This window comes from Gordonia sp. SL306, from assembly GCF_026625785.1.
Taxonomy (GTDB): Bacteria; Actinomycetota; Actinomycetes; order Mycobacteriales; family Mycobacteriaceae; genus Gordonia.
Genome location: NZ_CP113063.1, coordinates 288357 through 345750 on the forward strand (window position 1 = coordinate 288357; position 57394 = coordinate 345750).

The window sequence follows — 57394 nt, forward strand, 5'->3', positions numbered from 1 at the left end:
GGTGATAGTCCCTGATTCACTGAATATCGTTGCTGGAGTGCGTAATCGACTGTATTTGTTACCGACGACTACTTTCGTTGCGTCGCGGTCTGCGGACTGGCTGCGGACTGAGTGGAGCGACTTTGGACAGCCGCGGCCGGACCGCCATACGCTCGACCAGTCGGTTGCGTCCGGGTCTTCGACCTCTCCAACTGAGGCGCAGTCCACCCGACGACAGAGACCCCCGCGAGCACCGGCCAGCTTCGCGGGGGCTCTCAGTTCTGAGCGACCTGCATGACGACCTCGATCGCCACGGCGGCGACCAGCCCGATTATGAAGATGAGCTGAAGCGCGAGGGCTGCCTTGGCCTGACGCGCACGCTTCTCGTTAGCCTCCCGAAGTTTGATGATCGCCTCGGCGTGGCGCTTCGCGATCACTAACTGCGGATCTTTCTCGGCGGTGTCGTTCCACCTCTCGCCGACCATCTCGCGGAGCATGTCGTCTGACGATGAGAGAATGCGACTTGACGCCGACTGTGCCAGTGAGGCCGCGACGAGAGCGCTGATGCCGACTAGCGCTGCCACGCCGAGAACGATCCACGTCGCTGCATGTGGGCGGATGCCGATACTCGCGCCGAGTCCGAGTGCAACGCCCGCGACGAGAACGGTCAGGATCGAGAGCACCGTGCGCGCGATGATCTCCCCGCGAGCGGTGAGCATCGCCTTGCGGTCGTACTCACGCTGCAACTGCTGCTCTAGATGCAGGGAGAAGACCTCAGGGCCGTCGGGCCGGTCAGTAGCCACGTTCGTGCTTGAAGTGCAGCGAGTCCGGGTTCTGGCCGTGAGTCTGCCAGTCGCTAGATCCCCAATCGACGAACTCGGGTGTTTCAGTTGTTCCCTGTGTCTCGACCGCCGGGGAATCGTCGCTGGTGTCTTCTGGGTTACTCATGCCTTATCCCTTCCTTCGACGTCTGCCGGGAGGCGGGGCGCTGCCGGTCAGAGAGTCGCTCGATCCCCAATCGACGAATTCGGGCCGATCGGCGCTGTCTGTGATGCGTCGATCCGGGCCGTCGGCAGGCTGCTCTGACTCCGAATCGTTGTCGTTCCGACCGGCCATGCTGGCACCCTTCTCAAGAACGTCCATCGCTCGTGTCCAGGTTAATCGGCAACTCCGACACTGGCGGATAACGACACCGACCGGGGTCGTCCAATCGGACCCTAGCGGCGGGTCGGCCGCCGGTATTCGCTCTCCTCGGGGTGGCGGGGCGTATCGGCCGAACCCGCGGGTTTGATTCAACAGGCGTTGTCGCTGTTGCTGTTCGGCCAACCACACGCGATAGGCGTGCGGGTGCCGGTCGGGGTCGGGTCGGTCGCCCATTGCCTTGGTCTCTCTGCCCTATGCCGGGCAGGTGTCGACGTCTTCGCCGTCGAGGTTGAGTGCGGCTGACCAGTGCCAGTTGTCGCCGAGTGCGTCGATGTCGGCTGAGGGTAAGACCCCGCTGATCTCGCCGGGGGTTGACGTCCCGGGGAGTCCATCGAGTGCGCGTTGCTGTGCAGTGTCCATGTCGAAGACGTAGTAGGCAGAGAACTCACCGTCGACCGTTTTGTAACCGAGTTGGCGGGTGACCGGTCCGTCTTCGCTGGCCGCGAGCAGACTGACGAGCGCGCTTCCAGTGGTGGGCAGGGGTGCTGAGAGCTTCCAGGTGACGCGTGCGGCCTGTCCTACGTAACCGGGCACGCCGAGATGGACGTCGACCCCGATCAGATCAACGCTGCATCGGCGATCGCCGGACTACTGCATGTCGAATCGGTGCCGCGCACGACGACCTTGCCGGGAACGTCGGGCGCCTCGGTCGTCGGTGTAGGGGTTTCGCTGAGGACGTGAGTCCATTCAGGATCGGTGCTCGATGAGGCTGCCGGCTTCGATCGCGAAGACCTCTCGGCCCAACACGTCGAGCGAGATTCTCATGCCACTCCACCCCGTGCGCTACTCATCGCTGACCTGATCGCGGCCGTGGCGGCCTCGTTGTCCCGGCGTCGCTGATCACGCCGTAGCCGGGCGTCATGTAGCTCCTGCTCTGCGAGTTCGGCGGTGGCTCGGGCGTGCTCGGCTGCCTCGCGCTCGGCCCGGAGTTCGGGCGTCGGGTCGGGTTCTCAGTAACCCCAACCGGAAGCGAAGTGGACGCGGGTCCACCAGCCGGGGGCGCCTCCCTGCGATCCGTGTCGCGGCCATGCTGTGCCCGCTGGTTGGGGGGCAACCGTTCATCGGCTGTCGGCAGAACCGGCCCTCGTCGAGTACACCTTCCGGAACATCGCCGTCGCGGCCGAGGTGTGCGCGATAGCAGTCGGTGCGGAGGCATCGCAGACACTCCCATCGGACCGGCTGCGAGGCCTTCCCGTTGCCGGAAGGTCCGAGACTGATATGCGTTGTGCGGGAAGTCAACTCGCGCCCTTGTCGACAGCGTTCGGGTACATGCAACACCCGCGGGCTCGTGTTCATCGGTCGGTGCTGCCGTGTCGTTGGGCGGTGAGGAACTCCCGCGGTGGTCGACCTTTGTCGTCGAGCAAGTTCCGGTCGCGGCACCACTGGTCGAACGCTTCGCCTGCCCGTTGGGCGGCTAGCATGCTGCGCCAGTGCGGCCACGGGTGACGAACTGTCGCGTCGAGGGGTGAGGGCCGGTCGTGGCGTCCGGCGAACGGATTGAGGCTGTGTCCGGTGCGCATTTCGTCGGCGGTGTGGCCGTAGGCGGCGAGGCATGCGTCGTCCCGGTCCAATCGAGGCATGCCGTGTTCGTCGCCGATCTCGTCGAGCCAGTAGTCGGCCCGACACTCGGCGGGGATCGCGGCGGGATGATCTGGCGGCCGGTGCTGCCTGCGACCTCTCCGGCACCAGCCAACCGGGCCATTACCGGGCTGCCGATCGCGGTGTGGGCGGCTGGTTGCGGCGTCGAGGTTTGCGGGCGGCTGCTGCTCCTGCGGTGCCCATGTAGGGGCCGCGGGTCGAGCCGGGCACGGCGCCTGTGGAGGTCAACCGGCCCTCGTTGGCGGCGACGGTGAAGTTGTGGGTGATCAGCGCTTGCAGCTTCGGCAACGCGAGTCGCTGTTGCCGGATCTCGGTGGTCGCCGGGTTGTTCTTCACCCCACCAGTCGGGGACACGATCACCGCGCCGTCGGTGTCGATCGACCGCTGTAGGGCGGTGATGGTGTCGATGGTCGCGCACGCGTTCTCGATGAGCACCTCGTCGGCATGGTCAAGAACGAGGTTCAGCCGGGCGGCCTCGTCCACATAGTGCTGACGCAATGCGCGAGAGGACATGTCGACCCCGGCGGGCTTGGCCTTCGGCGTCCGCTTCGCAGAGTTCGATGTGGTCATTCGGTCACCGTCGCCAACGTTGCATGCACCTGGGCGAGGGCCGTCTTGAACTGGGCGGCGGTGGTGTTCGTCCGCGCGAAGTCGGTCGCGGCCTCGGCCGCGAGGGTCTCGGCGGTGATCTTGTGCTCTGCTGCGGTAGCCATGCTAATGCCCTTCCACTGGTCGATGTCTCTCAGTGTGGGCTCTGGCCTACCGGCATTGTCAAAACTCAGGAATCGGTGCGCTGCACCCGACTGTTCTTCGATGCGACGCTTTTCGACCATCCAGCGCCGTTCAGTGGGAGTAGCACTAGAACCGACGCGCCTCGGTGTATAGCGATACTACGGACCGATCGAAGTCCAGTATGAATTGACGGGCAATGATCATAGCTCTATCGGAACTATCGTCTGCGAACTCTGCGCGCCCGAGAAAGTTTGTCGATAGACGTTCCTTGAATTCGCGCCGCAACGCTATCAGCTTATCCACAGACTTCTTTTCCTGTAAGTCGCTCAGCGCCCCGTCGCCGTGGACAATCGAATTTCTAAGCTCTACCAACGTATCGAAGTTCTGGCCAGAGGCGGTTCCCGAGTAGCTTATGCCAAATCCGGACGATAGCCACTTTTTCCTGTTATTCCAGGTTGCGTTCATCGAGTCGGAAATCTCATCCACAAGCGCGGCGCCGATTTGTGTTGATTGCACGTCACTTAGGTAGATTAGGCGAGCCAATACTGCGCCAACGTGACGCTCAACAACCGTCCCAATTCCGGTAATTAGCTGAGCGGTCGGTAGATTAGACCCATAAAGCTCGTTTAGTCGTACGCATGCCCGCTCGCCAGACTCGGTCAACTCTTCTGGGTCAATGACCGCGCCCACTGGCTTGCCTTTCGGTTCAATAATGAGTCACCATCCAGCGCCCCGCTGAGTCGCTGACTCTCTTTCGACCCCGTCTTGTTGTTCCAGTAGGCGGTAGCGGCGGCTAGGGCAGGCGTCGAAACGCGGGTTGCTGATCGGTAAAGTCTGGAGACCTCGTCGAGTGATAGGTCGTCTAATAGGGCTAGAGTCCACAAAGCCTCTGCGCGGACAATTTCGTGAGAATCATTCAGCTGCTTTCTGGCCCATGTAACAATATCGGGGCTCGAAACGCCCAGATCGCGGGCGGTATGCAACAACCACAACTTTGACCAGGGGCTTCGCTCTGATGCTTCGGTTGCGCGGGCGAACAGTGCGTCACTTACAGTGAGGCCCTTTTGATTACGGAGAATAAAGTATCTGCAAATTATCTCACTGCGGAGTGGAGAGTCGAAAGCAAGGTCGGCCACAAGCTGTGATTCGAGTTCCTCTTCGTTGTCTGAGAGGAGTATCACGGCAGGGCTTACCAGGAAGTCAATATCCGTCTTTCGCGGATACCCTCCCTGGATTTTGCGTGACTCGGAGAACTTGGCCTGCCAATCTGAAAGTATTCGCTTCATTGACTCGGTGAGCTGCGCGCTCGTATCTTCGCTCGAAGGCTGTGGTGGTTCTGAATATGGGCCGAAATCGAAGTCCGTTGGATCAGTCGTCGACAAGTCTAAGGCGGCTATTATCGAAGCTGTTCGCGATCTGTTAGATGCAGCGATAGTTTCTTTCAACCGAATGGAAGTCTTTTCCGAGGATAGAACCAATCCTAGGCTCCGTCCCACGCTTGCGGTGGTTTCTATTATCTCGTTTGCTGATTCCCAGTTCGAAGCCAGTACACGAATGTCGTCAGCATACCTATGAATAGGGTGTCCGCGTCGTGTCAATTGTCTGTCTACGATACTGAGGTAGGTGTCTGCTAGGCGGTCGCTAGCCTCCAGCATCTGCGGAAGTCCGCGCCCGTGGTGCCCAACGCCGAGAACCGTCTCCATGAGTTTACTAATTGCGTCGTAATCGAATGATCTCAGCGATAGCTCACGACGCAGATCGGCGTGGTCGATAAACTCATAGCATGATGTAAAGTCGATCTCCACCACGTGAGTGTGATCGCCGGACTCTCCGAACATCGTGTGTTCTGACCAGGATCGTTCCTGTCGCGATGCTGGCGGAAGCGATTCTATTAGGCTATTGACCAGTGCGGTGTAGCGAACGCGTGAAACTGGGCACAAAACTTCGACTGGGCGTGTCCCGACACCCTTTCTTGGCATCGTTATCACTTCGGATGCTGTTTGCTCACCAGCTTGTATTGCGCTGATCGCTGCTTGAGCTAGCTCGCTCGAAGATGAAGCGAGGCACCGGTAAATTATGAGATTGGGGAAATGGTCGAGCGCGGTCACTTCGATTGTCGTAGCTGCCGCATGCACATGGGCAGTCAACGCTGCTGAGACCGGGTTTCCTTGAACAGCCACCTTTGCAAAGTACCGCGAATGAGGACGAATGCGCGGGGGTTGCGCTTTTTCTCTCGTGCCGGACACGGTACCGAGGCGGGTTCGAGAGCATGGCCGAGGGTTGTCGGGTGCGCTGGGCGAACTGTGCCTAGCCGTCAGTCCGGGAAGCAGTCACGAGCACCTCGGCGAGATCCGTCAAGTCGTGCAAGACTGTGGTGCCGTGTTGCTGGGCCAGGCCTAGCTGATTGATGTGCATGGCCCACTGGCGTTCGGTCACTACAACGTCGCAATAGGGAACCGCGATCGACAGGAACGATAGATCGTTGAGATCGTTGGGTTTCCAGGGCTGTTGAGGATTGCGTAATCGGACCCGTCGTAGTTCGCTCATTACCCATCGGCTGGGGATGCCCTTCAGGAGATCGTATTGCGCCTCCTTGCTGGCAATCAGATCTCCAAGCTCGACTCCGCTGCGGTCGCACTCGGACATCAGAGGGTCGATAATGTCCGCGAGTTCCGACATGACCGCCACGTCGCCGAGGCGGCCTCCTAGCTTTTGCTCGACAACGGCTCTGCTCAGGCCGGTCTGACCGTCGGCGAAGGCTTGCGAGCTGGTGTGTATTTGCGAGGCTGTTTCGAGCATCTTCCGGGCAGCATCGGGCGCCTCTTCGGGCGCGGCCAAGACAAACAGCTCGGCCGCTTTACGCATTTCTGCGCGGACTGGCTCGGGTAGCAAATCCAGAGCAGGTAGGTCGAGCGCGTCGAAGAAGTCAAAGCGGGTGTCAAAGGCGTGCTTGAATCCGACTCCGAAGAGGTTGATCTGTGACGGCAGAGGCTCGCCGGTGAGGTACTCCCGAATCTCGGCCGGGACAATCTTGTGAACGGGGGCTATGGCGTGGAACTTGCTTAGTTCGGCCATCGTCTCGCCCAGTTCGCGACGGCTGTGCCCTGTCCCGCGGCGTTGGGTCTCGTAATAGTGCGCGCAGGACAGGACGAACGACACCTGCCCTCGTTCCACAGCCACCCTCGCGAGGTCGAGAACCTCGGCGTACCGATCGCCGTCGGGTTTGCCGACGCGGCGCTTAGTGAGGCCGATCCACTCGGACTGATCTAGGTAGATCCGCATCATCCGTGCATTGTCTCGTAGACCTATGACACCGGCACCCTTCTTCTACTGCCCGTTGCGCAATTGCTGTGACGGTTCATGATTGACGTCAATCCGCACGCTCTGTGCTTCGTCCCTCGCCCGCTGCTCTGCCGAAGGTCGCTGTTGCTCATGTTGTTCGGTTCGTTTGTCCTCGCTGTGGCGATGTCCGTGGTGAGCGTCGGCCGTCGGCTCTCGGGCCGTCCGTATCGCCCGCTGTGTGGCCCGCTCGCGGGTTTCCGGCTGTTGTTGGTGGCGTGGGCGGGGCCAAGCCGTCCACGGGCTTCTGGGGGTTTCTGGCGCGCTACCCTCACCCGCGGCGACGGGTGGGCGTTCAGCCTTGGGCTGCGGTGGTTCGGCGCGGTTTTCGTCAGATGTGTCGTGCGGCAACGTATCCCGCTGTTCAGCGGACGCGGAATCGGCCTGGCTGTTGGGCACTCAGGACCGGTTGCGGTGGTGCGCGCAAGGGGATTTGAACCCCTGACCGCTGGTGTGTAAGACCAGAGCTCTACCGCTGAGCTATACGCGCGTGAGTGAACACCGATGTCGAGACCGGCGAACACCAAGACATGAATGTAATGGCTCACGGGCCCCAGCCCAAACCCAGAGCCAAAGCTCCAGCCCGACCTGCGGCCGAGTTCACCGATCAACCGGACGGCTCGCTCAACACCCGACCCGCGCGGGCCAGCAACCCGCGCAGCTCTTCGAGGCCCGCCGCGCCGATCTCGTCGCGAAGTCGCCCCTCGACCGCACGCACCTGTTCGGCATACTGTGCGACCGCCGCGGATCCACGAGGCGTTGATCTCACCAGCCGCGCGCGACGATCGGCCGGGTCGGTCACCACATCGACCAGGCCCAGCTCCCGCACCTTCCCGACCAGCTCGCCCATCGCCTGTCCGGTCATTCCCGCCGCCGTCGCCAGATCACCGATGCGGCTGCCCTCCGGGGCCAGGTAGCGGAACACCGAGAAGTGGGCGGGCCGGATCCCGTCGATCGCCAGGTCGTCGAGCACTCGGTCCTCGAAAGCCCGGGTCGCCTCCACCAGGAGTCGCAAGAGCAGTCGAGGCGGGTCTTCCGAAGGCATAATTACCAAGGTAGCCTTGGTAATTATGGACGGCAACACCCTGACCTTCCGCGACGGTCACGTCATCGAGGTCATCGGGACGACGTCCGACGGCGACGACGCCGTTCTCGTCCTGCGCCATGAGATCCCGACGCCGGGACGGATGGCCGGGCCTCATTGGCATCCGAACCTCACCGAGTCATTCCATGTGCGACGCGGACGAATGCGGTTTCGCGTCGACAAGAACGACGTCGAACTCGGCCCCGACGACGAGCTCACCATCCGACCGCGCCAGGTGCACGAGTTCTGGACCCTCGACCACGACGTCGAGGTCGAGCATGTGATCCGCCCACCCGCGCATCATCGCGAGATGTTCGAGACCTGGCATCGGCTGGACGCCGCGGGGCGCACCAATCGATACGGCATCCCCCGCAATCCGCTCGATCTCGCGACCTTGTGGGAACTCCAGGACGGCTACCTCGCCGGCATTCCCGCGTGGCTTCAGCGACTGGTGTTCCCACCGCTCGCCCGACTGGCCCGCCGCACGGGACGGGTCTCAGTCGGCTGACCGAGCATGAACACGATCAGCGCGCGGCGAGCAGCGCCTTGTCCCACAGCGCCTGCTCGCGGGCTTCGCCAGGGCCGACGACGTCCGCGAACGCGACCGTTCCGTCGCGCTCGATCAGGAACGTCCCGCGGTTCGGGTAACCGTTGTGTTCGTTGAAGACGCCGTACGCCTCGGCGACCGCACCATGGGGCCAGAAATCCGAGAGGATCGGGAACAGGAACCCCTGCGCAGACGACCACACCTTGTGCGTCGGCGGCGGCCCTACCGACACGGCGACGGTACGTAGCCCGTCGTGGTCGAACTGCGGTTGATGATCCCTGATGTAGCCGAGTTCACCCTGACACGTCCCGGTGAACGCCAGCGGGAAGAACACCAGCAGCACCTTGCTCTCGGCCCGGAGGGCAGACAGCGAGATGCGCTGGTTGTTCTGGTCGCGGAGCTCGAAGTCGGGCGCGGCGTCTCCCACGCGCAGCGGCGACGTCGGGAGGACCGTACCCTCGCCGGTCATGTGCGCTTGCGGGTCTTCGGCTGCACCAGCCGCGACCCCGACCATCCCCCGAGACTCATCACATTGGTCTGTGTCAGGCCGGCCGTCGGTGCGGACTCGGCGATCTCGCTGGGATCGACATGTCCGTCCGTGCCGGTCTTCGGCGAGAAGACCCAGACGTACCCGTCGTCGGCCAGGGGCGAGATGGCGTCCATCAGTGCATCGACCAGGTCACCGTCGTCATCACGCCACCACAGCACGACGACGTCGACGACGTCATCTGCGTCCTCATCGACCATCTCACCGCCGATGACGTCTTCGATGTCGGCCCGCAGGGCGTCGTCGGTGTCTTCATCCCAACCCAGTTCCTGCACCACCATGCCGGACGTGAATCCCAGCTTGTGGGCGTTGTTGCCCCCAGCGCTGCTGGACTCTGTGGCGGCTACCACCGCGTGCGACCTCCCTGCCATGCGAATTCGACTGTCAGCTTAGGGAACAGCCTAAATGCTCAGAGTGCAACCCGAACAGGGGGCAGGCCGAATGTGTCTCACGGGGTGGGCGGCGAAGCAGGCGCCGACGACGGGCCTGCACCGGTCGCACCGGACGTGGGCACCGGCGACGCCGCGACGGTCGGCGGCAGCGGGAGGTAGACCGAGCACGCGTTCAGCGTGGCCTGCTTGTCCCGGGTCCATTGGGCGGCAACGGGATTGAGCCCGTCGAGTTGGCGCTGCCCGATGGCGGCACCGAGTCGTCCGGTGGAGTCGAGGAACCGGTTGGCCGGGTCCGCCACGTCGGCGGGGGTCGCCTCGGTCACCTGTTGCCGGATCAGGTCGGCCCCGGCGATCAGGCTCGCGCGCGCCTTGTCATCGAGGTCTCCCACGTCGCTGTAGGTGTGGACTTCGGTGAGTCGACGGACGAACGCGTTGTACCCGCGGACCATCACGACCATCGACGACATGGCCTCGCGGCACAGTTTGCTCGCGTCGTCGCGTCCGGCGGTCTCGCTCGACGCGGCGACGTCCGAACTGTAGGCGGCCACCTCACCGGGGGCCGCGGACCCGCTTCCGTCCACCGACGACGAGCATCCGGCCGCCGATGCCGCGAGGAGTATCACGGCGCAGATCATCGTCGCAGCAGGTGCCGCCGGCCGTCGTCGACCGGCCCTGCGTGCGGTGCTGCTCCTGCCGGTGTCCCGCATTGCGCTCCTGACCCACGAGTAACCAACACCAGAACGCTACCGCAGGTCGCGGCGGGTGGCAGCAAGGTTGACCACCCGATGCCAACCGCAGTGACATGGGGCACGATGAGAGGGGGACGCCGCGGTCCCGACATCATGGGAGCGGCCCCGTGTCATCGCACGCCGGACACCACCGTGAATCCGGCCGACCGAGGGAGTAGGCATAACAGTGACCGACCAGGCAGACCGCACGACGACCGCCACCCAGGGCAACGGCTCCAAGCCGGCAAAAACCCCAGCCGGCGGTGATCGCAACCGCGTTCGCGTCATCCGCGAGGGAGTTGCGTCGTACCTGCCGGACATCGACCCCGACGAAACCGGGGAATGGCTCGAATCCTTCGACGACCTGCTCGATCACGCGGGTCCCGCCCGCGCCCGCTACCTGATGCTCCGACTCCTCGAACGCGCAGGCGAGAAGCGTGTCGCGATCCCCTCGCTGACATCGACCGACTACGTCAACACCATTCCCACCGAGAACGAGCCATGGTTCCCCGGCGACGAAGAGGTCGAGCGCCGGTTCCGTGCGTTCATCCGCTGGAATGCCGCGATCATGGTCCACCGCGCGCAGCGCCCCGGTGTGGGCGTGGGCGGACACATCTCCACGTACGCGTCGTCGGCCGCGCTCTACGAGGTCGGCTTCAACCACTTCTTCCGCGGTACCGATCACCCCGGCGGCGGCGACCAGGTCTTCATCCAGGGTCACGCGTCCCCGGGCATCTACGCCCGCGCCTTCCTGGAAGGGCGCATCGACGAGGCCCGGATGGACGGCTTCCGGCAGGAACACAGCCATGCCGGCGAGGGGGGCGGTCTGCCCTCGTACCCCCACCCGCGCCTCATGCCGGAGTTCTGGCAGTTCCCGACGGTGTCGATGGGACTCGGCCCGATGAACGCGATCTACCAGGCGCGTTTCAACCACTACCTGCACGACCGCGGCATCACCGACACCTCCGACCAGCATGTGTGGGCCTACCTCGGCGACGGCGAGATGGACGAGCCGGAGTCGCGGGGTCTGGCCAGCTTCGCCGCCACGGAGGGCCTCGACAACCTCACCTTCGTCATCAACTGCAACCTGCAGCGCCTCGACGGCCCGGTCCGTGGAAACGGCAAGATCATCCAGGAGCTCGAGTCGTTCTTCCGCGGCGCAGGCTGGAACGTCATCAAGGTGATCTGGGGTCGCGAGTGGGACACCCTGCTGCACGCCGATCGTGACGGTGCGCTGGTGAACCTCATGAACACCACCCCCGACGGCGACTTCCAGACCTACAAGGCCAACGACGGCGCGTTCGTGCGCGAACACTTCTTCAACCGCGACCCGCGCACCAAGGAACTCGTCAAGGACCTCTCGGACGCCGAGATCTGGAATCTGAAGCGCGGTGGCCACGACTACCGGAAGATCCATGCCGCCTACGCGGCGGCGATGGCCCACAAGGGCCAGCCGACGGTGATCCTCGCGCACACCATCAAGGGCTACACGCTCGGCAAGCACTTCGAGGGCCGCAATGCGACCCACCAGATGAAGAAGCTGACGCTCGATGATCTGAAGGCCTTCCGCGACAGCACCCGCATCCCGATCACCGACGCGCAACTCGAGGAGAACCCCTACCTGCCGCCCTACTACCACCCGGGGCCGGAATCGCCGGAGATCCAGTACATGCTGGACCGGCGCAAGACCCTCGGCGGTTTCCTGCCTGCCCGGCGCACCAAGTCCAAGGCACTGAAGCCCGACGTCAGCCGGGCGCTCAAGACCGCGGGCAAGGGTTCGGGCAAACAGCAGGTCGCCACCACCATGGCGCTGGTACGCATCTTCAAGGATCTGTTGCGCGACAAGGAGATCGGCAATCGGATCGTGCCCATCATCCCGGACGAGGCACGTACCTTCGGGATGGATTCGTGGTTCCCGACCCTGAAGATCTACAACCGCAACGGACAGCTCTACACCTCCGTCGACGCCGAGCTCATGCTCGCGTACAAGGAGAGCGCCGAGGGCCAGATCCTGCACGAGGGCATCAACGAGGCCGGGTCGGCAGCGTCGTTCACCGCTGTCGGCACGTCGTACTCGACCCACGACGAACCGATGATCCCGCTCTACATCTTCTATTCGATGTTCGGTTTCCAGCGCACCGGCGACAGCCTGTGGGCGGCAGGTGACCAGATGGCCCGCGGGTTCGTCATCGGCGCGACCGCGGGGCGGACCACTCTGACCGGTGAAGGACTCCAACACGCGGACGGCCATTCGCCGCTGCTGGCCGCCACCAATCCAGCTGTGGTGTCGTATGACCCCGCCTTCGCATTCGAGCTCGGTCACATCATCGCCGACGGGCTCGAGCGCATGTACGGCGACGAGCCGGAGAACGTCTACTACTACCTGACCGTGTACAACGAGCCGATCAGTCAGCCGGCACAGCCGGAGAATCTCGATGTCGCGGGCGTTCTCAAGGGCATCCATCGATTCACCGACGCCCCCCAGGGCAAGGAGCATCCCGCCAGCATCCTGGTGTCGGGCGTGACGATGCCCGATGCGCTGCGCGCCTCGGAGATCCTCGCAGAGGAGTGGAACGTCGGAGCCAACGTCTATTCGGTCACGTCGTGGAGTGAACTCGCCCGCGACGGCATCCGGGTCGATCGCGCGGCGGTGCGCGAACCCGCGGTCGATCACCCTCGGCCCTACCTGACGGAACTCCTCGCGGATGTCGCCGGTCCGGTGGTCGCGGTGAGCGACTACATGCGCGGGGTGCCGGAGCAGATCCGTGCCTACGTACCGGGCACGTATCTCACCCTGGGCACCGACGGCTTCGGCTTCTCCGACACCCGGCCCGCTGCACGGCGGTTCTTCAACGTCGACGCCGAGTCCATCGTCGTCGCGGTGCTCGTGGCGCTCGCCCGGGACGGACACATCCCGTTCACCGTCGCGGCCGAAGCGGCGGAGAAGTATCAGATCACCGACGTCGCCGCGGCCCCGGAACAGACCAGCGATCCGGGCGTGGCCTGACAGTACCGGCACGTTCGCTCTGCGTCGGCCGACGATCTGCGGATCGTCGGCCGACGCATGGGCATAGATTGAGACCGTGAGCGATGCACGCGTGAACCAGGAGCCACCGTCGGCCGACGTGTTCGGTGCGCGGGGCGCCCACGTCCCCGCACCGGCGACCGTGCACGACGCCCTGCCCGACACCCTCCTGCGACGGGTCAAGCAGTACAGCGGACGATTGGCCACCGAGGCCGTTCACTCGATGCAGGACCAGCTCCCCTACTTCGCCGACCTCGACGCGGCGCAACGCGCGAGCGTCCAGCTGGTCGTCCAGACGGCCGTCGTCAACTTCGTCGAGTGGATTCAGGACCCCGAGGGCAACGTCAAGTTCACCGTCCAGGCGTTCCAGGTGGTCCCGCAGGACCTGGCCCGGCGAATCACGCTGTTGCAGACCGTCGAGATGGTGCGCGTGGCGATGGAGTTCTTCGAGAAGTGGCTCCCACTGCTCGCCCGCAACGACGCCCAGCTCCGGGCGCTCACCGAATCGGTGCTGCGGTACGGCCGCGAGATCGGCTTCGCCGCCGCGTCCATCTACGCCTCGGCCGCCGAGTCGCGCGGCGCCTGGGACTCCCGCCTCGAGGCCCTTGTCGTCGACGCTGTCGTGCGCGGTGACACCGGACCGCAGCTCTTGTCACGGGCGGCCGCCCTCAACTGGGACTCGGACGCACCGGCCACCATCATCGTCGGAACTCCGCCGCCCGAGCAGAACGTCTCGGTGCCGCTGGCCATCCACAACACGGCGAAACAGTTCGACCGGTCCGCGCTCTCGGTGGTCCAGGGCACCTTCCTGGTCGCGATCGTCAGCGGACCCGTCAAACCCGGCGAGCGGTTCGTCACCGAGTTGCTGACCCATTTCGCCGACGGCCCGGTGGTGATCGGACCCACGATGCCGAACCTCGGCAGCGCACACACGAGTGCCAGCGAGGCCATGTCCGGTATCGCGGCAGTGGTCGGGTGGCCGAACGCACCGCGCCCGGTCCACAGTCTCGAATTGCTGCCCGAGCGTGCGCTCAACGGCGACACCGCGGCGATGGCCACGTTGAACGAGTCGTTGGTCCGCCCCCTGGCGAAGGGTGGCAGCACCCTCAACGCGACCCTCGAGGCCTATCTCGACTCTGGGGGCTCGGTCGAGAGTTGTGCCCGCGTTCTGTATATCCATCCAAATACAGTTCGTTACCGACTGAAGAAAATTTCGGAAATCACAGGACGTGATCCAACTAACCCTCGCGACGGCTATGTCCTGAGGGTCGCGGCGACTGTTGGTCGATTGACACACTTCCAAAACGAAACGCACTCACAGGCCACATGAACCACACCAGCCACAGCCTTGTTTTCACGTTTCCGCTGATCACACTCCCTGGGACACGTTTTGATAACGCATCTCAAAGTGGTGTCGAACCAGGTATGGGTTAGATCAAGTTTGTGGGAACCCCACAAAAGGTCGCGACAAGGTTCATGGGGCTCAACACCCACAAAGACCCCTCGGACAGTGTTCTCTGGTCACGTGCTTTCGATGCTTGCGCCCGGCCAGGGCTCACAGACGCCCGGGATGCTGTCCTCGTGGTTGGAACTTGCGGGTGCCCGCGACCAACTCTCGACGTGGTCGAAGCTGATCGGCCTTGATCTCGAGCGCCTCGGTACCACTGCGACCGCGGACGAGATCACCGACACAGCGGTGACCCAGCCGCTCGTGGTCGCGTCGGCGCTGCTGGCTTACCAAGAGCTCGCGAGGCGTTCGGAACTGCCCGCCGATGCGATCGTCGCCGGCCATTCGGTCGGTGAGCTCGCCGCCGCCGCCATCACCGGTGTCATCAGCAGCGACGAGGCCGTGTCACTGGCCGCCATCCGTGGCGCCGAGATGGCCAAGGCCTGCGCGGTCGAGCCGACGACGATGGCCGCGGTTCTCGGTGGCGACGAATCCGCCGTCCTCGCGCGCCTCGACGAACTCGATCTCGTCCCGGCCAATCGCAACGCGGCCGGCCAGATCGTGGCGGCCGGCACCGTGGCCGCCGTCGACGAACTCATCGCCAACCCGCCGGAAAAGGCCCGTACGCGTAAGCTCGCAGTCGCGGGAGCGTTCCATACGCGATTCATGGCCCCAGCGCAGGAGGCCGTCGCCGCGGCCGCGGCGAAGATCACCCCCGCAGATCCCAATCGGACGCTGTTGTCCAACTTCGATGGCCAACCTGTAACGAATGGCGCCGACGCGCTGACAAGACTAGTGGGACAGGTGACAAAACCGGTCCGCTGGGACCTGTGCTCTGCGTATATGCGCGAGCAGGCCGCCACTGCCGTCGTCGAGCTTCCGCCCGCGGGCACGCTCGTCGGCATTGCCAAGCGAGAGTTGAAGGGCACGCCCACACTGGCGTTGAAATCGCCCGACAACCTCGACAACATCAACGAACTTGGATAGCGGTCACGGCGAGAGGCCGTGACCCCCGGAAGACCGGATCCCCGGTTGTCCAACCACTCACGGGCGGGATGCTCGTGAGTGCTCCGGAGAACATCAAAGCAAAACAAGAAGGGAACCACATCGTGGCTGCCACCCAGGAAGAACTCATCGCCGGCATCGCCGAGATCATCGAGGAAGTCACCGGCATCGAGCCGTCCGAGGTGACGTTGGAGAAGTCGTTCGTCGACGACCTCGACATCGACTCGCTGTCGATGGTGGAGATCGCCGTGCAGACCGAGGACAAGTACGGCGTGAAGATCCCCGACGAGGATCTCGCCGGCCTCCGCACCGTCGGCGACGCCGTCTCCTACATCCAGAAGCTCGAGACGGAGAACCCCGAGGCCGCTGCCGCCATCCAGGCCAAGGTCGAGGCAGACAAGAACTCGTGAGCTCCCCATCCCTCCGCGAATACTCAACGCTGGGCGGGAACTTCCCGAGCGTGGTGGTCACCTCCATGGTGGCCACCACCTCGCTGGGCGAAGATCTCGACACCACGTGGAAGAAGCTGGTGGCGGGTGAGTCGGGCATCCGTGAACTGACTGATGACTTCGTCACCAAGTACGGCGACCTGCCGTGCCGTATCGGTGGCCGTCTCATCAAGGATCCGTCCGAAGAAGTGACGCGCGTCGAAGCACGCCGGATGGCCTACGTCGAGCGCATCGCTCATGTCATGAGCAAGCGCCTGTGGGCCCAGGCGGGCGAGCCGGAGGTCGATCCCGACCGTCTGGCCGTCGTCTTGGGCACCGGTCAGGGTGGCGGAGATGCGATGGTCGATGCCGTCAAGGCGATCGAGCAGTCGGGCAACTACCGCAAGGTCTCGCCGCTGGCGGTCTCGATGGCGATGCCGAACGGTCCGGCCGCGGTCACCGGACTCAATGTCGGTGCACGTGCCGGTGTGATCACCCCCGTCTCGGCGTGCTCGTCGGGTGCGGAGGCCATCGCACACGCGTGGCGCCACATCGTCATGGGTGACGCCGACATGGTCGTCACCGGTGGCGTCGAGGGTCACATCGACGCGATTCCGATCGCGGCGTTCTCGATGATGCGTGCGATGAGCACGCGAAACGAGGATCCTGCGGGTGCCTCACGGCCGTTCGACAAGGATCGCGACGGCTTCGTGTTCGGCGAGGGCGCGGCGATGATGATCATCGAGCGCGAAGAGCATGCCAAGGCACGTGGTGCACACATCCACGCCCGCCTGCTCGGCGCCGGTATCACCTCGGATGGTTTCCATCTGGTCGCGCCGGACCCCAGTGGCCAGGGCAACGCCCGTGCCATGACCCGTGCGATCCAGACGGCAGGCCTCACCAAGGCCGACATCAGTCACATCAACGCACATGCGACGTCGACCCCCATCGGCGACACGGCCGAGGCGGCGGGCATCAACGCCGCAGTCGGTCAGCATGCCGCGGTGTATGCGCCCAAGTCGGCGCTCGGTCACTCCATCGGCGCAGTCGGGGCGCTGGAGTCCGTGCTCACCATCAAGAGCGTCGAGGAGGGTGTCATACCTCCAACGCTCAACCTGCAGAACCAGGATCCAGAGTGCGACGTCGACGTCGTTCACGGTGAAGCCCGTTACGGGCAGATCGATTACGCGTTGAACAACTCGTTCGGATTCGGTGGGCACAACGTCGCGCTCGCCTTCGGTCGCTACTGATACACCACCCCGACACCACAGGAGACAGCGATGACCACATTGGCTCCCATCACCGGCCATGAGGAAGCTGCGGATCCCCGCGATCCGCTACTCCGGTTGACCAACTTCTTCGACGAAGGCACGATGTCGCTTCTGCACGCTCGCGACAAGTCGGGAGTGCAGGCCGCAATCGGCTCGGTCAACGGCGTTCGTACTGTCTCTTATTGCACCGATGGCACCGTGATGGGCGGTGCCATGGGTGTGGTGGGTTGCGCTCACATCGTGAACGCGATCGATACCGCCATCACCGAACAGACGCCGGTAATCGGCATCTGGCATTCCGGTGGTGCCCGACTCGCGGAGGGCGTCGAGGCTCTCCACGCGGTCGGCCAGGTCTTCGAGGCGATGGTCCGCGCCTCCGGCTACGTGCCCCAGATCTCGGTGGTCGTCGGCTTCGCTGCCGGCGGCGCCGCATACGGACCGGCACTCACCGACGTCGTGATCATGGCCCCGGCGGGCCGCGTGTTCGTCACGGGTCCCGACGTGGTCAAGAGCGTGACCGGCGAATCCGTCGACATGGAGTCGCTCGGCGGTCCGCTCACCCACGGCAAGAAGTCGGGCGTGTGCCACATCATCGCCGACTCCGAGCCGGACGCGTACTGGCGCGCACGCCGACTCGTGTCGACGTTCAGCCAGCAGGGTCACTTCAACCGGGAGCAGGCCGAGGCAGGCGACGTCGACCTCAAGGCATTGTTGCCCGAGTCGAATCGTCGCGCCTACGACGTGCACCCGATCGTCGAGCAGATGCTCGACACCCAGATGGCCGCCGACGGCGAGACCGAGATCTCCACTTTCGAAGAGCTGCAGGCGAAGTGGGCTCCGAACATCATGGTGGGATTCGGTCGCCTCTCCGGACGCAGCGTCGGCGTCATCGCCAACAACCCGCTGCGCATGGGCGGCTGTCTCAACTCGGAGAGCGCCGAGAAGGCCGCGCGATTCGTCCGCCTCTGCGACGCCTTCGGCATCCCGCTGATCGTCGTCACCGATGTCCCCGGCTACCTGCCCGGCGTCGGCCAGGAATGGAACGGCGTGGTGCGTCGCGGGGCCAAGCTGCTGCACGCCTTCGCCGAATGCACCGTTCCGCGTGTGACGTTGGTGACCCGAAAGATCTACGGCGGCGCATATATCGCGATGAACGCACGCGCCCTCGGTGCGACAGCGGTCTTCGCGTGGCCGGGCTCTGAGGTCGCCGTGATGGGCGCCAAGGCGGCCGTCGGCATCCTCCACAAGAAAGCGCTGGCCGCCGCACCGGACGACGAGCGGGAGGCTCTGCACGAACGTCTGACGGTCGAGCACGAGGCGATCGCCGGCGGTCTGGGTCGCGCCCAGTCGATCGGTGTGGTCGACGACGTGATCGACCCCGCGACCACCCGCAGCCGCATCGCCGAAGCACTGGCGGCAGCACCTGCACGGCGCGGTCGTCACAAGAACATCCCGCTCTGACCTTCTGCCGGGCGGCACGCGGGGCGATCTCGATACGGCGCCGCGCTACGCTCGGTGCCTACTCGATCAGCGTGAGCCATCCGCCGGTCGAGTAGCGGCGACGGAGGAGCCGCGTATCGAGGCCCACTCATCGACACAGCAATTCGGCCCCGGTAGTTCGCTACCGGGGCCGAATCTCGTATCGACGGGTGTGTACCGCCGAGGGGTCTATCCGACGCGCTGCTGGAGCCAGGTCACCTCGGCACCAGCGCCACCCATGCGGTATGACTCGAGGGCGTCGTCCCAGGCCGTACCGAGGGCGGCCTCGAGTTCGCCGGCCAGTCCGGCGCTGTCGGGCTGGGATTCGATCAACGCGCGAAGCTGCATCTCGCCGATCATGACGTCGCCACTCGCGCTCGTGGAGCCACGCCACAGCCCGAGGCCTGGTACGTAGCTGAAGCGCTCGCCGTCGACGCCATCACTGGCGTTCTCGGTCACCTCGAAGCGCAACGCCGACCACTCCCGCAGCGCCGTCACCAATCGCGCGGCAGTGCCGACCGGGCCGGCCCAGTCAACGGTGGCACGTTGCATACCGGGGTCGGCCTCTTGCGCGGACCACTTCAGGTTGGCCCGCGCATTCAGGGTCGACGACAGAGCCCACTCGACATGCGGGCACAGCGCCACCGGCGCCGAGTGGATGTACACCACTCCTGTCGTCCTGTCCGCAAACTGACTCAGATTGCGCACCTTGTTCACCTCCGGTTTCGACGAGGAACGTCTTCCCCAACACACCTCGGAAACCAGATATCACACTTGTGTGGTTAATTGTGCCTCAAGTTGCCCGTGTTGCGCCAGTTTCTGGAGTGCTTTCTCAGGTTTCCCGGTTCACCTCGGCGACTTTGCGACGACGGCGTCGTTGAAATCCCTCCACAGCGGCTTGGCCCACGCTCCGAATGCGCGGTCGGTGAGTACGACGCATGCCGTGGTCAGGGCCGGATCCACCCAGAGGAACGTGCCACTCTGACCGAAGTGGCCGAAGGTCCGCGGTGAGTTCTGCGTCCCCGTCCAGTGCGGCGTCTTCTCGGCCCGGATCTCGAATCCCAGCCCCCAGTCGTTGGGGCGGTGTTTCCCGTATCCGGGAACGAAGCCGTCGAGACCGGCGAACTGCACCGACGACGCGCGCGCCGCCAGATCCGTCGACAGCAGGGTCGGCGACAGGAGTTCGGTGGCGAAGCGCCCCAGATCGGCCGTCGTCGAACGGGCCCCGTGACCGGCAGGCCCCGCCAGCTCCGTCGACGACAGGCCGAGGGGTTCGCAGACCGCCTCATCGAGGTAATCGGCGAAAGCGATGTCGGTGGCACGCTCGACCGTCTCGGCGAGCACCTCGAAACCCGAACTCGAGTAGATGCGTTGGGTCGCCACCGGCGCCGCGACCTCGCGGCTGTCGAAGGCGAGTCCCGACGCGTGGGCGAGCAGGTGTGCGACGGTCGCCCCCGGCGGACCGGCGGCATCGTCGAGCTCGACCGCACCTTCTTCCACCGAGACGAGAACCGCCTCGGCCACAAGGAGTTTGGTGACCGAGGCGAGCTCGAAGACACGATCGGGGTCGCCGAATTGCTCGACGACCCCGTTCGCGGTGACAACGGCGGCCGACACGTGGTCGACCGGCCAGTCGGCTAATGCATCAAGTGACGACACACCGCACGACATTACCGTCCGTGGTACTCAGTGATCTTCGTCGGTGTACCGGATCACGCCGCGGATGTTCCGGCCCTCGAGCATGTCCTGGTATCCCTCGTTGATCTGGTCGAGGCGGTACTGACGGGTGATCATGTCGTCGATGTTGAGCTTGCCCATGCGGTACATCGAGAGCAGCTGCGGGATGTCGAGCTTCGGGTTGGCGCCGCCGAAGATCGAACCCTGCAGGTTCTTCTGCAGCAGGGTCAGCATCGCGAGATTGAGGGTCACCTCGGATTCCATCATGTTGCCCATGCCGGTCAGCACACACGTGCCGGCCTTGGCGGTGATGCCCATCCAGGTGTCGACGTCCTTGCCGTGCACCTCCCCCACGGTGACGATCACCTTGTGGCACATGTGCCCGTGAGTGAGCTCCGCGATGCTCATCGCAGCCTCTTCGACCGACGCGAAGGTGTGCGTGGCGCCGAACTTCATCGCCTGCTCACGCTTCCACTCCACCGGATCGATGGCGATCACGTTGCGCGCACCGGAGATCACGGCACCCTGCAGCGCGGCCGTGCCGACGCCGCCGACGCCGACGATCGCCACGTCCTCCCCCGGGCGGACGTGGCCGCTGCGGGTGGACGACCCGTAACCGGTCGGGATGCCACAGCCACACAGGGCAGCGACCTCGAACGGGATGTCCTTGTCGATCTTCACGGCCGATGCCTCGTGGACGACCATGTACGGCGAGAAGGTGCCGAGCAGCGTCATCGGATAGACGTTCTCGCCCTTCGCAGAGTGAATGCGGAAGGTGTTGTCCGACACTGCTTCACCCTGCAAGAGCATGGCCCCGAAGTCGCACAGGTTGGCGAGACCGGCCTTACACGACGGGCACTTGCCACACGACGGGATGAATGACAGGACCACATGGTCGCCGACCTCGAAGTCGGTGACACCCTCCCCCACTTCGGCCACGACTCCGGCGCCTTCGTGTCCACCGAGGATCGGGAATCCCGCCATCGGGATTCCGCCGGTCATCAGGTGGTGGTCGGAATGGCACATTCCGGCCGCTTCCATCCTGATCTTGATCTCGCTGCGCTGCGGATCGCCGATCTCGATCTCTTCGATCTCCCACGGCTTGTTGAGTTCGCGCAGCAGCGCACCCTTGGTCTTCACTTCACTTCCTCCACTTGTAGACACGCGTCATCCGACGGATCGATCCCCCCGACAGACGCAAGACAACCTATGAGAGACCCTAGTCACTCACGGCCAAAAATGAAACGTGTTCTAGTCGCGATTTTCGTGGCGCAACCCGGCGCCACGGCTCCCGATCAGTGGGCCAGGCCGGCGTCCTTGCTTCCGTACGACGCACGCAAGGTCGGCTTGACCACCTTGCCGCCCGCATTGCGGGGCAGGACGTCGACGATCACGATCTCCTTCGGATGCTTGAACCGCGCAAGATTCTCGTTGAGATACGGCTCGAGCTCGGCGAGGGTGAGGTCGTCGGTGCCCTCGGCGAGGACCACGACGGCGACCGGCACCTCTCCCCATTTCTGGTCGGCACGACCGATGACGGCGGCCTCGGCGATCTTCGGGTGACCGAACAGGGCGTTCTCCACCTCGGCGCAGTAGATGTTCTCTCCACCGGAGATGATCATGTCCTTGGCTCGATCGACGACGTAGAGGAAGCCCTCCTCGTCCTCGCGCACGAGGTCACCCGAGTGGAACCACCCGCCGTGGAACGCATCAGCCGTCCCCTGCGGGTTCTGCCAGTAGCCCTTCATCATGTTCGGGCCGCGGTAGACGATCTCCCCCACCTCTCCACGGGCGACGTCTCGCATCTCCGGGTCGACGACCCGAGCGGTCACCGCCGGAACGACCTTTCCGATCGACCCGAGCTTGCGCAGGGCATCCCGGCCCTCGAGGACGCAGGTTATCGGAGACATCTCGGTCTGACCGAAGACGGCGACGTTGACGGCGTCCGGGAAGGTCTCGTTCATCGCGTTCAGGACCGTGTCCGAGGCCGGTGCCGCACCCCAGCTGATCACCCGCAGCTTCAGATCCCGCGGTTTGGCCTGCTGCGCAGCGCACACCGCCTGCCATTGGGCGGGCACCAGGAAGATCGAGGTCGTACCCTCACGCTCCAGGGTGTCGAGCATGTCGTTCGGATCGAACGCACCGAGCGGATGGATCACCGACAACGCGCCCATGTAGATCAGCGGCGTCATGGCACCGAGGCCCGCGATGTGGAACATCGGTGCCACGCAGGCCCCGATGTCGTCGCGCGAGGTCTGCAACGCCTGCAGGCACGTCACCGCCTGCGCCTGCAGATTGGTGTGAGTCAGCATGGCGCCCTTGGGCTTTCCCGTGGTGCCGGACGTGTACATGATGAGCGAGACGGTATCTTCCGGTACGTCGATCTCCGGCAGATCGGATGAATCCTCGGCCACCAGCGCCTCGAAATCCAGGTGGGCATCGTTCTCGGTGCCGCCTGCGACGACAATCGACTCGATGGCACCGGTCGAGGCGCTGACCGCATCCGCCAACGGGGCCAGCATCGACTCGGTGACGATGAGCTTCGATCCGCTGTCGGTCACGAGGAACCCGATCTCCGCAGGGCTCATCCGGATGTTGACCGGCACAGGGATCGCGCCGATCAGATTGGCGCCGAGCACCGCCTCGACGTACTCGGTGCGGTTCAACATGAGGATCAGGATGCGGTCCCCGAACTGCACTCCTCGTCGGCTGAGCGCCGCGGCGAACCCGCGCGCCCGCTCGTCGAGCTCGGCCCACGTGGTGACCGTGCCCTGGAACTTGAGGGCGGGTCGGTCGGGCGTCATGAAGGCGTGCCGGCGCACCTGGTTGTTCCAGTGGTTGCGGCGTGACCGCAACGGCTCGGTGGTCAGATCACTGCCGGTATCGATCGCGGCGGTCATGGGTGTCTCCTGTCCTGTGACGCTGTGACGGTCACGGTTTCGGGTCGGGTGTGGTCGGTCGAAGTGGTCCGGCAGACACCGCCGAAGGACGCCGATCAGCGCTTGGTGCCGGCGAACGCCGCCATCGCCGCCTGGAACTCGGCGGATTGCAACAGGGTCGTCTGGCCCTCGAGCTCGCGGTCGAGCGCCTTGTCGAAATCGGCCATCGAGTGGGCATCGAGCGCCGCCTTGGTCAGTCGCAGTGCACTCGCCGACGACGCCGCCAGCTTTGTCACCGCCGCGCCAACCGTTGCGTCGAGCGCCGCCCTGTCGGCGACCACCTTCGTGATCAGACCGGCGTCGAATGCCTCTGCGGCGGGGAGCTTCTCACCGAGCAGAGCCATCGCGTTGGCCCTGGCGCGCCCCACCGCCGCCGTCACCGACATGGAGGCACCGCCGTCGGGCATCAGACCGATGTTGATGAAGGCCAGCAGGAAGTACGAGCGTTCGGTCGCGTAGATCAGGTCGGCGGCCAATGCCAGCGAGGCTCCGATTCCGGCGGCCGGGCCGTCCACGACGGCGACGACGGGCACCCCCACCCGGCGAACCGCGCGCGCAAGATCCGACCCGGACGAGATGACGCCACGTGCCTGCGTCGCGTCGAGACCACCACCCGGCCCCCCGGCCGCGTCGGCGATGTCGATGACGTCGGCACCGGTACTGAAACTCCCACCGACGCCCTCGATCACCACGACACGAACATCCTCACGCGTCGACCACTCGTCGAACGCGTCGATGATGGTGCGACTCGCCGCCCCGTTCAGCGCATTCATCCGATGCGGCCGGTCGATCTCGATCCGGGCCACCCCTCGGTCATCCACACTGACCCGGACCTCGTCCGCACCGGCCGCATTGTCGCTCACGCTGCCTCGCCCCTCACTCGTTCCCGATACCGACCCCTCGGGCCGTCCGCCGACCACACTACTACCACGGTGCGATCCAGATCACGAGAATACTCATTAACTTATCAATGCGGAAGGGGCCGTTTTACTGGTATTTCTAGCTTCAGAGTGCGAACCGATGTGGTGAACATCGACTCCGACTATGCTCGCACGACATGACCGCCCAGCCGACGCCACCGGCGACACCGCAGACCGACCGCGCGCGCCGTCGCCGACCGGCCGACCGACGCGACGTCATCCTGCGGTCCGCGGCCAAGGCCTTCAGCGCGAACGGCTACCACGCGGTTCGACTCGACGACATCGCCGACTCCGCTGGGGTCTCCGCACCGGCGCTGTATCGGCATTTCCCGAACAAATACGCGCTCTTCGCGGAGACCGCGCGCAAGCTCGCCGATGCGCTCGCCGACGCCACCGGATCGATCCCGCACGACCCGGATCATCCCGAGATCGAACTGCGTGGGCTGCTCGCGGCGCTCACCGGGGCGTCGATCGACAACCGCCGCACCGGCGGTCTCTACCACTGGGAGGCCGATTATCTCCATACCGACGACGCGCGATATGTGCGGGACATCGTCATCGCCCAGCATCGACGGATCCGTGCCGCACTTCGTCGGGCGCGGCCTCGCCTCGACGCCGAGTCCGCCGATCTGATCACTGCGGCGATGACGAGTGTCGTCGCCAGCCCGGCGACCCACCGTGCGGCCTTGCCGGCGCGCCAGATCAGCGATCTGATCACCGGGGCGGCCATGTCACTGAGCGATGCCGATCTGCCCAACCGATCCGGAGCCGACACCGGCCCTCCGCCGACCGGGCTGTCGCCGACGTCCAAACGCGAGGTGCTCCTCACCGAGGCGATGAAACTCTTCGCGGCACAGAGCTTTCGCGAGGTGACCATCGACGACATCGCACGTGCGGCCGACCTGCCGTCGTCCGGGGTCTATCGGCATTTCGAGAGCAAGGCGGCCATCCTGCAGGCCGCGTTCTGGCGCACTTCCGATCGCGTCACCGCCTTGATCGCCGACGCGCTGTCGTCGTCGAGTACACCCAGGGAGGCCATCGTCGCCCTGGTGACCCGGTACGTCGATCTGTGCTGCACCAACACCGCGATGTTGTCGGTATATGTCTCCGAGATCGGCAACGTGGCCCCCGCCCAGCGGACCGAATTACGCAATCAACAACGCATCAACGTCGAAGAATGGGCTGCGTGGCTCACCCGGGAGCGGCCCGAGCTCACCGCCGTCGCGGCCCGATTCCTCGTCCAGGCCGCGCTCAACGTCACCATCGATCTGACTCGTCTGAACCGCAGGCCGACGCCCGAGCGGATCTCCGCGCTGGGACTCCGACTGCTGCTCGGTAGTGAGGATTCGGTGGGTGCGGAGTCAGACGGTGTCGAGGTCGGAGAGTAGCCACCGACCGTCCCGCCGTTCCAAGGTCACCTTGACCCTGGACTGGTACGGGATCCCCTCGGGCACTTCCGCACTCACCTGCGGCGAGGTCACCGTCTGGTCCAGGGTCACCAGGACCACGGCCTTGCCGTGCGAGATAGATTGCAGCCCCGCCTCTTTGGAGGCTGCACGGGAAGTCCCCCGGGCGGCGGCGTTGCCGCGACGGGCATCTTGGGACGAGGTGATGTACGACTTGGCGAACTCTGCCGTGGCAATGTCGTGAATCCGCCGGTCGAGGTCCCCGTAGTTCGCCGGGTCGTAGGTGGCCACCGCTGCCGCATAACGCCTCGCCGAATCCATCGCGTCCTGACGAACCACCTCCGACGGACCGCTCGCATCCGCGCGTCGGTCGGCCTGGTGCGCCGCATACGCAAAGTAGGCCGTGGTCGCGGCCAGCACGACCACCAACACCGACAAGCCGACGACCAGGACGCGTGATCGCCGGGACATCGTCGTGGGCCGAGGTCGGTCCATCACGCGGCCGGGCGTCCGGTCGGCCGCCGCCCCGCCGGAACCGTCCCCCTCGTCCGCTGCCGCGTCCGGCGAGCCATTCGCGCTCGAGCCGTCCGCGGTCTGCCGACCCCGCCGCCGTGATTCACGCTCCGCCTTCTGCCGGGCCTCCTCCCGAAGACGTTCCCGGTTGGTGCGATTGACGGCCAGGAAGTCGTCGCCGTCGAGTGGGGTCACCTCGCCCGGATCACGGGCGTCGTCACGAGGTGGGCCGATCACCGCGTCGGCGTCGCTCTCGGCCGCGTTCGGCCGCTGGGACTTGGGCATGCGACCAATGTAGCGACTCGATTCGGCGCTCCGGTCGCGCCTATCAGATATATGTGCGCTACCTTGAGGGTCAGCACAGAACTGAGAACCCGGGTTCGGCTCCGAGGATCCTCACTCGGCGCGGTCCCATCGACCGGCTACGGTGGCACCAATGAGACCCAGCGCGACATCCTCGCAGAGCCCTGCGGGCGCCGAGCGTTCCGCGCCCGCGCAACGCCTGCGACGTCGACCGCAGCTGTCCGAAGAGGTGGCCACCCACCTCCGGGAACAGATCATGACGGCCGCCATCCGCCCGGGCGATTACGTCCGGATGGACGAGACGGCGGAACGTCTCGGCGTGAGTGTGACCCCCGTCCGCGAGGCCCTGCTGACATTGCGCGGTGAGGGCATGGTGAACCTCGCGCCGCACCGCGGCTACATCGTTGCCGAACTCAGCCGGACCGACGTCGACGATCTCTTCTGGCTGCAGGGTGAGATCGCCGTCAAGCTCGCACTGCGTACCGCCGACGCGATCACGACGGAACAGATCGCCGACCTGGAGCGTCACAACCAACAGCTCCGCGACGCACTGGAACTCGGCGACGGCGAGCAGGTGGCGCTCGCCGAGTTCGAGTTCCACCGGGCGCACAACCTGGTGGCCGCCGGCGGGAAGCTCGCCTGGTTCCTCCTGAGCGCGACCCGCTACACGCCGTCACAGCTGTATGCCACCGATCCCGAGTGGGGCAAGGTGGCCGTCGATTCGCACGCGAAACTCATCGAGGCCTACCGCGTCGGCGATCACGACCAGATCGTCGAGCAGACACGCCGCCAATTCACCGACGGCGCAACCAGGCTCACCCGGCACCTGGAGACGACCGGGATCTGGGACGACCAGCACTAGACTCGCCGGTCACACCGGGCCACCGCCATGCATCGCTTCGGGTCGGGTAGGGTTGATTCGTGGCGCCGCCCAGGGCGGGGCTGGTCACCCCCGACGACCAGCTCCGCCCTGGGCGGCGCTGATACGTTCCGGGACCTCGACGGTCACAGACTGCCGAGGTCAGACGACACCCATTGCTGGGGTCGCAACACCACCTTGGTCTGGGCACCGTGGTTCTCCCATGCGAAGTCGACGTACCCCGCGACCTTCTCGGCAGGCAGATAACGGGCCGCCATCTCGGTGAGTTGCTCGCGCGTCCCGTCCGTGTAGCTCTCGATGTCTCCCGAGACCGACACGTACCGGATCGTCGGTTCCAGTGTCTCGACCATGAGGCTGCAGCGGCCGGCTTCCCGGATGAGCGCAAGCTTGCGCGATGACGTCCCGGTGAGGAACCACACAGATCCCCCGGGCGCGTACTGGTACCAGATCGGCACCACGAGAGGTGCGCGGTCGGGACCCGCCTCGGCGGCCAGGGCGGCGATATTGGGCTCGGCCAGGAACAATTCTCGTTCTGATGTGGTGAGTGCCATGGCGCCACGGTAGGCCGCGGCAACGACAAGAACGCCCGCCCCGGCATTGCTGCAGGTGACGGGCGTTCTGTTGCTCCCCCAACTGGACTCGAACCAGTAACCGTTCGATTAACAGTCGAATGCTCTGCCAATTGAGCTATGGGGGATTGTGCTCGAACCGAGTGCTGACTTTAGCGCATGGATACTCCCGACAACAAAACGCCTGCATCGGTACCGGCGGTGCGGCAGTGCGCATCATTCTTGGCGAGCTCGTCGGAGGACTGCTTATTCTCCTCGACCGCAGCCCGGACCGGCGACAGCTGGACATCGGCATCGAGAAGCGGGAGCGCCGACTCCACCGCGAAGCTCTCGAGCAGCTGACGAAGGCCGAACAATTGGACGATGTCCTGCGGCGACCACTGTGTCACCCTGGTGCGCCGGCGCGGCTGATGCTCGACAAGGCCCTGCTGCGCGAGCAACCGCAACGCCTCGCGCACCGGGCACGACTGATCCCCAGGTCGGCACACAGGTTCTCGTCGACGATCTCCTCCCCCGGCTTCAACTGCCGGACAGGATGGCGCCCCGATGCGGTGCCCGGCGACGTCCACGAGGCTTTCCGGCCGGGAGCTGTCCCCATTCGCCCCACCGGCCCCGGCCATGCGCTCCTCGCCCTGTCGATGTCTGATCTCTCGCTGGCTTCTGGTCTCTCGCAGTCCAACGGCTCCGCGCCCCGAACCGCCGCGATGGCCCGCACGGATGGCGACGCAGGAGGCCGTCTCGGGCGTGCGGTAATGTGCACCGGCGGGTACGCCGTTACCCAGGGGCGGTAGCTCAGTCGGTTAGAGCCGCGGACTCATAATCCGCTGGTCGTGGGTTCGAGCCCCACCCGCCCCACTCCCCCGGTTCGACCGGTCGCCGCCGTCCGACCTCGAGCTCACGTCACCTTTCCGACGCTGCTGTCGGCGGAGGATGGACAATCAGTGCGGGAGAACATAGTTCGTCGCACTAAGATTCAGCGGTACCCCACAGCAGCAGCGGCGGATTGTTCGGCAACACCTGGAATCGAAACTCGTTGCAATGGAACATAGTTCGCGGTGCTAACCGAATTTCCGACGCGGGATTAGCGATCGCTCGGTCGCCCCGGGGGACCTGCTCAACATGCACAGGCGCCTCACCTGTCACCACTGGCACCACGAATGCAGCTGCACGGCAGTGAAATACAACGCCCATTGAGTCCCGACGGATTGGTTCGTTCGACTTGGCAACCGGCACAACGAGACCGCCACTCGGCCAATGAGATGAATTCACACCTCGGATGGGGTACATCGCGGTATCGTTTCGACATCATCTCGACGTGATTTCGACGCAGCGCCCGTTCATCGCCACTCACAGAGCATCCGTTCCCCACACCCCCGGCGGAGCCCCCGATGTCGTGTACCCCTTCCTCGAACCGAAACCGATTGTCGTCTCCGCGCTCCGGTGAGCTCGCCCCATCTCCACCTGTCCGGCGGCCGTCCGTTCGTGACCGAATTCTGGAGCATTCCGCCGCGAGGACGGCCGGTACGGTCGGGGTGACCGTGGCTCTAACGCTGGCGCCTGCGGCAACAGCCGTCGCCGACTCCTTCCCCACCGCGCCCGGCGCAACGTTCAACCTGTTCATCCCGGGCACGTGGGAGACCAGCGAATCGGCGGATCCGTCGAAGCCCATCGGGGCGCTGAAACCGATCGCCGACCGCCTCCGCCACGACCATGGCGACTCCGCGGTCATCTATTTCCTGCCGTATGTCGCGCGGGCCTTCGACAACGGCGAGAGCTACGGCACCAGCAAGGCGACCGCACTCGAGAATGCCGGCACGGTGCTGCGGGATTACGCGTCACAGCATCCCGACGCCAGGTTCACGATCACCGGCTACAGCCAGGGCGCCGACGCGGCGGGCGACCTCGCCTCGGCGATCGGCAACGAACTCGGTCCCATCGCAGCCGACGCCGTACTCGCCGTCGCCTTGTTGGCGGACCCACGAGCAGGCACCGCGGGCGAGACCGTCGTCGGTCCGCGGGAGGACGGGATCGGGATCGCCGATCCACGTCCGGCGGGCATGGGCAGCCTGATGGGGCGGGTCTCTGCCATCTGTGCCCCCGACGACCTCTACTGCTCGATCGACAAGTCGCAGAACCCGCTGCTCGGCCAGCTCGGCACGGTGCTGGGCAAGACGCCGGCCGACGCGGAGGCCGCGGTGAAGAAGGCAGCCACCGCGACGACCGTCCTCGCGTCCGTCGACATCCCGGGCATCATCGACGGGCTGACCCGGCTCCCGCGCGAGGTCGCGGCCGGCGACCTCGCGTCGGCCCACGCGGTCTCCGGGACCCTCAACAATCGCCTCCGACCACTCGTGACCCTCGCCTCGATGATCGATTTCACCGAGGTCTCCACGACATTGGCATTGATCCCGGACGAGACCGGACTGACCAAGGCGGCCTCCCTGCTCGCCGCCGCGCTCGCACATGTCGACTTCCAGCGGACCGCCGATCTCGTGGGCAGAATTCAGGAACTCACGTGGTCGGGGGTGGGGGCGGTGGCCGCCCGCGCCGGCGCGAAGACGTTGCCGACCACCACCACGACACCGTCTGACGTCCGACAGGTCGCCCGCGAGCTCGCCGTACTCTCCAGCAGCATCGTCACGGTCCGCCCGCGCACCGGCACGGAGGTGGCGGCGGTCTCACCCGATCTGCGGAGCATGGCGACCGCGGTCACCGGGATCGTCGCGAAACGCGCGATCACCGACCCGGCGACGGTGGTCACCGACGCGGTCAGCGCCGGCACGTTCTACGCCTCCGACAGCCATGTGCGCTACGGGTCCCTCGTCGTCGACGCCGAGGGGCGTGACGCGATCGACTGGTTCGGGAGTTGGCTCTCGGACAGCATCGCCCGGGCATCGTGAGCCCCGGACGAACCTGCGCATCGCTCGTGCCCGTGTGATCCCGACGTGTCGACCTGCCCGATCGGACAGGTGCCCGCATACTTCTCGGTAACGCCGATCCATATCGTCGAGCACCGAGGGAGGGCGACATGAGTGGCACGGGGAACCACATCTGGGGACGTCCGCGACCTGTTCCCGATCGCTGTCGAGGGACACATACGTACGCGGGCGGCTGCGTCTACAACGCCGACGACCCGCACCGGCCGCTCTTCCCCGAGGAGTTGCGTCCCGGACGACGATTCATCCGGGCGGCGTGAGCGTGCTCGTGCCGCTCAGCCCACGTCGACAGTGGGATCGACGGCCTGCTCGAGCAGGCTGCGCCGGTAGGCCTCCAACGCCACGAGGTCACCGAAGACGGCGTTGTACCCGTCCGGGTCCTCGCCCGGCGCCATTCGCCGCAGTTTGGACTTGATATCGGCGATCTGGGCGCCGACCCAGACCTCCTGCAGGCGCGCCATCACGCTCGAGATGTAGCGCGGGATGTTGTTCTCGCTCACCGGCATCGACTCGACGGCGAGTTCGGTGACCAGCGGGCCCACGAGGAGGTCGTCGATCGAGTTGTGCACCGCGTCGACCCATTCGGCTCCGCCCATGCCGGAGGCGGCGCCGCCGAGTGCGGTCATCGCGGTCCGGATCATGGCGTAGGCCGGTTCGGTGAAACACTGCACCGGTAGCGAATCGAAGACGGTGCCTGCGATCGCCGGATACTGCAGCGCGGCCTTGAGCGCCTCGCGTTGCGGCCACAGTCGCGGATCGGTGGGCAGCGGACGCGGTGTCAGTGGCGCCGAAGCGGCCTCCGGCCGCTGACGCCGCATCGAGGTCACCCGGTCACTCCGGCCGGTTGCGCGGCCATGTCGCGCACCCTCCTCCCGAACCCGGGACAACACCTGGCCGACGTCTTCCCACCCGACCCAGCCCGCGAGTTGCCTGGCGTACTCGTCCCGCAACGCGATGTCCTTGATGCGCGCGACCACCGGCACGGCGTCCCGCAGCGCGTGCACCCGCCCCTCGGCGGTGTCGAGGTCGTGATCGGACAGCAACGCCTTGATCGCGAACTCGAACATCGGGACCCGCCGGGCGATCAGGTCGCGGACCGCCGGGTCACCGCTGCGCTGGCGGAGTTCGCACGGATCCATCCCGTCCGGGGCCACCGCCACGAACGTCTGGCCGGCGATACTCTGCTCCCCCTCGAAAGCCTTGAGGGCAGCGGCCTTCCCGGCTTCGTCACCGTCGAAGGTGTAGATGACCTCGCCGCGGAAGTACGAGTCGTCCATCATGAGCCGGCGCAGGAGCGCAAGGTGATCCTCACCGAAGGCCGTCCCACACGACGCGACCGCCGTCGTCACCCCGGACAGATGCATCGCCATCACGTCGGTGTAGCCCTCGACGATGACCACCTGATGTCCCTTGGCGATGTTCTTCTTCGCGTGGTCGAGACCGAAGAGCACCTGAGACTTCTTGTACAGCATGGTCTCCGGCGTGTTCATGTACTTGCCGAGATTGTCGTCGTCGAACAACTTGCGGGCTCCGAAGCCGATGATGTCACCGCCGAGGTTGCGGATCGGCCACAGCAGGCGCCGATGGAACCGGTCGATCGGCCCCTTGCGCCCCTGCTTGGCCAACCCGGCGGCTTCGAGCTCGGAGAATTCGAACCCCTGGGACAGAAGGGTTTTGGTCATCGTGTCCCAGCCGGCCGGCGCGTACCCGCACCCGAAGGCGGTCGCGGTGGCGGCGTCGAAGTCCCGTTCGGTCAGGTAGTCGCGCGCCTTCTGCGCCTCCGGTGTCTGCAGTTGCTCCGCGTAGAACCGCTGGGCCGCCGCGTTGGCTGCGACGAGTCGCGCGCGCGTACCGCGATCCCGGACCACGGTGGTGCCGCCGCCCTCGAAGTGGATCTGGTATCCGATTCGGTCGGCGAGCTGCTGCACCGCCTCGACGAAGCTGACGTGTTCCTGCTTCTGCAGAAAGCTGTAGACGTCCCCGCCCTCACCGCAGCCGAAGCAGTGGAAGTGTCCGTGGTTGGGACGGACGTGGAACGACGGCGTCTTCTCGTCGTGGAACGGGCAGAGACCCTTGAGGCTGTCGGCCCCCGCGCGGCGCAACGCCACGTAGTCGCCGACGATCTCCTCGATACGCGTCTGCTCACGGATCGCCGTGATGTCACGATCGGGGATTCGGCCTGGCACGCGGACCAGTGTAGTGACTGCACCCCGGGAACCGGCAGCCACACGTGCGGGCTCAGCCCAGATGCGCCTGTGCGCCCGAGTTCTGTCGGTCGGTGCGCTCGAGTCGGCCCTCTGTCATCGAGGCGATCTGGTCGACGATGACGCGCAGGCGGGCGTCATCGTCGGCCGCCTCATGCCAGGACGGCACGAAGATCTGGTCCAGGCCGCCGGGAGCGGCCGCGGTCAGCCAGCCGGCCACCCGATGGATGCGCTCGCGCTGACGCTGCTGATGGGCCTTGTGACGGCTGTTGGAGAAGATGAACCGCAACGCCAGGGTCTTGAGGATCGCCACCTCGGCGGCCACCAGCGGTGAGACCGTGAGGTCGGCGTCGTAACGGGCCACCGAGCGACCGCCCACCGCCGCCCGCGTCCCGGTGATCGCGGCCGACGCGAACCGGCCGATGAGCTCGCTGGTCAGTCGTTTGAGAGCGACGGCGCTGTTCAGGCTGCCGTCGTAGACCCCGGCCTGGCCGACGATCTCCATCCGCGACAGGCGTTGCGCTGCGTCGATGAGGGCACCGGCCTCGAGTCCCGCGAACTCCTTCACCCCGATGTCGGCAAGCGCCCGCTGATCGGACGCGTCGCCGAGTGTGCGCAGGTCGATGCGGTTGGCGATCACACCGTCCTCCAGATCGTGCACGGAGTAGGCGACGTCGTCGGACCAGTCCATCACCTGGGCCTCGATGCACTGACGGCCGGCGGGGGCGTCGAGCCGGATCCAGTCCAGGGCGTCTGCGTCGTCGTCGTAGGCACCGAACTTCGTCCCCGGCGCGCTGCGGGTCCAGGGGTATTTCAGCGTGGCGTCGAGCGATGCTCTGGTCAGGTTCAGTCCGGCACTCCGACCGCTCTCGTCGAGGAGCTTCGGTTCCAGACGCGTGAGGATCCGGAGATTCTGGGCGTTGCCCTCGAAACCGCCGATCGCCACAGCGACCTCGTCGAGGGCCCGCTCACCGTTGTGCCCGTAGGGCGGGTGACCGATGTCGTGGGCGAGACCCGCCAGTTCGACGAGATCGGGTTCGCAGCCGAGGCCGATCGCGATCCCCCGCCCGATCTGACCCACCTCGAGCGAATGGGTCAGGCGGGTCCTGGGGGTGTCGCCCTCACGCGGCCCGACGACCTGAGTCTTGTCTGCCAGTCGGCGCAGGGCGGCCGAATGCAACACCCGGGCCCGGTCACGAGCGAAGTCGCTGCGATGGTCGGTTCGGGTTCCGGGCAGGCTCGCGACCTTCGGCGCCTCCGGCACGATCCGTTCGACGGCCTCGTCACCGTAGTCCGCCGTGGGCGGTATCGCGGCCGAACGGCCGGTCGGCGGTGCGCTAGTCAAGCACCCATCCCCGAGCGACCGCGAATTCGGTGATGCGCTGCCGGATCGCCACGATCTGAGCCGCGGTCAGGTCGTCGGACGAGTCGAGCAGCAGCTCGGTGACCTCTTCGGTGAACGACGCCGCGTCGAGCGAGCCGCCGCCGCCACGCGGCTTGCGTGAACGATCGCGGTCACGGTCCCGGTCACGGTCACCGCCGTGCGGACGACCGTGATCGTGGCTGTCTCGACGGTGCGGCCGGCCCGCCGGGGCGTCGTCGGCCGATGCCGACTCGGTCACCGCGACGTTGACTGCCTTGGTGCCGCGGTCCGTCTCCTCGATGTCGAACGCGACCTTCGCGCCCGGCTTCAGGGCGTTCTCGTCGATGTCGATGTCGTTGATGTGCAGGAAGACGTCGGCACCGCCCGCGTCCGGTGCGAGAAATCCGAAGCCCCGATTCGCGTCGTAATGAACGACTTTGCCGTTGACGGTCACTGCTGCACTCACTCTCCTCGCCGCACACGGCTCCGGACCCCATGCCCGGGCGTGCGACAACTCCACACTCAACTATGACAGAACTACGCAGGTCGCACGTTGCGACGACGACCTCGACCGCTGGTCGGCCGGCCTTACCGAAGGCTCACGCCCCCAGGAGCTTGCCGCCCAGGAACTCCACGACCTTGTCGAGCGCGACGCGCTCCTGGCTCATGGTGTCGCGCTCGCGCACGGTGACCGCCTGGTCGTCGAGAGTGTCGAAGTCCACGGTCACGCAGAACGGGGTGCCGATCTCGTCCTGCCTGCGGTATCGCTTGCCGATGCCCTGCGCGTCGTCGAACTCGACATTCCAGTGCTTGCGCAGCTCCGCCGCCAGATCCTTGGCCTTCGGCGACAGTTTCTCGTTGCGGGAGAGCGGCAGCACCGCCACCTTGACCGGCGCGAGCCGCCGATCGAGGCGCAACACCGTGCGGGTATCGGTGCCGCCCTTGGCGTTCGGCACCTCCTCCTCGGTGTACGCGTCGCACAGGAACGCCATCAGCGAGCGGGTGAGACCAGCAGCGGGCTCGATGACATACGGCGTGTAGCGCTCGCCGGAGGCCTGGTCGAAGAACGACAGGTCCTCACCCGAGTGCTTGCTGTGGGTCGACAGGTCGAAATCGGTACGGTTGGCGACACCCTCGAGCTCACCCCACGGATTCCCGGAGAAGCCGAACTTGTACTCGACGTCGACGGTGCGCTTGGAGTAGTGCGAGAGCTTGTCCTTCGGGTGCTCGACGAGGCGCAGGTTCTCCGGATCGATGCCCAGGTCGACGTACCAGTCGAAGCGCTGGTCGATCCAGTACTGGTGCCATTCCTCGTCCTCGCCGGGCTTGACGAAGTACTCCATCTCCATCTGCTCGAACTCGCGCGTGCGGAAGATGAAGTTGCCGGGGGTGATCTCGTTGCGGAAGCTCTTGCCGATCTGGGCGATGCCGAACGGTGGCTTCTTGCGCGCGGTGGTCATCACGTTCTTGAAGTTCACGAAGATGCCCTGCGCGGTCTCGGGCCGCAGGTAGTGCAGGCCCTCCTCGTCGTCGACGGGGCCGAGGTAGGTCTTCATCAGACCGCTGAACGCCTTGGGCTCGGTCCACTTGCCGGGCTGACCGGTGTCCGGGTCGTTGATGTCGGCGAGGCCGTTGGCCGGTGGCCGGCCGTGCTTGATCTCGTAGGCCTCCAGAAGGTGATCGGCACGGTAGCGCTTATGGGTGTAGAGCGACTCCACGAGCGGGTCGGTGAACACCTCCACGTGACCCGACGCCTCCCACACGCGCCGCGGCAGGATGACCGCCGAGTCGAGCCCGACGATGTCGTCGCGGCTGGTGACCATGCCACGCCACCACTGCCTCTTGATGTTCTCCTTGACCTCGACACCGAGCGGGCCGTAGTCCCACGCGGAGCGGGTTCCGCCGTAGATCTCGCCGCTCGGGAACACCAGGCCACGACGCTTGGCGAGGTTGACGACGGCTTCGACGCGGTTGGACTGGGCGGCCACGGTTAACTGATCTCCAACGACTAGGGGTTCGATACGGTGACGCGGCCATTCCGTCGGAACACAGAACGGCAGCCCCTACAGGGTAGCCACAGAGGTGCCGGTCGTCGGAATCGTCACCCTTCTCCGATCACGCGTGCGGACGTCACAGCCGCTCCGAGGGCGGCGGACCGTCGCCGTGCGTCGGCTCTGTCCACCCCAAATGAAAACGACTTCCTTTAGTATGGAGGCGATGGACTCCCAGGAACGAGATTGCGCAGCCACCACCGCCGACCGCGGTGTCGTCGGCGCGGTGGAGTGCGCGGCCGCCGGCGACCTCCTGCGCGCGCTGGCATCGCCGACCCGCATCGCCATCGTCCTGCTCCTGCGCGAGCGTCCGCAGTGTGTCCACGAGATCGTCGGCGCCCTGGAGGTCAGTCAGCCTCTGGTGAGCCAGCATCTTCGAGTCCTCAAGGACGCCGGCGTGGTGCGGGGCCACCGGACGGGTCGGGAGATCGTCTACGAACTCGTCGATCACCACCTCGCCCACATCGTGACCGACGCGCTCGCGCACGCAATGGAGGTCTCCGACGGCACGGCGACCGAGATGATTCCCGATGCCGCGGGCACGGTGGCCGAATGACGGCGGGCCCGGACCGCCCGGTGACCGGTGTCCGGTCGACCAGGCAGCGTGCCGCGATCGCCGACGCGCTCGCCGCCGGCGACGACTTCGTCTCCGCGCAGGAACTGCACGATCAGCTCAAGGCGCGGGGAGAATCGATCGGACTGACCACCGTGTACCGAAATCTGCAGGCGTTGAGTCAATCAGGGCAGATCGACATGCTGTGGGACGGCTCGGGCGAGACGCGGTATCGCCACTGTTCGTCCGGACATCATCACCACCTCGTGTGCCGTCGCTGCGGCACGACGGTGGAGGTGCAAGCCGAGCCCGTCGAGAAGTGGGCAGCGAGTGTGGCCGCACGGCACGGTTTCACCGACATCAACCACACCGTAGAGGTCTTCGGCTACTGCGCCGACTGCCGGGCGCAGAACTGACGGGCCGCGAGAAAGGGCGCACCCCGGCACCGCCTCCCGAGGCGCGAACACGCCGACTCCGCACCCTGAGGAGCGAGCTCGCGAGCGTCTCGAAGGGGCTCGAAAGGGCTAGGCACCCGAGAGGCGGCGAGCGATATCGGCTCCTGCCGACAGCACGATGTGCAGCACCGTCAGCAGCGGGACGTCGTCGAGGGTCCCGGCCGGGAACGTGTAGTACTGCAGCACGTCGGTGGTCACGCCCTCCGGATCGGATCTGCGCAGTGCACCGAAACTCAGATGGCCGTCAGCGCCTTCCACGTCGTCTCGTAGTGCGGACGTGTTCGGCAGGTTGACCGCGACCAGTTGGGTCACGGTCAGTACGTCGAGTCCGTCGGCGAGGGTCAGGACGCGCAACGACGCGCGGGTCGTACCCACCTGCACGATCACCGAATCCGCGTCTTCGTCTCCGACGTCACCGATCTCACCGACCAGGCGCGCGACCCGGGTCAGCAGGCCTTCGGTCTCCGATGCCGCGTCGGTCATGTCGGCATCACTCCGCCGAATCGTCGGTCCCGCGAGGCGTATTCGAGACACGCCGCCCACAGGTCGCGCCGATCGAAGTCGGGAAAGAGCTTCTCCTGATACACCATCTCGGCGTACGCGGACTGCCACAGCAAGAAGTTCGAGATCCGCTGTTCGCCGGACGGGCGCAGGAAGAGGTCGACGTCGGGCATGTCCGGCTCGTCGAGATAACGGGCGAAGGACGCTTCGGTGATCCGATCCGGATCGATCTCACCGGCCGCGGCCCGACGGGCGATTTCCTTTGCCGCGTCGGCGATCTCGGCGCGACCGCCATAGTTGACGCACATCGTGAGGGTCATCACGGTGTTGTCCTTCGTCATCTCCTCGGCCACCTCGAGCTCGCGGATCACACTGCGCCACAAGCGCGGTCGGCGGCCCGCCCAACGCACCCGGACGCCCATCTCGTGCATCTCGTCACGCCGACGGCGGATCACGTCACGGTTGAAGCCCATCAGGAAACGAACCTCTTCTGGACTGCGCGACCAGTTCTCCGTCGAGAACGCATAGGCCGACAGCCAGGTCACGCCGAGTTCGATACATCCGCAGACGGTGTCCATCAGGACCGCCTCGCCCTGCTTGTGGCCTTCGGTGCGGGGTAGTCCTCGGTCCTGGGCCCACCGGCCGTTGCCGTCCATCACCAGGGCCACGTGCCTCGGTATCAGTTCGGGCTGAATCCGGGGTGGCCGCGCGCCGCTCGGGTGCGGGTCGGGTGGGCGTACGGGGGTGCGATCTGCTCGGGGTTCCGGTGCGGCCTGTCGTTTCCCGGATCGCGAGCCGGGTCGTAACGCCATCAACCGTCTCCTCTCACGCGGTGTCCACCAGCCTATGAGGTGCTTCGCGTTCGATGAGCGGCAGGGTTCGCAACTGACGTTCGAGATGCCACTGCAGGTGAGCGGCGGTCAGCCCGCTCGCCTGGCGCTGCATCGACGAAGTGGCCTCGGCGGTGTGTTCCCACTGGCCACGGAACAGGGCATCCATCAGGTCGAGAACCCCTGGTGACGGGGTGGCCGATCCGGGTGGCCGACAGTGGATGCACACCGCACCACCGGCCGCCACATGGAACGCCCGATGTGGGCCCGGCTGCGTACAGCGGGCGCACACGTCCAGCGTCGGCATCCATCCCGCGCAGTGCATCGCACGCAGCAGGTAGGCATCGAGGATGAGTTGGTTGGCGCGGCGGTGTTCGGCGAGTGCTTCCAGGGCACCGACCGTGAGTCGGTGCAACTGCGCGGCCGGTGCGCGCTCCTCACCGGCCAACCGCTCCGCGGTCTCCAGCACCGCGCAGGCCGTGGTGTATCGGCCGTAATCGGCCACGATGGCGTCGGCGAATGCATGGAGGGTGTGCACCTGGGTCACGACGTCGAGGTTGCGACCGGGGTAGAGGTGGACGTCGACATGGGCGAAGGGTTCGAGCCGGGCACCGAACTTCGAGCGGGTCCGGCGGACGCCTTTGGCCACGGCACGTACCAGACCGTGGTCCTGGGTGAGCAGCGTGATGATGCGGTCGGCCTCGCCCAGCTTGTGCTGGCGAAGCACCACGGCCTCATCCCGATAGAACCTCACCGGCACATTGTTCCACCGGGCACCGACAGCACCCCACTACGACATGCGTCCCGGGTCCTCTGGTGCCTGTGTGACATCTGGTGTCTCCGATGCGGCCGGCGGGCCGGACGTCCCGGGGGGCCGAGGTGACCCCGAACCACTCACCGCGGCGACGTGTGCCGGGGACGGTGTGGTGATCGAGGCGGGCCCGTCGCCGCCGACCAGCCTGCGCAGCCGCGGCGACAACGTCATCCCGCCGGGGAACCGGTGCCAGCCCTTGCGGTCGTAGAGCTTGGTGCCGCCCAGACCGAGCAGCACGCCCACCAGCAGACCGATCGCGCACTGGATGATCGACCGGCCCAGTCCGGCGTCGAGATCCGCGTCGAAATAGAGGATGGCACGAGTCCCGAGATAGACCAGATGCATCGGTTCCACCGCGGCGATCCAGGCGAACAGTCGCGGACTCGCCTCCAGCGGCACCGTGCCACCCGACGATGGGAGTCCGAGGATCACGAAGAACACCAGGTTCAGGATGAGACCGGGATTGCCGAACACCGCCATCATCGAACTCGCCGACACCCCGACCGCGGTGATCACCAGCACCGAGAACAGCCACAGCGCAAACGCATTCGGCAACGACGTGCCGACCGCTGTGCACACCGCGATGAACAGTGCGGACTGGATCACCGCGACGAGCACCATGATGGTCCACTTGGTCGCCAGCGTTCCCCAGCGAGAGATCGCGAGCCGCTGCCTGAGCTGATAGAAGGGTCCGTACTCGATGGGCGTCTGGCCGAGGATGCCGTCGACCACGACGCTCACCATCATCGCGCCGGTGAACCCCGCCAGGATGAGCAACAACGTGAAATAGAACGCGGACAACCCGTTTCCGGATCCGTCCGGCAACGGGGTCGGCTCGACGATCCGCACATCCACCGGATTGGACAACGCCAGCTGGGCGGCCCCCGAGAACGGCACATCGGCCTTGACCAGGCTCTGCCGGACGGTGTCCACGAGGCGTTCGCCGACCTGGGCATTGACCTGCTCCGACATCTGGTCGGCGAAGGTGGTGGTGACTGCCGACGCGAAGGTTCCGGAACCGCGGTTGATGAACACGTCGATCGCCATCGGATCCGGTTTGGCCTCGAGCACCGCGGCCCGGCCGAGGCTCACCGCGCGATTGGTGAAGTTGGGGCCGATCACCACCACCCCGTAGGCCTTGCCGGAGTTCAGTCGGTTGAGTGCGGTGGTCCGGTCCACCTTCTCCACCGCGATACCGCTCTCGGCCGCTGTCGAGATCACGCCCGCGGCGACCTGATCGCCGAAGTTCTGCTTCGTGGTGCCGCCATCCGGATTGTCGACGTCGCCGCCACGATCCTCGTTGACGAGGGCGATCGGGAAATCGTGCAGGTTGCGCTGCGGGTCCGCGACCGCGCCCATGTAGAGCGCCGCCATGAACGACATGATGACGACGACCAGCAGCAGCGGCGCCAGCCAGAACCGCGGTGAGCGCAGGACACCGGCGATCGTGGTGCCGGCCGCCGCATCCTGTTCGGGGGCGGCGTGTTCGGCGCCAGAGTATCCGGGAGACTCCCGCCCGCCGGGCCCGTTGGGCTCCACCTCGTCGCCTGTTTCGTGCCGACCCATCCGGACTCCCTCTCGACTCATTCGCACCGACGGACGGCCGCAGGCATCAGAAGCCCATGCGCCCCAATTGCTTCGGGTCCCGCTGCCAGTCCTTGGCCACCTTCACATGCAGATCCAGGTACACCCTGGTGCCGAGCAGCTTCTCGATCTGTCCCCGCGCCACGGTGCCGACCTCTTTCAGCCGGGCACCTCGATGGCCGATGATGATGCCCTTCTGGCTGTCCCGCTCGACATAGAGGATGGCGTGCACATCGACCATCGACGGCCCCTGCCCCTCCTGCTCCTCCTCGCGCGGGATGATCTCCTCGATCACCACCGCGAGCGAGTGCGGGAGTTCGTCACGGACACCCTCGAGGGCCGCCTCACGGATGAACTCCGCCATCAGCACCTCCTCGGGTTCGTCGGTGAGCTCACCGTCGGGATAGAAGGCCGGGCCGGGTTCCATCAGGCCGACCAACACGTCGGTCAGGATGTCGAGCTGAGCGCCCGACCTCGCCGACACCGGGACCACCTCGGAGGTGGGGCCGAGCAGTTCGGACAACGCGACGAGTTGCGCGGCGACTCGATCCGGGGTGACGCGGTCGATCTTGGTGACCACGCCCAGCACCGTGGTGCTTGGGGCCATCTGACGGACCTGGGACACGATCCAGCGGTCGCCTGGCCCGATCGTCTCGTCGGCCGGGACGCACACACCGATCACGTCGACCTCCGAGTACGTGTCCCGGACGAGGTCGTTGAGTCGCTGGCCGAGCAGAGTCCGAGGCCGGTGCAGACCTGGTGTGTCGACCAGGATCAACTGGGCGTCGTCGCGATTGACGATCCCCCGGATGGTGTGCCGTGTGGTCTGTGGCCGGTTCGAGGTGATGGCGATCTTCTCACCGACGAGAGCGTTGGTGAGGGTGGATTTTCCGGTGTTCGGCCGACCGACGAAGCAGACGAATCCCGACCGGAACTCGGTCATCGGTGCGCATCCTGACGACCGGTCGGTGTCCCCGACAGGTCGGTGTGCACCGCATACGCATCCGAGCCGAACTCCGCGAGGGTGACCAGGCCCGGATCGTCGGAGGCGCCGTTGACCAACACGGCCGCCTCGAAGGCCTGGGCACCGCTGGACAGCGCACTCGCCAGGGCGACCTGGAGGCCGGACAGGCTCAACGTCTCGGCGGCCACGGGCGCGCCGGCATAGGTTCGGCCGTCGGCATCGCGGACGGCGGCCGCCGATGAGCTCTCCGCGCGGGCGAGTGCGCCCCGCGCCAAGACGACCAGCTTCTGGTCCTCGTCGGACAACTCGGGCAGTCCGCTCGACGGTGCGGTCACGTTCGGTCCTCGCTCCTGGTGGTGTCACCCGTTGTGTCGCCGTGTCGTCGGACCTGCTCCCGGACCTGCGAACGCCCACGGCTGGACATCGAGTATTCCGCACCGCGGTCGGATTCGGCCGGATCGGACGTGGGCATGTCGGTGTCGTCGCGATCACCATGGGCCGACGACGTGTCGCCGGCGTCAGGATCGTCGACCCGGCTCACCAGCAGGGTGGTGATGCGCTGGCGGCCCCGGCGGTTCGGGCCACCTTCGGCGACGAGCAGCAGCCCGTTCGACTCGACCCGGGCGCCCGGCAGCGGTACCCGGCCTAGTTCGAGGCCGAGCAAACCGCCGACGGTCTCGATCTCGTCGTCGTCGATGTCGAGGCCGAAGAGTTCGCCGAGGTCTTCCACGGGCAGCCGCGCCGACACACGGTAGGACCCACCCTCGAGTTCTTCGATCGGCGCGACCTCGTCGGTGTCGTACTCGTCGGTGATCTCACCGACGATCTCCTCGAGGACGTCCTCGATGGTCACCAGCCCCGCGATCCCGCCGTACTCGTCGACGAGCAGCGCCATGTGATTGCGTGTGCGCTGCATGTCCGCCAACACCTTGTCCAGCGGTTTGGAATCCGGGATGAACTCGGCGTCGCGCATGAAGTCGTGGACGTGCGCAGACGTCGAACGGCCTCCTTCGGCGACGAGGTCCTTGAGATAGACCACGCCGACGATGTCGTCGGGGTTCTCCCCGATCACCGGGATACGCGAATGCCCGGACCGCACCGCGAGATTCATCGCCTGGGCGGCGGTCTTGTCCTGCTCGATCCAGATCATCTCCGGTCGCGGCACCATGATCTCGCGCGCGTTGGTGTCGCCGAGATCGAAGACCGACTGGATCATCCGGCGCTCGTCCGCCGCCACCACACCACTGGCCTCGGCGAGGTCGACGACCTCGCGCAGTTCCACCTCGGTGGCGAAGGGCCCGTTGCGGAAGCCCTTGCCGGGCGTCACCGCGTTGCCCACCATGATGAGCAGTCGGGTCAGTGGTTTGAGCAGCAATCCGATGCCCTGCAACACGATCGCCGACGACAGCGCGATCGTGTACGCATGCTGCCGACCGAGGGTTCGCGGCCCCACGCCGACGGCGACGAACGACACCACCGCCATCCCGACGATGGCCGCGAACAGACCCCAGCCGACGCCGAGCCAGTCGGTCAGCACAAGGGTCATCAGGGCGACCGCGGCCGTCTCGGAGGTGACCCGCATCAGGACGGCGAGACCCACATAGGTTGCCCGTCCGTGCAACACCGCGATCAGGCGAACCGCACCGGCGCGCTGTTCTTTCGCCATATCCTCGACGCGCGCCATGGAAACGGTGGTGATGGCCGCGTCGACGGCGGCGAACAGCCCGCCGACCGGGATCAGCACGAGTGCCGCCACGACGAACCAGACGTCGTCGGGCACCGTCACTCGTCCTCGACGGGAGCGTTCTCGGGCCGGGCGGTCTCGGCGAAGCCGATGTTGGTCAGCAACTGGGTGTCCCGATCGGACTGTCGCTGTTGCTGCGCCCGGCGATGCCGCGCCGCGTAGAAATCCTCGAGGATTCGGTTCTGCAGGCCGAACATCTCTTTTTCCTCATCCGGCTCGGCGTGGTCATAGCCCAGCAGATGAAGCACCCCGTGGATCGTCAGCATCGACAGCTCGTGCTCGAACGAGCGCCGCGCCGACTTCGCCTGCTGAGCGGCGAACGCCGGGCACAACACGATGTCACCGAGGATCGCCGGCCCCGGTTCCGCGGCATCCGGCCGCCCACCCGGGACCAGCTCGTCCATCGGGAAGCTCATCACGTCTGTCGGGCCGGGCAGATCCATCCACTGCATGTGCATGTCGGCCATCGTGTCCTCGTCGACACAGACCACCGAGAGTTCCGCGGCCGGATGGACGTCCATCGCGGTGATGGCGAAGCGTGCCGACTCGATGATCAGGTCCCCGGGGACCTCGACACCCGATTCGTTGGCCAGTTCGATGCTCATGAGCGACGTCCGTGCGAGGCGGCCCGACGAGCCGCCCGGTTGCCCTGCAGGTTGTCGGCGTCGCGCAGTCGTCCGCCGACGCGCGAGTTCTCCTCGGCTCGTCCGTATGCGTCCACGATGTCGGCCACCAACCGGTGCCGGACCACGTCCGCGCTGGTGAGGTGCGAGAAGTGGATGTCGTCGATACCGTCGAGAATCCGTGTCGCCGCGGTGAGTCCGCTCTGTGCCCCACCTGGGAGATCAACCTGTGTGGTGTCGCCGGTGACGACGACCTTGGACCCGAAACCCAGTCGGGTGAGGAACATCTTCATCTGTTCGCCCGTGGTGTTCTGGGCCTCGTCGAGGATGATGAAGGCGTCATTGAGCGTGTTGTGCGTCAGCAGGAAGTCCTCGGTGACATACAACGAATCCTCGGCGGCGACCTTGATGCAGACCGCCTCCTCGGTACCCACTGATTCGATGCTCTCGATGTAGCGCTTGGGTTCTTTGGAGCCGTCCACGCCATACCGTGCGGCCTTGCGGCCGAGCCTGAAGGGTGCAACGCCCTCCGGGAGTCGGATGTCGAGCACGTGGGCATCATGGCGGTACAGCACTTCGCGGCCACGTGCATTGCCCGGGGTCCGTCCCTCTGCAGCACGAGTGCGTGTGTAGACGATGCCGCCGAGCGATTGAACGAGGAACATCACATCGTCACGGAGCTGGTCGGACACGGTCGTGTACTGGACGCGGCAGGTACGCCCCGCCTGACCGACCGGACCGCCGTCGGTGTCGAGGAGACCCTGCAGTACCGCCAGCCGTACCTCAGCGGAGTTGAGAAGGTACTGCTTCGGCACGAACTTCGTCGACGACTTGGTGCCCCAGAGTCCCGTCGCACGCATCGCACCCGTCACAGGATTCTCGATGGTGATCACCTCGCCCGGTGTGGTGATCCGGTTGAGCACATAGTCGATCTCGGTCTTGCGCCGCGCGCGAATGCCGGGCACCGCGTCCACCAGTGCGTCGACCAGCTCCGGGTCTTTGGTCGTGAAGGACGGCGTCGTCATGCCGGCCATGCACCCATCGCCCAGCATCAACCCGAGCGCGTAGGGGTCGAACGGCACCGGCTGGGCATCGAAGGCCACCGGCGCAGCCAGCAGCGGCAGCTCGTAGCGGTGGTAATGCGCCGCGCGCAGATTCCCGATCATCTCCTTGGCAGCCAGCACCCGCGGGCCCTTGCCACGGCGACGATCCGACCGCGTGTAGACCGACCATAGGTGGTCGGTCGAGCTCAGAGTCGACGCGCCGTCCTGGGTGGTGACACGCACGATGTCCTTGAAACCCTGTGGGTAGACGCCGAGCACGTCGGTGGGTGTGCCGTCCGAACCGATGACCGCGTCACCGACCTGCAAATCGCCGATGGGCCGGAAACCTTCCGGAGTGAGTACTCGGGTCGACAAGGGCTGTGCCCGCCCGCGCATATATGCGAGCGGCGCGACCTCGATGACCCCGGCCGCCATCAGCTTCGGGATCGACTCCGGATCCATCATGTCGTGCAGAGCGTCGTAGAGCGGCCGCAGATACGGGTCGATCTTCTCGCTGAGTGTGCCCGGCAGGAAGCCGAGTCGCTCCCCCGCCTCGACCGCCGGCCGGGTCAGGATGATGCGGTTGACCGACTTCGACTGCAGGGCCTGCACGGCCTTCGCCATCCCCAGATAGGTCTTGCCTGTGCCGGCGGGACCGAGACCGAACACGATCGTGTTGTTGTCGATCGCGTCGACGTACTTCTTCTGGTTCAGGGTCTTCGGCCGGATCGTCTTGCCGCGCCGGGACAGGATGTCGAGCGACAGCACGTCGGCGGGCGATTCCGCGGTCCCCTCGGAGAGCATGGAGACGCTGTGTCGGACGAGGTCGGGCGTCAGAGGGGTGCCGCGACCGACCAGATCGACGAGTTCGGCGATGACCCGCTCCGATGCCGCGACGTCGGCAGGCACACCGGTCAGGGTGACCTGGTTGCCACGCACGTGGATATCCGCCGGCAGCAGTTGTTCGAGGGTGCGCAGATTGACGTCACTGGTCCCGAGCAGCCCGAACACCACCTCGGGAGAGATTTCCACGTTGGAGGTGACAGATCGACCCGCAAGAGTCCGGCTGGTCGGCGCGCTCAGGTCGGGGTTGTCGTCACTCACGTATGCAATCACTCCTAGGGGGTCGTCGCGGCGCAACGGTACGCCGGGATGTAGACAGTCTAACGCGATTGAACCGTGCGCCAGCAGGCAATATTCCGGGGGCCGTGCAGGGCACCCACCGGAACCTCAACGAGCGTGTGCTCGCCAGTCCTCGGCCTGCCGGGCGGCGATCCCGACGAGCCGGTCGAGCCCGAAAGTGAAGTCGAGATCGTGGGTGTCCAGCAATGGCAGCTGGTTGATCGGCTGTGGCCGGATCATCCGTATGTGGTACTCGCGGATGCCGTACACCTCGTCGCAGCTACCCACCCCGCGACCGCGGCCGGTCGTCCAGGTCGACGACGACGTCGGCCAGGGATCCGGGAACCTGGTGTAGGCCAGCAGACCCGCGAGGAGCCAAGGCGGGAACGGCTCACTCGGCACCGTGATGCCGACCGGCGCACGATTGCCGCTCACCACCGCCGGGTCCGTGCAGGCGACCTGGTATTGCGGCCCGTTCGGCAATCCAGATGCCCGCGATGTCACATCGACCGCACTGTTGCCGAATGCCGACACGGGTGGATAGACGATGTTCGACGAATACGCCATCACACACTGGTACTCGCCCTGGCGGGTACACACGGGGATGTGGCGGAAGTCCCCGCCCACGGCACTCCCCTTGGCGGTGGTCACGTTTGCGCCCATCAGGAAGGCGCCTGCGAGTCGACGACGCAGCGCCGGCCGGGGGTCGACTTCCTCGCGGATCAGTTTGCGGAGCTGGTAGGCGCCCTGCGAGTCGGCGATGAAGATCACGCCTCGGTTGCCCGCGTGGGCGAGATACTCCCGCCAGGCGTTGCGGACATCGCGATAGGCGATGGCGAAGGGTTCGGCCAGGCCGAGATTGGTGAGCACGCCTGCGGGTAGGGACACCTGTCGGTAGACGGGGGCGAACATGCGGCACGTCCGATTGAATCGTGCCCCATGCAGTGAGGCGGCCGCCTGGATCTCCGGCGACGCAACCAGATCCGCGTTGAGCGAGAGCGCGTTTGTCGCGGTCCCGTACACGAAGAAGCAATCCACCGGCTTGGCGGATTCGGCGACCGGTGGCGGCGCCGTGACCCGGCCTGTCAGCAGGTCGGTGGTGTCCTGAGGAAGATCGCACGGGTCCGACGTCATGGTCGGACTGCACAGCCACATGGTGGGCGGGGCCGGTGCGGCGACGGCCGTGGATTCAGCACTGACCACGAGTGAGAACGACGCGACCGCCACACCGACCGCGACGAGGAGCCGACCGACCGACCCGGACCTGAGGAGATGCACCGCGACCTCCCACGGCCGAACCGGATACTGACCTCGTACGCAAGGCCGTCGCGCTCACCACCGTCGCGCTACAGCTGGGACTGTCCGCGGTTCTCTCAACGTACGCCGTCGGCGATCACCACGAACGTGAACGACGTGATCAGATGCCCAGCAGCCGCACGGTGTGCCGGGTGGACGCGCTTCGCGGATCGACGAATGCGTCGTGCCCCTCTCCCGGGACAACGACCAGTTCGGCCGATTGGCCCCTCGCGGCGACGGCGTCGACGTACCGGCGGCTCGACTCGACCGGGATCGCCGTGTCGTCCTCCGCGTGGAGAGCGACGACATGCGCGGGGAACGGCTCCTGCGAGATCGGTGACGCCTCGCGGTACCGGTGCGGGATCTCGGCATAGGGGCGTCCCATCAGGCCCCGGATCGACGGTCGTTCGGCGCCGGACTCCAGGTCGAGCGCCGCCGATTGCGCGATCACCGTGGTGATCTGGCACGCGTCGGTGCGGGCCCGCAGCTGTGCGACCGACCACACGGCCAGCTGTCCGCCCGCGGAATGTCCGACCACGGCCACCGAGCCCCAGTCGACCTGTGCCGACATCTCCGCCGGCAGGGCCGAGCGAACGGGACCGTCGAGTGCCTGCAGCGCGGCGACCACGTCGCGACCGCTGTTCGGCCAGCCGCCGCCGTCCTCGCCGACACGCCGGTACTCGACGTTCCACACGACCGCACCCCGCTCGGCGAACCGGCGGGCGATCGCGGTCTCGATCGTCAAGCCGAACTCGGTGGTCCAGTAGCCACCGTGGACCAACACGACCGCACGCACGGGATCGGTCGGTCCCACTCCGCTCACCGGGTGATAGACGTGCCCGAATTGCGATGGCGCACTTCCATATTCAACCTTGACGCGGTGCGCCCCACACTTCTTCACCGGCGCACCCGCCTCACCGGAGTGCCCAGCGATCGGTCAGCACACCAACTGCGCCGAGGGCTACCGCGGCTGCGCTCGATGTCCTCAACACCTCCGGTCCGAGGATCACCGACGACGCGCCGAGTGCCGAGAGATCGGCGATCTCGGTGTCGTCGAGGCCGCCCTCCGGGCCGATCACCAGGACCAGTTCGGTCGCATCCGCCAGTGGTAGCTCACGCAGGGGCGTCACACCGTGTTCGTGCAGGACCGCGACCAGGCCGCCGGTGGCGACGACGTCGGCGCATCGCGCCCGGATGTCTGTGGTGGACGCCAACGGGGCGATCTCGGGAATCCAGGCCCGCCGGCTCTGTTTGGCGGCCGCCGACGCGGCGGCCGTCCACTTCGCGCGGCCCTTCTCCGACTTCCCCGTCCATCGGGCCACGCACCGGGAGGCCTGCCACGGCACGATCCGGTCGGCGCCGGCCTCGGTCGCCAGATCGACGGCGAGTTCCGATCGCTCGGACTTGGGCAACGCCTGCACCACCGTGACATGGGGGCGAGGTGGCTCGGCATATCCGTAGGTGTGCGCCCGCGCCACCAGGGTGTCCTTCGAGGTGATCTCGCTCACCTCGCACAGTGCCGTGGAGCCGCGACCGTCCCCGAGGGAGATCTCCTCACCGGCCGCCAGGCGCGCCACGGTGACCGCATGTCTGCCCTCCGGACCGGAGAGGGTCACGTCGGAGCCGACGCGCGGTACCTCGTCGACCCAGAACAGCGGCGGACTCACGCACGGGCTCCGGTGGTCGTCAACGCCCGGCGAAGGCGTTGCGCAGTCGGGAGAACAGTCCGCCGGCTGCTGCACCGGTCGCCGTCGTGACGACCTCGACGCGATCGTCGGATGCGTCGCGGAACGTGGTCAGGGCCTCGGTCTGCGCGGCGTCGAGTTTCGTCGGCACCACCACGTCGAGATGGGCGTGGAGGGTGCCGCGCACCCCGGTGTTCAGGTGCGGCATGCCCTGGCCCTTCACCTTGACGACCTGCCCCGGCTGAGTGCCCGCCGCGATGGTGATGCGAGCGGTGCCGTCGAGGATGGTGTCGATGTCGATGGAGCCGCCGAGGGCCGCGTCGACGATCGGCACCCGGATGGTGCAGTGCAGGTCGTCCTTGTCGCGGATGAACACGTCGTTCGGACGCTCACTGACCTCCACGTACAGGTCGCCCGCAGGTCCGCCGCCCGCGCCGATCTCACCTTGCCCCGACAGCCGGACCCGCATCCCGCTCTCGATCCCGGCCGGGATCTTGACCGTCATGGTCCGGCGGGAACGGACCCGTCCGTCGCCACCACACTTGCGGCAGGGGTCCGGGATCACCTCACCGACGCCATGGCAGGTCGGGCACTCGCGAACGGTCATCACCTGACCGAGGAACGACCGCTGGACCGCCTGGATCTCGCCGGCACCGTTGCACGTGTCGCAGCTGATCGGCTTCGAATCGCCGTGCGTCCCGGAGCCCTTGCAGAGGTCACAGAGGATCGCGGTGTCGACGGTGATCTCCTTGTTGACCCCGGCGGCGCACTCCTCGAGGTCGAGTTCCACGGCCACCAGGGCAGGCTCGCCCGGCTGCACCCGGCTCCGCGGGCCCCGGCCGGACCCGAATCCGCCGCCGCCGAAACCGCCACTGGAGCCGAAGAACGCCTCGAAGACATCACCGAGGCCGCCGCTGCCACCGAATCCCCCGCCGAAGCCACCGGCACCCGGACCGGCCAGCGGGTCACCGCCGGCGTCCACGATGCGGCGCTTCTCGGGATCGGTCAGCACCTCGTAGGCGGTACTGACCTCTTTGAAACGCTCTTCTTCACCCGGATTCACATCGGGGTGCAGCTCCCGCGCCTTCTTGCGATATGCGCGCTTGATCTCCTGGTCGGTGGCGCCTTTGGCGACACCCAGGATTCCGTAGTAGTCACGTGCCACGGTCGTCTCGGTCCTCTATCTCACAACTTGGTCTGCTTGGTGGGCGGCGTCTGTGGTCGTGGCCGGCTGTCGGCATCTCTGTCGGACCGGGGCCGCATGGTGGCGGCCGCACAGGTCATCGATCGGCCAAGACCTCGCCGACGTACTTGGCAACGGCCGCGACCGACGCGATTGTTCCCGGATAGTCCATGCGTGTGGGGCCTACCACTCCGACGCCGCCGAACACCGTGCCCGATGCACCGTACCCTGTCGAGACAACCGAGGTACCACGCAGGTTCTCGGTCTGGGTCTCCTCTCCGATCTGCACTGTGACCCCGCCCATCCGTTGGGTGGTGGCGAGCAGTTTCAGCACGACGACCTGCTCTTCGAGGGCATCGAGCACCGAGTCCATCCCGCCGACGACGGGTGTGAAATCCGCCGCAGCCCGGGCCAGATTCGACGTGCCACCCAGCACCAGGCGGTCGTCACCACGTTCCACCAGCGTCTCGACGAGCACCGTGGCCACGTTGATCACCACGTCACGAATGTCATCGGGCGCCTCGTTGGCCACTTCGGCAACCGCGGCCGATGCCGCCTCGAGTCGCTTTCCGTACAGGGCCGCGGAGAACATGTCACGCAGCCGCACGAAGTCGTCGTCGACGAGGTCGTCGCTGAGCGCCACCATCCGCTGCTCGACACGACCGGTGTCGGTGATCACCACCAGCAACAGCCGGGACGGCGACAGCGACACCACCTCGAGGTGTCGCACCGTAGCCGTCGACAGCACCGGGTACTGGATCACCGCGACCTGTCGCGTCAGCTGGGCGAGCAGTTTGACCGAGCGTCGCAGCACGTCATCGAGATCCACGCCGGAATCCAGGACCGACAGGATGGCGCGACGCTCGGCGGCCGACAGCGGTTTGACCTCGCTGATCCGGTCCACGAACATCCGGTAGCCCTTGTCGGTCGGCACGCGGCCGGAACTCGTATGGGGCTGGGCGATGTACCCCTCGGCCTCGAGGACCGCCATGTCGTTGCGCACCGTGGCGCTCGACACCCCGAGCTGGTGACGATCGACGATCGCCTTGGAACCGATGGGTTCCTGCGATTCGACGAAATCCGTCACGATCGCGCGCAGGATCTCGAATCGACGATCATCGGTACTCGACACGCGACACTCCTCCCGGCACAGAACTCTGCCATACAGTAGGTGACGTCCATCTTACGAACCGTGGCGCGAAACTCGCTGAAACAGTTTTTTCGTGCCGGGCCGTGCGCCGGTGAGCATCATCGGCCGGCCGACTCTTCAGAAAGTGCCGGGATGATCTTCAAGGGGGTGCGGGAGGGTAAGCCCTATCCCGACCACGGATTGTCGGCGCGCGGTTGGGCGAAGATCCCGCCCCGGCAGTTCCGCCTGAACGAGCTGACCACGGTCACCACCGTGCTCGCCCTCGACCGGCTCCTCAGTGAGGACTCCACGTTCTACGGCGACCTGTTCTCCCATGTCGTCCGCTGGCACGGAGAGCTCTATCTGGAAGACGGGCTGCACCGGGCCGTACGGTCCGCGCTGCGGAACCGTCACATCATCCACGCCCGCATGCTCGATCTGGACGCACTCGATCTCGATCTCGATCCCGGGGCCGCCCCGGTGGAGGATCAGGTGGACACTGCGGAGCTCCCATCCCCGGGACGGGAGTCGGCAGGCGGCGTGCACCGGCGTGGCGCGCGCAGTACCGGCTGGACGGTTCCGGTGGCGGGCCGGCAGCCGCCCGAGTGGTGAGGAGCCCGGGACCGCATCCGGTCCGGACCGGCGCTCAGCCGGCGACCAGGATCTCGCGCACCACACGGTCGGCAAGCAGTCGGCCCGCGTCCGTGAGCACCAGCCGGGCACCGACACTGCCCACGTGTTCGAGCAGGCCATCGTCGATGAACTCCGCCGCCCGCTGATATTCGCCTGCGGTGAGCTCGTCGACCCCCAGCCCGTCGCGGCAGCGTGCCTTGAGCATCACCGCTTCGAGATGTCGGTCCTCCGGCGTGAGGATCTCGTGTCCGCCGATCGGGAGTTGTTCGGCGGCAAGTGAATCCGCATAGCGCGCCGGATGTTTGACATTCCACCACCGCACGCCGTTCACGTGCGAATGAGCGCCCGGACCGATCCCCCACCAATCGTGGCTGTACCAGTAGGCCAGGTTGTGCCTGCATTCCGCGGCGCGCGACCGCGACCAGTTCGACACCTCGTACCAGTCGAAACCCGCCGTCGACAGCCGGTCGCCGAGAATCCGGTACCGGTCGGCGAGGACGTCGTCGTCGGGGGCGGGCAATTCGCCGCGCCGGATGCGCCGGGCCAGCGCGGTGCCGTCCTCGACGATCAGGGCGTATGCGGAGACGTGGTCGACCTCGGTCGAGAGGACGGCATCCAGACTCGCGTGCAGGTCGTCGTCGGTCTCCCCCGGCGTGCCGTAGATCAGATCGAGATTGATGTGGTCGAACCCGGCGGCGGTCGCCTCCCGGGCTGCGGCGACCGCGCGGCCCGGCGTGTGCGTGCGATCCAGGGTTGCCAGCACGTGCGGAGCGGCGGACTGCATACCGAGGGAGATGCGGTTGAACCCCGCCCCGAGCAGACCATCGAAGAACTCCGGCGATGTCGATTCCGGATTGGACTCGGTGGTGACCTCCGCATCGTCGGCGAGGTCGAAGTACTCGGTCACCGAACCCAGCAGCCTCGACAATCCCGCCGCACCCAGCAGCGACGGGGTACCCCCGCCGACAAAGACCGTCGACACCGGTCGATTCGGGTTCATCAGTCGCGCAGCACTTCTCAGCTCGCGATCGACGGCCTCCTGCCACGACTCCGGCGACGACGAACTCCCCAGCTCACCCGCGGTGTAGGTGTTGAAGTCGCAGTATCCGCAGCGCGTCGCGCAGAACGGAACGTGCAGATACAGGCCGAGTGGTGTCGTGGCGTCGACTGCGCCACACGCGGCACCGACGACGTCGCCGGTGCCCGATTCCATCTCGACCTTCACTCCTCCATCATGCTCGCCCGGCGCGGTGTGACGGTGACCACGCCACCGATCCGGGTTCCATGGAAGGACTGTCGCGGATGCGCCCGGACAGCGGGAATACCTCCCGCTCCGACTGCCTTGACTTCTACGTGCGGACCTCACGGCAGGGCTTTGCCTCACCGTGAGGGAAAATAACGCCAAGTAGACGAGGCAAGGGGCATCGTGGCACTATGAACGGCGTGACTTCCCCAGGGGTGTGGCTCGCAGCCCGACGCCACATCGATCTCAAGCGCGTCTGCAGCGCATTCTGTCGTCCTTAGACGACGTGCGCACTGTCCCCTGACGACAGGTCGGCCCCGAGAAGTCCCCGCTCAGCCGCGGGTATGCCAGCACGTTTCCAGCCCACTTCCATGTGAACGCTGACGCTTGCTGCGTCGGCTCAGGAGACTTCATGACGTCCACCACCGACGATCTTTCCGTGACCACCTCGGACGCGGTCGAAGAGCCGGCCGCAAAGGATCGCGCCGCCGGGTCGAAGCCCACAGCGCCCGCCGGTGACCGGCCGGCCCGCGGTGAGCGCCCGGCCCGCAAGCCCCGGCCGACCAAGCGTCGCGCCGAAGGCCAGTGGAAGCTGGGTTACCGCGAGCCCCTCAATCCCAACGAGCAGGTCAAGAAGGACGACAACCCGCTCAACGTGCGCGCCCGGATCGAGAACATCTACGCCAAGCAGGGCTTCGACTCGATCGACAAGCAGGATCTCCGCGGCCGCATGCGCTGGTGGGGTCTCTACACCCAGCGAGCCGAGGGCTACGACGGCACCTGGACCGGCGACGAGAACATCGACCTCCTCGAGGACAGCCACTTCATGATGCGTATCCGCTGCGACGCGGGTGCTCTGAACGTGGCGCAGCTGCGCACGCTCGGTCAGATCTCGACCGAGTTCGCCCGCGACACCGCCGACCTCTCGGACCGCGAGAACGTCCAATACCACTGGATCCGTATCGAGGACGTCCCCACGATCTGGGAACGGATCGAAGGCGTCGGCCTCAAGACGACCGAGGCGTGCGGTGACTGCCCCCGCGTCGTCCTGGGTTCGCCGCTCGCCGGCGACGCCGTGGACGAGGTGCTCGACCCCACGCCGGCAATCGACGAGATCGTCCGCCGCTTCATCGGTGACCCGCAGTACTCGAACCTGCCGCGCAAGTTCAAGACCGCGATCTCCGGCCTGCAGGACGTCTCCCACGAGACCAACGACGTCGCGTTCATCGGCGTGAACCACCCCGAACACGGCCCCGGGCTCGACCTGTGGGTCGGCGGCGGGCTCTCGACCAACCCGATGCTCGCCCAGCGCGTCGGTGCGTGGATCCCGCTCGACGAGGTGCCCGACGTGTGGGAAGGCGTGGTCGCCATCTTCCGCGACTACGGCTACCGGCGCCTGCGGGCCAAGGCCCGCCTCAAGTTCCTCATCAAGGACTGGGGCATCGAGAAGTTCCGCCAGGTCCTCGAGGACGAATACCTCGGGCGCAAGCTGATCGACGGTCCGGCACCCGAGCCACTCACCGCACCGCGCGATCACGTCGGTGTCCAGCGGCAGAAGAACGGCCTCAACGCGGTCGGTTTCGCAGCCATCGCCGGACGTGTCTCCGGCACCATCCTGAGTTCGGTCGCCGACGCCGCCGAACGAGCCGGGTCCGACCGCATCCGCTTCACGCCCTACCAGAAGCTCGTGATCCTCGACATCGCCGACGACAAGATCGATCAGCTGATCGACGAGGTTGCCGCACTCGGACTGTCGGCGCGGACCTCGAACTGGCGACGGAATCTGATGGCGTGCAGCGGGATCGAGTTCTGCAAGCTGTCCTTCACCGAGACCCGCAAGCGGTCGCAGCGACTCGTACCTGAACTCGAGCAGCGACTGGCCGATATCAACTCAGAACTCGACGTCCCGATCACCGTGAACATCAACGGTTGCCCCAACTCGTGCGCGCGGTCCCAGATCGCCGACATCGGGTTCAAGGGTCAATTGGTCGACGACGACAACGGCGGCCAGACCGAGGGATTCCAGGTCCATCTCGGCGGAAGCATTGGCCAGGATGCCGGCTTCGGCCGAAAGCTGCGCCAACACAAGGTGTTCTCCACCGATCTCGGCGACTACATCGACCGCGTCGTCCGAAACTTCGTGGAGCAGCGCACACCAGGAGAACGGTTCGCCCAGTGGGCCGTTCGCGCCGACGAGGAGGCATTGCGATGAGCACGGTCACCACCGCCACGACGGGTCGCCGTCACACCGAAGACGAGTTGCGTGCCATCGCCGAGGCAGGTGCCCGCGACCTCGGCGCGGACGCCACCCCCGAGGAACTGCTGCGCTGGACCGCAGAGACCTTCGGTGACAACTTCGTCGTCGCCTCCAACATGCAGGACGCGGCGCTCGTCGATCTCGCCAGCAAGCATGTCGACACCGACCACCTGCACGGCGAGAAGCTCAAGGTGCTCTTCCTCGACACCGGCTATCACTTCGCCGAGACCATCGGCACCCGCGATGCCGTCGAGCAGGTCTACGACGTGGACATGGTCAACCTCACTCCGGAGCACAGCGTCGCCGAACAGGACGAACTGTTGGGCCGCAACCTGTTCGCCCGCGACCCGGGCGAGTGCTGCCGACTGCGCAAGGTGGTCCCGCTCAAGTCCGGCCTCTCGCAGTACGACGCCTGGATCACCGGCATCCGCCGAGTGGAGGCGCCGACCCGTGCGAATGCACCGCTCATCTCGTTCGACGAGGGATTCGGGCTGGTGAAGATCAACCCGATCGCCGCGTGGTCGGACGAGACGATGCAGGACTACATCGACTCCAACGGGGTGCTCGTCAACCCGCTCGTCGACGACGGCTATCCGTCGATCGGCTGCGCCCCGTGCACAGCCAAACCCGAACCCGGATCCGATCCGCGCAGTGGCCGTTGGGCCGGTCGCGCCAAGACAGAATGTGGGCTCCACGCATGACCATCGCCGACGCCACCGTCACCAGCAGCGCCTCCGCGGTCGAGGCCGACGCCGACGACTTCACCACCCTCGACGCTCTCGAATCCGAGGCCATCCACATCTTCCGTGAGGTGGCGGGCGAGTTCGAGCGGCCGGTGATCCTGTTCTCCGGCGGCAAGGACTCCACGGTGCTGCTGCACCTGGCGCTCAAGGCCTTCTGGCCTGCTCCCCTGCCGTTCTCGCTCTTGCACGTGGACACCGGCCACAACCTGACCGAGGTGCTGGAGTTCCGCGACCAGGTGGTCGAGCGGCACGGGCTGCGCCTGCACGTGGCGAAGGTGGAGGACTACCTCGCCGACGGGCGACTCACCGAACGCCCGGATGGTGTGCGCAACCCGCTGCAGACCATCCCGCTGCTCGACGCGATCACTGAGAACCGTTTCGACGCGGTCTTCGGCGGCGGACGTCGCGACGAGGAGCGCTCGCGCG

The 57394-nt window shown here is 66.1% G+C and carries 57 protein-coding genes and 3 tRNA genes (1 of these 60 running past the window's edge); 19 read left to right on the forward strand and 41 right to left on the reverse strand.

Features of this window, described 5'->3' with window-relative positions; all coding sequences use genetic code 11:
• Positions 1–254: 254 nt before the first annotated feature.
• The 11 genes from OVA31_RS01305 to OVA31_RS01355 form a co-directional block, all read right to left on the reverse strand.
• The gene (locus OVA31_RS01305; protein ID WP_267629343.1) at positions 255–782 is read right to left on the reverse strand and encodes a hypothetical protein; all 528 of its coding nucleotides are present in this window, start codon (positions 780–782) and stop codon (positions 255–257) included.
• The gene (locus OVA31_RS01310; protein ID WP_267629344.1) at positions 772–927 is read right to left on the reverse strand and encodes a hypothetical protein; all 156 of its coding nucleotides are present in this window, start codon (positions 925–927) and stop codon (positions 772–774) included. Before OVA31_RS01310 ends, OVA31_RS01305 begins: the two co-directional genes overlap by 11 nt.
• Before the next feature lie 447 nt (positions 928–1374).
• The gene (locus tag OVA31_RS01315; RefSeq protein WP_267629346.1) at positions 1375–1716 is read right to left on the reverse strand and encodes a hypothetical protein; all 342 of its coding nucleotides are present in this window, start codon (positions 1714–1716) and stop codon (positions 1375–1377) included.
• 758 nt (positions 1717–2474) lie between these two features.
• Complete coding sequence (locus OVA31_RS01320) at positions 2475–2762, reverse strand: hypothetical protein (RefSeq protein WP_267629347.1); 288 nt, start codon at positions 2760–2762, stop codon at positions 2475–2477.
• Positions 2763–2883: 121 nt separating this feature from the next.
• Entirely contained in the window at positions 2884–3351 is a 468-nt protein-coding gene (locus OVA31_RS01325) for a hypothetical protein (protein WP_267629348.1), read from the reverse strand.
• Positions 3348–3494: a hypothetical protein gene (locus OVA31_RS01330; protein WP_267629349.1), complete on the reverse strand. Its 147-nt coding sequence runs from the start codon at positions 3492–3494 to the stop codon at positions 3348–3350. The genes OVA31_RS01325 and OVA31_RS01330 overlap by 4 nt, the downstream gene beginning before the upstream one ends.
• Before the next feature lie 145 nt (positions 3495–3639).
• Positions 3640–4029, reverse strand: a complete 390-nt coding sequence (locus OVA31_RS01335) for a hypothetical protein (protein WP_267629350.1) — start codon at positions 4027–4029, stop codon at positions 3640–3642.
• Between the two features lie 143 nt (positions 4030–4172).
• Complete coding sequence (locus OVA31_RS01340; RefSeq protein ID WP_267631362.1) at positions 4173–5492, reverse strand: RNA-directed DNA polymerase; 1320 nt, start codon at positions 5490–5492, stop codon at positions 4173–4175.
• A gap of 328 nt (positions 5493–5820) precedes the next feature.
• Entirely contained in the window at positions 5821–6798 is a 978-nt protein-coding gene (locus tag OVA31_RS01345; protein WP_267629351.1) for a hypothetical protein, read from the reverse strand.
• A 469-nt stretch (positions 6799–7267) separates the two neighbouring features.
• Positions 7268–7342 (reverse strand) — tRNA-Val (locus OVA31_RS01350).
• Between the two features lie 117 nt (positions 7343–7459).
• The gene (locus tag OVA31_RS01355; protein WP_267629352.1) at positions 7460–7897 is read right to left on the reverse strand and encodes a MarR family winged helix-turn-helix transcriptional regulator; all 438 of its coding nucleotides are present in this window, start codon (positions 7895–7897) and stop codon (positions 7460–7462) included.
• 25 nt (positions 7898–7922) lie between these two features.
• On the opposite strand from OVA31_RS01355, the gene OVA31_RS01360 reads away from it, so the two are divergent.
• On the forward strand, positions 7923–8444 hold the full coding sequence (locus OVA31_RS01360; protein ID WP_267629353.1) for a cupin domain-containing protein: 522 nt from the start codon (positions 7923–7925) through the stop codon (positions 8442–8444).
• Between the two features lie 16 nt (positions 8445–8460).
• Here the strand turns inward: OVA31_RS01360 and OVA31_RS01365 are convergent, their stop codons facing one another.
• The 3 genes from OVA31_RS01365 to OVA31_RS01375 all read right to left on the reverse strand — a co-directional run bounded on the left by OVA31_RS01365 (position 8461) and on the right by OVA31_RS01375 (position 10129).
• The gene (locus OVA31_RS01365) at positions 8461–8952 is read right to left on the reverse strand and encodes a peroxiredoxin (RefSeq protein ID WP_267629354.1); all 492 of its coding nucleotides are present in this window, start codon (positions 8950–8952) and stop codon (positions 8461–8463) included.
• On the reverse strand, positions 8949–9380 hold the full coding sequence (locus tag OVA31_RS01370) for a DUF3052 domain-containing protein (protein ID WP_267629356.1): 432 nt from the start codon (positions 9378–9380) through the stop codon (positions 8949–8951). Before OVA31_RS01370 ends, OVA31_RS01365 begins: the two co-directional genes overlap by 4 nt.
• A 98-nt stretch (positions 9381–9478) precedes the next feature.
• Positions 9479–10129, reverse strand: coding sequence for a hypothetical protein (locus OVA31_RS01375; RefSeq protein ID WP_267629357.1), 651 nt, complete (start codon positions 10127–10129; stop codon positions 9479–9481).
• 208 nt (positions 10130–10337) lie between these two features.
• Here OVA31_RS01375 and aceE point away from each other — a divergent pair, with 208 nt between their 5' ends.
• The 6 genes from aceE to OVA31_RS01405 all read left to right on the forward strand — a co-directional run bounded on the left by aceE (position 10338) and on the right by OVA31_RS01405 (position 18787).
• Positions 10338–13157 carry a pyruvate dehydrogenase (acetyl-transferring), homodimeric type gene (gene aceE, locus OVA31_RS01380; protein WP_267629358.1) on the forward strand — a complete coding sequence of 940 codons (2820 nt, stop codon included), beginning with the start codon at positions 10338–10340 and terminating at the stop codon, positions 13155–13157.
• A 76-nt stretch (positions 13158–13233) separates the two neighbouring features.
• A complete protein-coding gene (locus OVA31_RS01385; RefSeq protein ID WP_267629359.1) occupies positions 13234–14505 on the forward strand; it encodes a PucR family transcriptional regulator in 1272 nt (423 codons plus the stop codon).
• A gap of 195 nt (positions 14506–14700) precedes the next feature.
• Entirely contained in the window at positions 14701–15609 is a 909-nt protein-coding gene (locus tag OVA31_RS01390; protein WP_267629360.1) for an ACP S-malonyltransferase, read from the forward strand.
• 122 nt (positions 15610–15731) lie between these two features.
• Entirely contained in the window at positions 15732–16037 is a 306-nt protein-coding gene (gene acpM / locus OVA31_RS01395) for a meromycolate extension acyl carrier protein AcpM (protein WP_267629361.1), read from the forward strand.
• Positions 16034–17305: a KasA/KasB family beta-ketoacyl-ACP synthase gene (locus OVA31_RS01400; protein WP_267629362.1), complete on the forward strand. Its 1272-nt coding sequence runs from the start codon at positions 16034–16036 to the stop codon at positions 17303–17305. The genes acpM and OVA31_RS01400 overlap by 4 nt, the downstream gene beginning before the upstream one ends.
• Before the next feature lie 30 nt (positions 17306–17335).
• Positions 17336–18787 carry an acyl-CoA carboxylase subunit beta gene (locus tag OVA31_RS01405; protein ID WP_267629363.1) on the forward strand — a complete coding sequence of 484 codons (1452 nt, stop codon included), beginning with the start codon at positions 17336–17338 and terminating at the stop codon, positions 18785–18787.
• 207 nt (positions 18788–18994) lie between these two features.
• On the opposite strand, the gene OVA31_RS01410 is transcribed toward OVA31_RS01405, so the two are convergent.
• The 5 genes from OVA31_RS01410 to OVA31_RS01430 form a co-directional block, all read right to left on the reverse strand.
• On the reverse strand, positions 18995–19513 hold the full coding sequence (locus OVA31_RS01410) for a DUF3145 domain-containing protein (protein WP_164309189.1): 519 nt from the start codon (positions 19511–19513) through the stop codon (positions 18995–18997).
• A 138-nt stretch (positions 19514–19651) separates the two neighbouring features.
• Positions 19652–20464, reverse strand: a complete 813-nt coding sequence (locus OVA31_RS01415; RefSeq protein WP_267629366.1) for a serine hydrolase domain-containing protein — start codon at positions 20462–20464, stop codon at positions 19652–19654.
• Between the two features lie 27 nt (positions 20465–20491).
• Positions 20492–21622 (reverse strand): NDMA-dependent alcohol dehydrogenase, encoded by a 1131-nt coding sequence (locus OVA31_RS01420; protein ID WP_267629367.1) that lies wholly within the window; start codon positions 21620–21622, stop codon positions 20492–20494.
• 155 nt (positions 21623–21777) lie between these two features.
• Positions 21778–23382: a fatty-acid--CoA ligase FadD5 gene (fadD5, locus tag OVA31_RS01425; protein WP_267629368.1), complete on the reverse strand. Its 1605-nt coding sequence runs from the start codon at positions 23380–23382 to the stop codon at positions 21778–21780.
• A gap of 95 nt (positions 23383–23477) precedes the next feature.
• On the reverse strand, positions 23478–24284 hold the full coding sequence (locus OVA31_RS01430; protein WP_267629370.1) for an enoyl-CoA hydratase-related protein: 807 nt from the start codon (positions 24282–24284) through the stop codon (positions 23478–23480).
• 194 nt (positions 24285–24478) lie between these two features.
• On the opposite strand from OVA31_RS01430, the gene OVA31_RS01435 reads away from it, so the two are divergent.
• Positions 24479–25729 (forward strand): TetR/AcrR family transcriptional regulator, encoded by a 1251-nt coding sequence (locus OVA31_RS01435; RefSeq protein ID WP_267629371.1) that lies wholly within the window; start codon positions 24479–24481, stop codon positions 25727–25729.
• Here OVA31_RS01435 and OVA31_RS01440 read toward each other — a convergent pair.
• Complete coding sequence (locus tag OVA31_RS01440; protein ID WP_267629372.1) at positions 25703–26545, reverse strand: hypothetical protein; 843 nt, start codon at positions 26543–26545, stop codon at positions 25703–25705. The genes OVA31_RS01435 and OVA31_RS01440 overlap by 27 nt on opposite strands.
• 151 nt (positions 26546–26696) lie before the next feature.
• Here OVA31_RS01440 and OVA31_RS01445 point away from each other — a divergent pair, with 151 nt between their 5' ends.
• A complete protein-coding gene (locus tag OVA31_RS01445; protein WP_267629373.1) occupies positions 26697–27425 on the forward strand; it encodes a GntR family transcriptional regulator in 729 nt (242 codons plus the stop codon).
• Positions 27426–27568: 143 nt separating this feature from the next.
• Here the strand turns inward: OVA31_RS01445 and OVA31_RS01450 are convergent, their stop codons facing one another.
• Positions 27569–27994 carry a pyridoxamine 5'-phosphate oxidase family protein gene (locus OVA31_RS01450; protein ID WP_267629374.1) on the reverse strand — a complete coding sequence of 142 codons (426 nt, stop codon included), beginning with the start codon at positions 27992–27994 and terminating at the stop codon, positions 27569–27571.
• 73 nt (positions 27995–28067) lie between these two features.
• Positions 28068–28140, reverse strand: a tRNA-Asn gene (locus OVA31_RS01455).
• A gap of 81 nt (positions 28141–28221) precedes the next feature.
• Here OVA31_RS01455 and OVA31_RS01460 point away from each other — a divergent pair.
• From OVA31_RS01460 to OVA31_RS01475, 4 genes are all read left to right on the forward strand, one after another.
• Positions 28222–28803, forward strand: a complete 582-nt coding sequence (locus OVA31_RS01460; protein ID WP_267629375.1) for a hypothetical protein — start codon at positions 28222–28224, stop codon at positions 28801–28803.
• Positions 28794–28867, forward strand: a tRNA-Ile gene (locus OVA31_RS01465). The genes OVA31_RS01460 and OVA31_RS01465 overlap by 10 nt, the downstream gene beginning before the upstream one ends.
• 677 nt (positions 28868–29544) lie before the next feature.
• Positions 29545–30912, forward strand: a complete 1368-nt coding sequence (locus OVA31_RS01470) for a cutinase family protein (RefSeq protein WP_267629376.1) — start codon at positions 29545–29547, stop codon at positions 30910–30912.
• Between the two features lie 128 nt (positions 30913–31040).
• The gene (locus tag OVA31_RS01475) at positions 31041–31208 is read left to right on the forward strand and encodes a hypothetical protein (protein ID WP_267629377.1); all 168 of its coding nucleotides are present in this window, start codon (positions 31041–31043) and stop codon (positions 31206–31208) included.
• A 15-nt stretch (positions 31209–31223) separates the two neighbouring features.
• On the opposite strand, the gene dnaG is transcribed toward OVA31_RS01475, so the two are convergent.
• The 4 genes from dnaG to OVA31_RS01495 all read right to left on the reverse strand — a co-directional run bounded on the left by dnaG (position 31224) and on the right by OVA31_RS01495 (position 36503).
• The gene (gene dnaG, locus OVA31_RS01480; protein WP_267629378.1) at positions 31224–33134 is read right to left on the reverse strand and encodes a DNA primase; all 1911 of its coding nucleotides are present in this window, start codon (positions 33132–33134) and stop codon (positions 31224–31226) included.
• 52 nt (positions 33135–33186) lie between these two features.
• Complete coding sequence (locus OVA31_RS01485) at positions 33187–34497, reverse strand: deoxyguanosinetriphosphate triphosphohydrolase (protein ID WP_267629379.1); 1311 nt, start codon at positions 34495–34497, stop codon at positions 33187–33189.
• Positions 34490–34969 (reverse strand): cold-shock protein, encoded by a 480-nt coding sequence (locus OVA31_RS01490; RefSeq protein ID WP_267631363.1) that lies wholly within the window; start codon positions 34967–34969, stop codon positions 34490–34492. The genes OVA31_RS01485 and OVA31_RS01490 overlap by 8 nt, the downstream gene beginning before the upstream one ends.
• 145 nt (positions 34970–35114) lie before the next feature.
• Positions 35115–36503, reverse strand: coding sequence for a glycine--tRNA ligase (locus tag OVA31_RS01495; protein ID WP_267629380.1), 1389 nt, complete (start codon positions 36501–36503; stop codon positions 35115–35117).
• A gap of 229 nt (positions 36504–36732) precedes the next feature.
• On the opposite strand from OVA31_RS01495, the gene OVA31_RS01500 reads away from it, so the two are divergent.
• Both OVA31_RS01500 and OVA31_RS01505 read left to right on the forward strand, forming a co-directional pair.
• A complete protein-coding gene (locus OVA31_RS01500; protein ID WP_420714128.1) occupies positions 36733–37122 on the forward strand; it encodes an ArsR/SmtB family transcription factor in 390 nt (129 codons plus the stop codon).
• On the forward strand, positions 37119–37535 hold the full coding sequence (locus OVA31_RS01505) for a Fur family transcriptional regulator (RefSeq protein ID WP_267629382.1): 417 nt from the start codon (positions 37119–37121) through the stop codon (positions 37533–37535). The genes OVA31_RS01500 and OVA31_RS01505 overlap by 4 nt, the downstream gene beginning before the upstream one ends.
• Before the next feature lie 108 nt (positions 37536–37643).
• On the opposite strand, the gene OVA31_RS01510 is transcribed toward OVA31_RS01505, so the two are convergent.
• The 14 genes from OVA31_RS01510 to hrcA all read right to left on the reverse strand — a co-directional run bounded on the left by OVA31_RS01510 (position 37644) and on the right by hrcA (position 52095).
• Positions 37644–38057, reverse strand: a complete 414-nt coding sequence (locus tag OVA31_RS01510; RefSeq protein WP_267629383.1) for a hypothetical protein — start codon at positions 38055–38057, stop codon at positions 37644–37646.
• Positions 38054–38887, reverse strand: a complete 834-nt coding sequence (locus OVA31_RS01515; RefSeq protein ID WP_164309157.1) for an isoprenyl transferase — start codon at positions 38885–38887, stop codon at positions 38054–38056. The genes OVA31_RS01510 and OVA31_RS01515 overlap by 4 nt, the downstream gene beginning before the upstream one ends.
• Positions 38888–38900: 13 nt before the next feature.
• Positions 38901–39659, reverse strand: a complete 759-nt coding sequence (recO, locus tag OVA31_RS01520) for a DNA repair protein RecO (protein ID WP_164309156.1) — start codon at positions 39657–39659, stop codon at positions 38901–38903.
• Positions 39660–39695: 36 nt separating this feature from the next.
• Positions 39696–41285 carry a YhgE/Pip domain-containing protein gene (locus OVA31_RS01525; RefSeq protein ID WP_267629384.1) on the reverse strand — a complete coding sequence of 530 codons (1590 nt, stop codon included), beginning with the start codon at positions 41283–41285 and terminating at the stop codon, positions 39696–39698.
• Between the two features lie 46 nt (positions 41286–41331).
• Positions 41332–42246, reverse strand: a complete 915-nt coding sequence (era, locus tag OVA31_RS01530; protein WP_267629385.1) for a GTPase Era — start codon at positions 42244–42246, stop codon at positions 41332–41334.
• Entirely contained in the window at positions 42243–42602 is a 360-nt protein-coding gene (locus tag OVA31_RS01535; RefSeq protein ID WP_420714129.1) for a cytidine deaminase, read from the reverse strand. The genes era and OVA31_RS01535 overlap by 4 nt, the downstream gene beginning before the upstream one ends.
• Entirely contained in the window at positions 42599–44047 is a 1449-nt protein-coding gene (locus tag OVA31_RS01540; protein WP_267629386.1) for a hemolysin family protein, read from the reverse strand. Before OVA31_RS01540 ends, OVA31_RS01535 begins: the two co-directional genes overlap by 4 nt.
• Before the next feature lie 2 nt (positions 44048–44049).
• Positions 44050–44616 carry an rRNA maturation RNase YbeY gene (gene ybeY, locus OVA31_RS01545; RefSeq protein WP_267629387.1) on the reverse strand — a complete coding sequence of 189 codons (567 nt, stop codon included), beginning with the start codon at positions 44614–44616 and terminating at the stop codon, positions 44050–44052.
• The gene (locus OVA31_RS01550) at positions 44613–46781 is read right to left on the reverse strand and encodes a PhoH family protein (RefSeq protein WP_267629388.1); all 2169 of its coding nucleotides are present in this window, start codon (positions 46779–46781) and stop codon (positions 44613–44615) included. Before OVA31_RS01550 ends, ybeY begins: the two co-directional genes overlap by 4 nt.
• 126 nt (positions 46782–46907) lie before the next feature.
• Positions 46908–48077, reverse strand: coding sequence for a DUF3089 domain-containing protein (locus tag OVA31_RS01555; RefSeq protein WP_267629389.1), 1170 nt, complete (start codon positions 48075–48077; stop codon positions 46908–46910).
• Between the two features lie 139 nt (positions 48078–48216).
• Positions 48217–48996: an alpha/beta hydrolase family protein gene (locus OVA31_RS01560; RefSeq protein ID WP_267629390.1), complete on the reverse strand. Its 780-nt coding sequence runs from the start codon at positions 48994–48996 to the stop codon at positions 48217–48219.
• Between the two features lie 13 nt (positions 48997–49009).
• Entirely contained in the window at positions 49010–49762 is a 753-nt protein-coding gene (locus OVA31_RS01565; protein WP_267629391.1) for a 16S rRNA (uracil(1498)-N(3))-methyltransferase, read from the reverse strand.
• Between the two features lie 19 nt (positions 49763–49781).
• A complete protein-coding gene (gene dnaJ, locus OVA31_RS01570; protein ID WP_267629392.1) occupies positions 49782–50945 on the reverse strand; it encodes a molecular chaperone DnaJ in 1164 nt (387 codons plus the stop codon).
• Positions 50946–51060: 115 nt separating this feature from the next.
• The gene (gene hrcA, locus OVA31_RS01575) at positions 51061–52095 is read right to left on the reverse strand and encodes a heat-inducible transcriptional repressor HrcA (protein ID WP_267629393.1); all 1035 of its coding nucleotides are present in this window, start codon (positions 52093–52095) and stop codon (positions 51061–51063) included.
• 150 nt (positions 52096–52245) lie between these two features.
• On the opposite strand from hrcA, the gene OVA31_RS01580 reads away from it, so the two are divergent.
• Positions 52246–52704: a type II toxin-antitoxin system VapB family antitoxin gene (locus OVA31_RS01580; RefSeq protein ID WP_267629394.1), complete on the forward strand. Its 459-nt coding sequence runs from the start codon at positions 52246–52248 to the stop codon at positions 52702–52704.
• Positions 52705–52738: 34 nt separating this feature from the next.
• Here the strand turns inward: OVA31_RS01580 and hemW are convergent, their stop codons facing one another.
• On the reverse strand, positions 52739–53938 hold the full coding sequence (hemW, locus tag OVA31_RS01585; protein ID WP_267629395.1) for a radical SAM family heme chaperone HemW: 1200 nt from the start codon (positions 53936–53938) through the stop codon (positions 52739–52741).
• Positions 53939–54380: 442 nt separating this feature from the next.
• On the opposite strand from hemW, the gene OVA31_RS01590 reads away from it, so the two are divergent.
• The 3 genes in view from OVA31_RS01590 to cysD are tightly spaced (each overlapping or abutting the next) and all read left to right on the forward strand, a layout consistent with a single transcriptional unit that may run on beyond the window.
• Positions 54381–56180 (forward strand): nitrite/sulfite reductase, encoded by a 1800-nt coding sequence (locus OVA31_RS01590; protein WP_267629396.1) that lies wholly within the window; start codon positions 54381–54383, stop codon positions 56178–56180.
• Complete coding sequence (locus OVA31_RS01595) at positions 56177–56926, forward strand: phosphoadenylyl-sulfate reductase (RefSeq protein WP_267629397.1); 750 nt, start codon at positions 56177–56179, stop codon at positions 56924–56926. Before OVA31_RS01590 ends, OVA31_RS01595 begins: the two co-directional genes overlap by 4 nt.
• Positions 56908–57394, forward strand: partial view of a sulfate adenylyltransferase subunit CysD gene (cysD, locus tag OVA31_RS01600; RefSeq protein ID WP_388000593.1) — the 5' portion only. Its footprint extends 479 nt past the window's final position; only the first 487 of its 966 coding nucleotides appear in the window; the start codon lies at positions 56908–56910; its stop codon lies off the right edge, out of view. The genes OVA31_RS01595 and cysD overlap by 19 nt, the downstream gene beginning before the upstream one ends.

Excerpts from the sequence above, each read along its gene's own strand:
- ybeY (WP_267629387.1), bottom strand. The coding sequence starts at position 44,616 with ATGAGCATCGAACTGGCCAACGAATCGGGTGTCGAGGTCCCCGGGGAC.
- OVA31_RS01475 (WP_267629377.1), top strand. The coding sequence starts at position 31,041 with ATGAGTGGCACGGGGAACCACATCTGGGGACGTCCGCGACCTGTTCCC.
- era (WP_267629385.1), bottom strand. The coding sequence starts at position 42,246 with ATGACCGAGTTCCGGTCGGGATTCGTCTGCTTCGTCGGTCGGCCGAAC.
- OVA31_RS01435 (WP_267629371.1), top strand. The coding sequence starts at position 24,479 with ATGACCGCCCAGCCGACGCCACCGGCGACACCGCAGACCGACCGCGCG.
- OVA31_RS01440 (WP_267629372.1), bottom strand. The coding sequence starts at position 26,545 with ATGCCCAAGTCCCAGCGGCCGAACGCGGCCGAGAGCGACGCCGACGCG.
- hemW (WP_267629395.1), bottom strand. The coding sequence starts at position 53,938 with ATGGAATCGGGCACCGGCGACGTCGTCGGTGCCGCGTGTGGCGCAGTC.
- OVA31_RS01580 (WP_267629394.1), top strand. The coding sequence starts at position 52,246 with ATGATCTTCAAGGGGGTGCGGGAGGGTAAGCCCTATCCCGACCACGGA.
- OVA31_RS01590 (WP_267629396.1), top strand. The coding sequence starts at position 54,381 with ATGACGTCCACCACCGACGATCTTTCCGTGACCACCTCGGACGCGGTC.
- OVA31_RS01320 (WP_267629347.1), bottom strand. The coding sequence starts at position 2,762 with ATGCCTCGATTGGACCGGGACGACGCATGCCTCGCCGCCTACGGCCAC.
- OVA31_RS01510 (WP_267629383.1), bottom strand. The coding sequence starts at position 38,057 with ATGACCGACGCGGCATCGGAGACCGAAGGCCTGCTGACCCGGGTCGCG.
- OVA31_RS01365 (WP_267629354.1), bottom strand. The coding sequence starts at position 8,952 with ATGACCGGCGAGGGTACGGTCCTCCCGACGTCGCCGCTGCGCGTGGGA.
- OVA31_RS01360 (WP_267629353.1), top strand. The coding sequence starts at position 7,923 with ATGGACGGCAACACCCTGACCTTCCGCGACGGTCACGTCATCGAGGTC.
- OVA31_RS01325 (WP_267629348.1), bottom strand. The coding sequence starts at position 3,351 with ATGACCACATCGAACTCTGCGAAGCGGACGCCGAAGGCCAAGCCCGCC.
- OVA31_RS01330 (WP_267629349.1), bottom strand. The coding sequence starts at position 3,494 with ATGGCTACCGCAGCAGAGCACAAGATCACCGCCGAGACCCTCGCGGCC.
- OVA31_RS01525 (WP_267629384.1), bottom strand. The coding sequence starts at position 41,285 with ATGGGTCGGCACGAAACAGGCGACGAGGTGGAGCCCAACGGGCCCGGC.
- OVA31_RS01450 (WP_267629374.1), bottom strand. The coding sequence starts at position 27,994 with ATGGCACTCACCACATCAGAACGAGAATTGTTCCTGGCCGAGCCCAAT.
- OVA31_RS01445 (WP_267629373.1), top strand. The coding sequence starts at position 26,697 with ATGAGACCCAGCGCGACATCCTCGCAGAGCCCTGCGGGCGCCGAGCGT.
- OVA31_RS01310 (WP_267629344.1), bottom strand. The coding sequence starts at position 927 with ATGAGTAACCCAGAAGACACCAGCGACGATTCCCCGGCGGTCGAGACA.
- OVA31_RS01340 (WP_267631362.1), bottom strand. The coding sequence starts at position 5,492 with ATGCCAAGAAAGGGTGTCGGGACACGCCCAGTCGAAGTTTTGTGCCCA.
- OVA31_RS01595 (WP_267629397.1), top strand. The coding sequence starts at position 56,177 with ATGAGCACGGTCACCACCGCCACGACGGGTCGCCGTCACACCGAAGAC.
- OVA31_RS01500 (WP_420714128.1), top strand. The coding sequence starts at position 36,733 with ATGGACTCCCAGGAACGAGATTGCGCAGCCACCACCGCCGACCGCGGT.
- OVA31_RS01405 (WP_267629363.1), top strand. The coding sequence starts at position 17,336 with ATGACCACATTGGCTCCCATCACCGGCCATGAGGAAGCTGCGGATCCC.
- OVA31_RS01375 (WP_267629357.1), bottom strand. The coding sequence starts at position 10,129 with ATGCGGGACACCGGCAGGAGCAGCACCGCACGCAGGGCCGGTCGACGA.
- OVA31_RS01515 (WP_164309157.1), bottom strand. The coding sequence starts at position 38,887 with ATGGCGTTACGACCCGGCTCGCGATCCGGGAAACGACAGGCCGCACCG.
- OVA31_RS01355 (WP_267629352.1), bottom strand. The coding sequence starts at position 7,897 with ATGCCTTCGGAAGACCCGCCTCGACTGCTCTTGCGACTCCTGGTGGAG.
- OVA31_RS01345 (WP_267629351.1), bottom strand. The coding sequence starts at position 6,798 with ATGATGCGGATCTACCTAGATCAGTCCGAGTGGATCGGCCTCACTAAG.
- OVA31_RS01505 (WP_267629382.1), top strand. The coding sequence starts at position 37,119 with ATGACGGCGGGCCCGGACCGCCCGGTGACCGGTGTCCGGTCGACCAGG.
- fadD5 (WP_267629368.1), bottom strand. The coding sequence starts at position 23,382 with ATGACCGCCGCGATCGATACCGGCAGTGATCTGACCACCGAGCCGTTG.